Source organism: Micromonospora sp. BQ11 (assembly GCF_052068135.1).
In the GTDB taxonomy this organism is placed as follows: Bacteria; Actinomycetota; Actinomycetes; order Mycobacteriales; family Micromonosporaceae; genus Micromonospora.
In genome coordinates, this window is sequence record NZ_JBQHDB010000019.1 from 56,566 (window position 1) to 112,955 (window position 56,390).

The 56,390-nt window shown below is 68.8% G+C and carries 54 protein-coding genes, 2 tRNA genes and 3 pseudogenes (2 of these 59 only partly in view); 29 read left to right on the forward strand and 30 right to left on the reverse strand.

Annotated features, from left to right (window positions below):
• Positions 1-395, forward strand: the 3' end of a protein-coding gene (locus tag ACTMSW_RS29170) for an AAA family ATPase (protein WP_441183949.1). It extends 2,308 nt beyond the left edge of the window; 395 of the gene's 2,703 nt are visible here — the last part of the coding sequence; its start codon lies off the left edge, out of view; it ends in the stop codon at positions 393-395.
• Here the strand turns inward: ACTMSW_RS29170 and ACTMSW_RS29175 are convergent.
• The 4 genes from ACTMSW_RS29175 to ACTMSW_RS29190 all read right to left on the reverse strand — a co-directional run bounded on the left by ACTMSW_RS29175 (position 358) and on the right by ACTMSW_RS29190 (position 13,179).
• Positions 358-4,215, reverse strand: a complete 3,858-nt coding sequence (locus tag ACTMSW_RS29175; RefSeq protein ID WP_441183950.1) for a hypothetical protein — start codon at positions 4,213-4,215, stop codon at positions 358-360. The genes ACTMSW_RS29170 and ACTMSW_RS29175 overlap by 38 nt on opposite strands.
• 5 nt (positions 4,216-4,220) lie before the next feature.
• Positions 4,221-8,078, reverse strand: coding sequence for a hypothetical protein (locus tag ACTMSW_RS29180; RefSeq protein WP_441183951.1), 3,858 nt, complete (start codon positions 8,076-8,078; stop codon positions 4,221-4,223).
• A gap of 3 nt (positions 8,079-8,081) precedes the next feature.
• On the reverse strand, positions 8,082-11,270 hold the full coding sequence (locus ACTMSW_RS29185) for a hypothetical protein (RefSeq protein WP_441183952.1): 3,189 nt from the start codon (positions 11,268-11,270) through the stop codon (positions 8,082-8,084).
• 631 nt (positions 11,271-11,901) lie between these two features.
• Positions 11,902-13,179 carry a serine hydrolase domain-containing protein gene (locus tag ACTMSW_RS29190; RefSeq protein WP_441183954.1) on the reverse strand — a complete coding sequence of 426 codons (1,278 nt, stop codon included), beginning with the start codon at positions 13,177-13,179 and terminating at the stop codon, positions 11,902-11,904.
• 229 nt (positions 13,180-13,408) lie between these two features.
• Here ACTMSW_RS29190 and ACTMSW_RS29195 point away from each other — a divergent pair.
• From ACTMSW_RS29195 to ACTMSW_RS29210, 4 genes and pseudogenes are all read left to right on the forward strand, one after another.
• A pseudogene (locus tag ACTMSW_RS29195) lies at positions 13,409-13,594 on the forward strand (transposase); the annotation flags it as partial.
• Between the two features lie 173 nt (positions 13,595-13,767).
• A complete protein-coding gene (locus tag ACTMSW_RS29200) occupies positions 13,768-14,022 on the forward strand; it encodes a class I SAM-dependent methyltransferase (RefSeq protein ID WP_441183955.1) in 255 nt (84 codons plus the stop codon).
• On the forward strand, positions 13,988-15,244 hold the full coding sequence (locus tag ACTMSW_RS29205) for a YbfB/YjiJ family MFS transporter (RefSeq protein WP_441183956.1): 1,257 nt from the start codon (positions 13,988-13,990) through the stop codon (positions 15,242-15,244). The genes ACTMSW_RS29200 and ACTMSW_RS29205 overlap by 35 nt, the downstream gene beginning before the upstream one ends.
• A 162-nt stretch (positions 15,245-15,406) precedes the next feature.
• A complete protein-coding gene (locus tag ACTMSW_RS29210; protein ID WP_441183958.1) occupies positions 15,407-15,562 on the forward strand; it encodes a hypothetical protein in 156 nt (51 codons plus the stop codon).
• A 64-nt stretch (positions 15,563-15,626) separates the two neighbouring features.
• Here the strand turns inward: ACTMSW_RS29210 and ACTMSW_RS29215 are convergent, their stop codons facing one another.
• Positions 15,627-17,051, reverse strand: coding sequence for an aminotransferase class I/II-fold pyridoxal phosphate-dependent enzyme (locus tag ACTMSW_RS29215; protein WP_441183959.1), 1,425 nt, complete (start codon positions 17,049-17,051; stop codon positions 15,627-15,629).
• A 483-nt stretch (positions 17,052-17,534) separates the two neighbouring features.
• Between ACTMSW_RS29215 and ACTMSW_RS29220 the strand changes: the two genes are divergently transcribed.
• Entirely contained in the window at positions 17,535-17,795 is a 261-nt protein-coding gene (locus tag ACTMSW_RS29220) for a hypothetical protein (RefSeq protein ID WP_441183961.1), read from the forward strand.
• Positions 17,796-17,982: 187 nt separating this feature from the next.
• On the opposite strand, the gene ACTMSW_RS29225 is transcribed toward ACTMSW_RS29220, so the two are convergent.
• Positions 17,983-19,647, reverse strand: a complete 1,665-nt coding sequence (locus tag ACTMSW_RS29225; RefSeq protein WP_441183962.1) for a hypothetical protein — start codon at positions 19,645-19,647, stop codon at positions 17,983-17,985.
• Between the two features lie 98 nt (positions 19,648-19,745).
• Positions 19,746-20,408, reverse strand: a complete 663-nt coding sequence (locus ACTMSW_RS29230) for a hypothetical protein (RefSeq protein ID WP_441183963.1) — start codon at positions 20,406-20,408, stop codon at positions 19,746-19,748.
• Between the two features lie 610 nt (positions 20,409-21,018).
• Between ACTMSW_RS29230 and ACTMSW_RS29235 the strand changes: the two genes are divergently transcribed.
• Positions 21,019-22,233 carry a hypothetical protein gene (locus ACTMSW_RS29235; protein WP_441183964.1) on the forward strand — a complete coding sequence of 405 codons (1,215 nt, stop codon included), beginning with the start codon at positions 21,019-21,021 and terminating at the stop codon, positions 22,231-22,233.
• Entirely contained in the window at positions 22,226-22,807 is a 582-nt protein-coding gene (locus tag ACTMSW_RS29240; RefSeq protein ID WP_441183965.1) for a hemerythrin domain-containing protein, read from the forward strand. Before ACTMSW_RS29235 ends, ACTMSW_RS29240 begins: the two co-directional genes overlap by 8 nt.
• 824 nt (positions 22,808-23,631) lie before the next feature.
• Here the strand turns inward: ACTMSW_RS29240 and ACTMSW_RS29245 are convergent.
• Positions 23,632-24,441: pseudogene (locus tag ACTMSW_RS29245) on the reverse strand (SigB/SigF/SigG family RNA polymerase sigma factor).
• Between the two features lie 159 nt (positions 24,442-24,600).
• Between ACTMSW_RS29245 and ACTMSW_RS29250 the strand changes: the two are divergent.
• The 8 genes from ACTMSW_RS29250 (at position 24,601) to ACTMSW_RS29285 (ending at position 31,965) form a co-directional block, all read left to right on the forward strand.
• Positions 24,601-24,738, forward strand: a complete 138-nt coding sequence (locus tag ACTMSW_RS29250; protein ID WP_441183966.1) for a hypothetical protein — start codon at positions 24,601-24,603, stop codon at positions 24,736-24,738.
• 34 nt (positions 24,739-24,772) lie between these two features.
• Positions 24,773-25,084 carry a hypothetical protein gene (locus ACTMSW_RS29255; RefSeq protein ID WP_441183967.1) on the forward strand — a complete coding sequence of 104 codons (312 nt, stop codon included), beginning with the start codon at positions 24,773-24,775 and terminating at the stop codon, positions 25,082-25,084.
• Positions 25,085-25,546: 462 nt separating this feature from the next.
• Positions 25,547-26,446 carry an SDR family oxidoreductase gene (locus ACTMSW_RS29260; protein ID WP_441183968.1) on the forward strand — a complete coding sequence of 300 codons (900 nt, stop codon included), beginning with the start codon at positions 25,547-25,549 and terminating at the stop codon, positions 26,444-26,446.
• Between the two features lie 495 nt (positions 26,447-26,941).
• A complete protein-coding gene (locus tag ACTMSW_RS29265) occupies positions 26,942-27,550 on the forward strand; it encodes a hypothetical protein (protein ID WP_441183970.1) in 609 nt (202 codons plus the stop codon).
• Positions 27,551-27,747: 197 nt separating this feature from the next.
• Positions 27,748-28,398 (forward strand): lanthionine synthetase LanC family protein, encoded by a 651-nt coding sequence (locus tag ACTMSW_RS29270; protein ID WP_441183971.1) that lies wholly within the window; start codon positions 27,748-27,750, stop codon positions 28,396-28,398.
• A 7-nt stretch (positions 28,399-28,405) separates the two neighbouring features.
• Complete coding sequence (locus tag ACTMSW_RS29275; RefSeq protein ID WP_441183972.1) at positions 28,406-29,155, forward strand: thiopeptide-type bacteriocin biosynthesis protein; 750 nt, start codon at positions 28,406-28,408, stop codon at positions 29,153-29,155.
• Positions 29,053-29,664, forward strand: a complete 612-nt coding sequence (locus ACTMSW_RS29280) for a methyltransferase domain-containing protein (RefSeq protein WP_441183973.1) — start codon at positions 29,053-29,055, stop codon at positions 29,662-29,664. Before ACTMSW_RS29275 ends, ACTMSW_RS29280 begins: the two co-directional genes overlap by 103 nt.
• A 21-nt stretch (positions 29,665-29,685) precedes the next feature.
• Entirely contained in the window at positions 29,686-31,965 is a 2,280-nt protein-coding gene (locus ACTMSW_RS29285; protein ID WP_441183974.1) for a glycoside hydrolase family 30 protein, read from the forward strand.
• Between the two features lie 99 nt (positions 31,966-32,064).
• Here the strand turns inward: ACTMSW_RS29285 and ACTMSW_RS29290 are convergent, their stop codons facing one another.
• Complete coding sequence (locus ACTMSW_RS29290; protein ID WP_441183975.1) at positions 32,065-32,187, reverse strand: hypothetical protein; 123 nt, start codon at positions 32,185-32,187, stop codon at positions 32,065-32,067.
• 952 nt (positions 32,188-33,139) lie between these two features.
• Between ACTMSW_RS29290 and ACTMSW_RS29295 the strand changes: the two genes are divergently transcribed.
• The 3 genes from ACTMSW_RS29295 to ACTMSW_RS29305 all read left to right on the forward strand — a co-directional run bounded on the left by ACTMSW_RS29295 (position 33,140) and on the right by ACTMSW_RS29305 (position 36,181).
• Complete coding sequence (locus tag ACTMSW_RS29295; RefSeq protein ID WP_441183977.1) at positions 33,140-34,654, forward strand: endonuclease/exonuclease/phosphatase family protein; 1,515 nt, start codon at positions 33,140-33,142, stop codon at positions 34,652-34,654.
• 309 nt (positions 34,655-34,963) lie between these two features.
• Positions 34,964-35,191 (forward strand): RidA family protein, encoded by a 228-nt coding sequence (locus ACTMSW_RS29300; protein WP_441183979.1) that lies wholly within the window; start codon positions 34,964-34,966, stop codon positions 35,189-35,191.
• Between the two features lie 99 nt (positions 35,192-35,290).
• Positions 35,291-36,181, forward strand: coding sequence for an NmrA/HSCARG family protein (locus tag ACTMSW_RS29305; RefSeq protein WP_441183980.1), 891 nt, complete (start codon positions 35,291-35,293; stop codon positions 36,179-36,181).
• A gap of 31 nt (positions 36,182-36,212) precedes the next feature.
• Here the strand turns inward: ACTMSW_RS29305 and ACTMSW_RS29310 are convergent.
• Positions 36,213-36,274, reverse strand: a tRNA-OTHER gene (locus tag ACTMSW_RS29310).
• Positions 36,275-36,331: 57 nt separating this feature from the next.
• Here ACTMSW_RS29310 and ACTMSW_RS29315 point away from each other — a divergent pair.
• Positions 36,332-37,042 (forward strand): hypothetical protein, encoded by a 711-nt coding sequence (locus ACTMSW_RS29315; RefSeq protein ID WP_441183982.1) that lies wholly within the window; start codon positions 36,332-36,334, stop codon positions 37,040-37,042.
• A 176-nt stretch (positions 37,043-37,218) separates the two neighbouring features.
• Here ACTMSW_RS29315 and ACTMSW_RS29320 read toward each other — a convergent pair whose 3' ends face one another.
• Entirely contained in the window at positions 37,219-38,166 is a 948-nt protein-coding gene (locus tag ACTMSW_RS29320) for an NmrA/HSCARG family protein (protein WP_441183983.1), read from the reverse strand.
• Positions 38,167-38,609: 443 nt separating this feature from the next.
• Between ACTMSW_RS29320 and ACTMSW_RS29325 the strand changes: the two genes are divergently transcribed.
• Complete coding sequence (locus tag ACTMSW_RS29325) at positions 38,610-38,876, forward strand: hypothetical protein (RefSeq protein ID WP_441184033.1); 267 nt, start codon at positions 38,610-38,612, stop codon at positions 38,874-38,876.
• A gap of 47 nt (positions 38,877-38,923) precedes the next feature.
• Here the strand turns inward: ACTMSW_RS29325 and ACTMSW_RS29330 are convergent, their stop codons facing one another.
• From ACTMSW_RS29330 to ACTMSW_RS29345, 4 genes are all read right to left on the reverse strand, one after another.
• Positions 38,924-39,295, reverse strand: coding sequence for an ArsR/SmtB family transcription factor (locus ACTMSW_RS29330; protein ID WP_441184034.1), 372 nt, complete (start codon positions 39,293-39,295; stop codon positions 38,924-38,926).
• A 363-nt stretch (positions 39,296-39,658) separates the two neighbouring features.
• Positions 39,659-40,051 (reverse strand): ATP-binding protein, encoded by a 393-nt coding sequence (locus tag ACTMSW_RS29335; protein WP_441183985.1) that lies wholly within the window; start codon positions 40,049-40,051, stop codon positions 39,659-39,661.
• A gap of 73 nt (positions 40,052-40,124) precedes the next feature.
• Positions 40,125-40,556 carry an STAS domain-containing protein gene (locus ACTMSW_RS29340; protein WP_441183986.1) on the reverse strand — a complete coding sequence of 144 codons (432 nt, stop codon included), beginning with the start codon at positions 40,554-40,556 and terminating at the stop codon, positions 40,125-40,127.
• A complete protein-coding gene (locus tag ACTMSW_RS29345) occupies positions 40,553-40,831 on the reverse strand; it encodes a hypothetical protein (RefSeq protein ID WP_441183987.1) in 279 nt (92 codons plus the stop codon). The genes ACTMSW_RS29340 and ACTMSW_RS29345 overlap by 4 nt, the downstream gene beginning before the upstream one ends.
• Positions 40,832-41,054: 223 nt before the next feature.
• Between ACTMSW_RS29345 and ACTMSW_RS29350 the strand changes: the two genes are divergently transcribed.
• Positions 41,055-41,306, forward strand: a complete 252-nt coding sequence (locus tag ACTMSW_RS29350) for a hypothetical protein (RefSeq protein ID WP_441183988.1) — start codon at positions 41,055-41,057, stop codon at positions 41,304-41,306.
• A gap of 312 nt (positions 41,307-41,618) precedes the next feature.
• Here the strand turns inward: ACTMSW_RS29350 and ACTMSW_RS29355 are convergent, their stop codons facing one another.
• The 5 genes from ACTMSW_RS29355 to ACTMSW_RS29375 form a co-directional block, all read right to left on the reverse strand.
• Complete coding sequence (locus ACTMSW_RS29355; protein WP_441183989.1) at positions 41,619-41,888, reverse strand: STAS domain-containing protein; 270 nt, start codon at positions 41,886-41,888, stop codon at positions 41,619-41,621.
• A 67-nt stretch (positions 41,889-41,955) separates the two neighbouring features.
• The gene (locus ACTMSW_RS29360) at positions 41,956-42,612 is read right to left on the reverse strand and encodes a hypothetical protein (protein ID WP_441183990.1); all 657 of its coding nucleotides are present in this window, start codon (positions 42,610-42,612) and stop codon (positions 41,956-41,958) included.
• A gap of 288 nt (positions 42,613-42,900) precedes the next feature.
• A complete protein-coding gene (locus ACTMSW_RS29365; protein ID WP_441183991.1) occupies positions 42,901-43,092 on the reverse strand; it encodes a hypothetical protein in 192 nt (63 codons plus the stop codon).
• Between the two features lie 301 nt (positions 43,093-43,393).
• The gene (locus tag ACTMSW_RS29370) at positions 43,394-43,789 is read right to left on the reverse strand and encodes a RidA family protein (protein ID WP_441183993.1); all 396 of its coding nucleotides are present in this window, start codon (positions 43,787-43,789) and stop codon (positions 43,394-43,396) included.
• Between the two features lie 130 nt (positions 43,790-43,919).
• The gene (locus ACTMSW_RS29375; RefSeq protein WP_441183994.1) at positions 43,920-44,696 is read right to left on the reverse strand and encodes an NAD(P)H-dependent oxidoreductase; all 777 of its coding nucleotides are present in this window, start codon (positions 44,694-44,696) and stop codon (positions 43,920-43,922) included.
• A 134-nt stretch (positions 44,697-44,830) separates the two neighbouring features.
• Between ACTMSW_RS29375 and ACTMSW_RS29380 the strand changes: the two genes are divergently transcribed.
• Complete coding sequence (locus ACTMSW_RS29380; RefSeq protein ID WP_441183995.1) at positions 44,831-45,742, forward strand: LysR family transcriptional regulator; 912 nt, start codon at positions 44,831-44,833, stop codon at positions 45,740-45,742.
• Positions 45,743-45,842: 100 nt separating this feature from the next.
• On the opposite strand, the gene ACTMSW_RS29385 is transcribed toward ACTMSW_RS29380, so the two are convergent.
• Positions 45,843-46,571, reverse strand: coding sequence for an SDR family oxidoreductase (locus tag ACTMSW_RS29385; RefSeq protein WP_441183996.1), 729 nt, complete (start codon positions 46,569-46,571; stop codon positions 45,843-45,845).
• Positions 46,572-46,693: 122 nt separating this feature from the next.
• Complete coding sequence (locus ACTMSW_RS29390; RefSeq protein WP_441184039.1) at positions 46,694-46,849, reverse strand: hypothetical protein; 156 nt, start codon at positions 46,847-46,849, stop codon at positions 46,694-46,696.
• Here ACTMSW_RS29390 and ACTMSW_RS29395 point away from each other — a divergent pair.
• Together ACTMSW_RS29395 and wrbA are read left to right on the forward strand one after the other, a co-directional pair.
• Positions 46,790-46,930: pseudogene (locus ACTMSW_RS29395) on the forward strand (IS110 family transposase); the annotation flags it as partial. The gene ACTMSW_RS29390 and the pseudogene ACTMSW_RS29395 overlap by 60 nt on opposite strands.
• Positions 46,931-47,079: 149 nt before the next feature.
• A complete protein-coding gene (gene wrbA, locus ACTMSW_RS29400) occupies positions 47,080-47,679 on the forward strand; it encodes an NAD(P)H:quinone oxidoreductase (RefSeq protein ID WP_441183997.1) in 600 nt (199 codons plus the stop codon).
• A gap of 227 nt (positions 47,680-47,906) precedes the next feature.
• On the opposite strand, the gene ACTMSW_RS29405 is transcribed toward wrbA, so the two are convergent.
• The 3 genes from ACTMSW_RS29405 to ACTMSW_RS29415 all read right to left on the reverse strand — a co-directional run bounded on the left by ACTMSW_RS29405 (position 47,907) and on the right by ACTMSW_RS29415 (position 51,287).
• Positions 47,907-49,130: an MFS transporter gene (locus ACTMSW_RS29405; protein WP_441183999.1), complete on the reverse strand. Its 1,224-nt coding sequence runs from the start codon at positions 49,128-49,130 to the stop codon at positions 47,907-47,909.
• A 460-nt stretch (positions 49,131-49,590) separates the two neighbouring features.
• The gene (locus ACTMSW_RS29410; RefSeq protein ID WP_441184000.1) at positions 49,591-50,205 is read right to left on the reverse strand and encodes a nitroreductase family protein; all 615 of its coding nucleotides are present in this window, start codon (positions 50,203-50,205) and stop codon (positions 49,591-49,593) included.
• Positions 50,206-50,357: 152 nt separating this feature from the next.
• Positions 50,358-51,287 carry an NAD-dependent epimerase/dehydratase family protein gene (locus ACTMSW_RS29415; RefSeq protein WP_441184001.1) on the reverse strand — a complete coding sequence of 310 codons (930 nt, stop codon included), beginning with the start codon at positions 51,285-51,287 and terminating at the stop codon, positions 50,358-50,360.
• 130 nt (positions 51,288-51,417) lie between these two features.
• Here ACTMSW_RS29415 and ACTMSW_RS29420 point away from each other — a divergent pair, with 130 nt between their 5' ends.
• Together ACTMSW_RS29420 and ACTMSW_RS29425 are read left to right on the forward strand one after the other, a co-directional pair.
• Positions 51,418-51,591, forward strand: a complete 174-nt coding sequence (locus ACTMSW_RS29420) for a helix-turn-helix domain-containing protein (protein WP_441184002.1) — start codon at positions 51,418-51,420, stop codon at positions 51,589-51,591.
• Between the two features lie 136 nt (positions 51,592-51,727).
• Positions 51,728-52,315, forward strand: a complete 588-nt coding sequence (locus tag ACTMSW_RS29425) for a LysR substrate-binding domain-containing protein (protein ID WP_441184004.1) — start codon at positions 51,728-51,730, stop codon at positions 52,313-52,315.
• Here the strand turns inward: ACTMSW_RS29425 and ACTMSW_RS29430 are convergent.
• Positions 52,289-52,354 (reverse strand) — tRNA-Ser (locus ACTMSW_RS29430). The genes ACTMSW_RS29425 and ACTMSW_RS29430 overlap by 27 nt on opposite strands.
• Positions 52,355-52,716: 362 nt before the next feature.
• Positions 52,717-52,926, reverse strand: a complete 210-nt coding sequence (locus ACTMSW_RS29435) for a hypothetical protein (RefSeq protein ID WP_441184005.1) — start codon at positions 52,924-52,926, stop codon at positions 52,717-52,719.
• 440 nt (positions 52,927-53,366) lie between these two features.
• Here ACTMSW_RS29435 and ACTMSW_RS29440 point away from each other — a divergent pair, with 440 nt between their 5' ends.
• Positions 53,367-53,558, forward strand: a complete 192-nt coding sequence (locus ACTMSW_RS29440) for an endonuclease (RefSeq protein WP_441184007.1) — start codon at positions 53,367-53,369, stop codon at positions 53,556-53,558.
• Between the two features lie 48 nt (positions 53,559-53,606).
• Here the strand turns inward: ACTMSW_RS29440 and ACTMSW_RS29445 are convergent, their stop codons facing one another.
• Positions 53,607-54,071, reverse strand: a complete 465-nt coding sequence (locus ACTMSW_RS29445) for a hypothetical protein (protein WP_441184008.1) — start codon at positions 54,069-54,071, stop codon at positions 53,607-53,609.
• A gap of 171 nt (positions 54,072-54,242) precedes the next feature.
• Between ACTMSW_RS29445 and ACTMSW_RS29450 the strand changes: the two genes are divergently transcribed.
• Entirely contained in the window at positions 54,243-54,500 is a 258-nt protein-coding gene (locus tag ACTMSW_RS29450; protein WP_441184009.1) for a hypothetical protein, read from the forward strand.
• A gap of 561 nt (positions 54,501-55,061) precedes the next feature.
• On the opposite strand, the gene ACTMSW_RS29455 is transcribed toward ACTMSW_RS29450, so the two are convergent.
• Together ACTMSW_RS29455 and ACTMSW_RS29460 are read right to left on the reverse strand one after the other, a co-directional pair.
• Positions 55,062-55,241 (reverse strand): STAS domain-containing protein, encoded by a 180-nt coding sequence (locus tag ACTMSW_RS29455; protein ID WP_441184010.1) that lies wholly within the window; start codon positions 55,239-55,241, stop codon positions 55,062-55,064.
• Positions 55,242-55,486: 245 nt separating this feature from the next.
• On the reverse strand, positions 55,487-56,390 hold the 3' portion of the coding sequence (locus ACTMSW_RS29460) for a LysR family transcriptional regulator (protein ID WP_441184011.1). Its footprint extends 311 nt past the window's final position; only the last 904 of its 1,215 coding nucleotides appear in the window; its start codon lies beyond the right edge, outside the window; it ends in the stop codon at positions 55,487-55,489.

Sequence of the window (56,390 nt, forward strand, 5' to 3'; positions counted from 1 at the left end):
CTCTGGAGCTGGCCGAATCCCCGGACGCCGACACGGTGGCCGGGGGTCTGCAGATGCTCGACGGGCTCGGCGCGGTGGCAGCGGCCGACCTGGTCCGGGGCCGGCTACGCGATCGGGGTGCCCGGGTGCCGCGTGGCGCGCGCCGCGGCACCCGGGCCAACCCGGCCCACCTCACCGAGCGGCAACTGCTGGTGCTCAGCCAGCTCAGCGCCGGCCGGACCAACGCCGAGATCGCTGCCGACCTGGTGCTGTCGGTGCGCACCGTGGACCACCACGTCGCAGCGATCTTCGACAAGCTGGGGGTGCGCACCCGGCAGGAGGCCGCGGCGGCCGCCCGCGCTCGGGGCATCGGCCCGGCTAGCGCCATGCCCGGGGCGCCACATCGGCCGGCGTGAGCACCCGGCTCAGGGTGCCGGCGACAGCGTCACCGACGTAGGCCACGCCGGTGACCGGGTCGACCGCCACCGAGCACGGCGCGGTGCCCAGCTTGACCGCCACCCGCAGGGCCCGGGAGCGGCCGTCCACCATCAGCAGACCGGCTGAGGTCGCGACGTAGCCGATGCCGGTCCCCGGTCGGGTGGCCACCGCCCGCCCACCGCCGGGCACCGGCAGCACCGCGCCGGCCGGCACCGGCCGGGTGCCGCCGTCGGTGGGGAAGTCGCCCTGGTCGAGCACCACGACCGAGGGGTGGGTGGTGTTGCCGCCGAGACAGGACACGAAGATCAACCCGGCCGGTACGTCGACCGCCACGTCGACCGGCTGCAGCAGCACATCCTGTAGGTCGATCGTGCCGGTGATCGCGTGCCGTCCGTCCGCGCGCCGGGTGATCACCGAGATGGCTGCCGTCTGCGGTACGCCGGAGCGGTAGGTCCGGGCGACGTAGACGCGGGCCGCGGTGCTGTCCACCGCGGCGGCGATGATCCCGGCGAAGCCGTCCTCGTCACCCACCACGTCAAGTTCGCTGAGGTCGGTCGGGGCGAGCACCCGCACGTGCATGTCGACTCCCACCGGCGGGGCACCGCCCTGGTGCACCACGTAGAGCCGCTGGGCGGCCGCGTCGAGCGCCACGTCGACCACGCCCAGCCCGATCGGCCTGCTGATCCCCGGTTGTGGCATGCCTGCGGTCACCTCGAAGCGCTGCACGGCGAAGTCGTGGTGGCCACCGTTGACCACGAATCCGTGGTTGCCCTGCGGCTGCACGGTGAGCGCGCGCGGCCCGTGACCCACGACGGCCGTCCGCGCCTGGGTCAGTGCCAGGTCCCAGCTGCTCAGGGTGCCGTGCTCGTCGGGCCGGTCGTGAGGTGCATGGGTGGCGAAGACCCGCCCGCCGGCGCCGTCGCGGGACACCGCCACCGCCGCGACGGAGCCCGGACCACCGAGGGGCACCGTCGTCACCAGCGGCGCTGCCGGCGCCGGTGGCGGTACGTGCACGATCGCCTCACGCCGGACGCCGGCCATGCTGGCCGAGATGTCGATCGGCTGCGGACCGGTGGGCGCCAGCACGTCGATCGCGAAGTCAGCCGTGGAAGCTCCCGCGACGACGTCGACTCCGCTGGGGACCTTGACCAGATCGGGCCGGCTGCTGTGCAGGGTGACCCGCTTGCCGCCGGCCGGTGCCGGGCCGGTGAGCAGCACCCGGCCGGTGGCCCGGGCCCCGACGATGAGCCCGGTGCGGGCGTGCTCCACCCGCTTGAGCGACACCGAGTCGAGGGACTCCATCGCCTCGTACTGGATGTTGACGTCGACCTGCTGCAGGCCGGTGAACGGGACAGTCACCGAGTCGTAGGCCAGCGTCCAGCCGCCGGTCAGGCCACGCCCGTACAGGCTGAACAGGTGCTCCTGACCGGCGACGGCGGCCGTGTCGCCGGTCCACACCTGGGTGGCCGGTTCGAAGCGCAGCACCAGTTCCTGGGTGGCCGGTGGACCGGTCAGGTCGTGCACGCCGAGATCAAGGTCGCGCTGTTGGGAGAAGCCGGCATGCGTGATCGTCATCGGCAGGCTGTTGTCGTTGCCGGCCATCCCCCGCAGGTTGACCGTGACCCCGACCACCTTCAACTCGGCCAGCCCGGGCGGCAGCTTGGCCAGCGGCAGGTCGAACCAGAGCGACTTGGCGTTGACGAACCGGTTGATCGCCGCGGTGTGCGCGCCGACGGAGAACGCGTTGTGGATCACCTGGGTGCCGTCCTGGACCACCAGTGACCGCCCCTTGGCCCGGTGCCGGTCGCGCTCGGCCACCGGGTCCCGGGTGAAGATGGCGTTCATCATCAGGTCGTAGGCGCCCACCGGGAAGTCGGGCGTGCGCTTCTCGTCCAGGTCCAGATCCAGGTCCGGGTAGGCCAGCGCCGCGGTCTGTCCCGAGATGCCGCCGGGGTTGCCGCGGTCCAGGATGTAGAGCTTCAACGCCCGCTGGGCCCGCTGGCTCCAGTGGTCCAGTGCGTCGAAGAGGCAGACCAGGCCGCGCAGCAGTCGGGACACCGGCGACTTGGCCGGCCGGTCGTCGGTGTCCACCGAGTCCAGGTCCTTGATCGCCTCCCGGGCGCGCCGCTTGAGGTCGGCGACGGCCGCCGTCGTACCGGCGATCTGCCGCAGCCGCAGCGTCGCCAACCGCCAGCTGTGGCAGGCCTCGGTCATCTCGATCAGCAGGTCCCGCAGGGGCCCGTCACCCTGGGCGGCGCGCAGGTCGGCGGCGACCCGGCGCAGGTGCACGACCCGCCCGGAGCCGGGGGTGCCGATCTGGGCCCATTGACCGTGCGCGTCCAGGCCCACACCGGCCGCGGCCAGCTGGGTGGTGGTGGGCCGCCCGGCGAGGTAGGGGCCGCCGGCCGCGGTGCCGGCGTCGACCAGCAGGTTGGTGTCCGCCGGCAACAGCACCCCCGCGGCGTCCTGTGGCTGGGTGGGGTCGGGTGCGCCGAGCACCTGGGCGATCGTCGTGACCAGGTCAGACCCGGAGACAGCGCCGGAGCCGTACGAGATCAGCGCCTCGGCGACGGTCAGGTCGCCGAGCCGTTCCTGGATGCGCAGCACACTCTGGCCGATCAGCTGCCCGGAGGCCCGCTGGGCCTGCTCGGCGGCTGCCCGTCGGCGCCGCGCGCTCTCCCCGATGGTCTCCTCCAGCGGCCCCTGGTCGCTCAGCAGCGCGGTCAACTGGGTGCGGACCGCCTCCCGGGCCCGCAGCAGCCGTTGGTGGTCGCCGGCGAGCAGCAGCGGGCCGTCGTCGGGCGCGAACAGCGCAGCCCGGAGGGTGTCCGCCGCTGCGCGCCACTGCCCGGCGTAGAAGTCGACCGCCGGCACCAGGTCCAGCTCCAGGTCGCGCTCCACGCCGATCTCGGTGCGGTGATCGGCCATGAGCGCGCGCAACTGTGGTGCCATGGTGCCCGGGCGAAGCCACTCGACGGCGGCGTACTCCCGTTCGGCCTCGGTCAGATTCCCGGAGCGGAACTCGTACCACGCCTGCCGGCCGCGCTGTTCGGCCCACCGGTTGCCACCGCGGCCGGAGAGCAGCGGGCGTAGCCTCTCGTCGTACTGCTCGGGGGTGCGGGCCAGCACCTCGGCGGCGCGGGCGGCGCCGTCGACACCCGGCTCCCCCGGCGGCCCCTGTGGCCCCTGGTAATCCGGGTCGTTCGGAATACCCGGCCCACCTGGTCCACCGTCACCGCCCGCGCCACCCGGGCCGCCAACTCCGGAGAAGGTGTTGGTGCCGGAGGCCTCGACGAAGAAGACGTGCACCGAACCTCCGGCCCCTCCGGGGCCGCCCGGGTGACCTCGCAGACCGGGATTCCCGCCGGTCGGCAGCGGGGGCGGTGGAGGTAGCGGCGGCAGCGCGGTGGTCCGCGAGACGCTCGGGTCGTTGACCGGTGGGCCGGGGTCGCCGGTCGCACCCTTGCCGCCCCGCTGCCCGGTGCTGGTGGCGGAGACGTCCGTCAGCCTGCGGGCGTGGATCACCAGCTCGCGGCCGTAGAGACCCTCCTCGCCCTGCGCGGCTTTGCCGGGCACCTGCATCGCCAGCGAGGGCGTACCGGCCGGGCCGCCGCCGACCACCTCGTCACCGGCGATGAAGACGTCGCGGAAGCCACGGATCACCGCGCCGAGCAGCACCACCCGGCGGCCGATGAAGACCAGTGCGCGATCACCGTCGAAGGTCGAGGGCGGCAGGGCGTCGACGAACGCCTGATCGATGCGGATCTCGTCACGGATGTGCAGTCCGAAGACGTCCATTGTGCTCAGCTCTCCTCGGTCGCAACGGTGGTGGCCGGCGGGTTGGGGTCGATCACCGCGCGGTCGAAGACCTCGGTGTAGACCGTCCGCAGGGCTTCGCCCGGACCGGTCACCGCCCACCCGCGCTGGCGCTCCTGCACCACGACCCGGCCGGCGCGCAGCTCGCGCATGAGCTGATCCGGTGGCGCCCCGGCGGCCACCCACTCCAGGCGCATCGCGGCGATGCCACCGGCCGGGGCGGGCAGGGCGGTGACCCGCCAGCCGTCACCGGGCGTGCCGGTGGTGCCCTCCTGCGCCCGGACGCCGATGTCGGAGCCGATGTCCGAGCTGGCCAGGAAGGGGTCGGGCATCCGGCGCTCGTGACGCATCGTGAACTCGCTGGCGGCGGCGGGCTTGCCGAAGACGTTGACCCGCACCCCGGTGGACCCGAACTTCTTCACCTTGATCTGCCGGTGCGGGGGCAGCTGGACCAGGTCGGTGGTGACCACCCGGGAAACCGCGCAGCCGGGCAGTGAGTGCGGCTGGAAGCGCACCAGTCCCAGCCGCAGGAACGGCCACACCGCGAGATCGACGTCCACGTCGATGTCGGCGAACCACAGGTCACGCTCGGCGTCGAAGTGCACCGGGTGCCCGATCACGGTGACCTGCCGGCCGCCCGCGGCCGGGTCCAGCAGCGTGACGGTGGTCGTGACCTGACCCGGTGTGTCGAAGTCGCCGGCGACGAAGTGCTGCTGGTCGCCGAGGCCGATCTCCTCGATCGGGTCGCTGCCCCAGCGCGTGACCAGGCCGGACAGCGCCCGGCCCTCCTCGACGTCACCGTCGGCCGGGCTGGCGAAGAGCACCACGCCGAGCAGCTCGCCCTCACCGGTGCGGTTCCAGCGGCGGTTGAGCCACACCCGCACACCCATCGTCTCCCGGGTGCTGGTCCACTCGCCGAACTCCATGCCCCTGGTGAAGCGGAACGACGGCACCACCGAGTGCACGTCCGGTGGTGGCGGCACGGCCCGGTTGGGCACGTGCACCAGCGTCGGGGTGCCCTCGCGCAGTTGACTCTGATCACCGTCCGGCACGGGAGGGAAGTACTCCCGGAACCGGGTGGACCCGACCGGTCGGTAGGCGACCGCCCGGTGCCGGGTGTCACCGAAGAACTGCGACGCGGTCAGCACCGCCGGTCCACCGGTGCGCTCCAGGTCGGTAGGGGCGAGCGTGGCGGTGCGCGGCTGCGGCTCGACGCTGCCGGTGCCGGCGTCCACCGCTTCGAGCCAGGACGCCGCCAGGTGCACCCGGCCGGTGGTCGGCCGGTGCGCCTGCACCTGCGCGGTGACGGTGACCTGCCCGGTCAGGCCGGTCGCGGTGACCGTGGGCGACCCGATCAGGGCCGGCGCCACCAGCGGCTTCTGCACCGCGTGCACCACGGTGACCGGTTGCCGGGAGGACAGGCCCAGAACCTGACCGTCCAGGACGTCCTGAGGGTCGGCGGCGCCGACGGCGAGGTGGTCCAGACGGTCGGGGTGCAGCGTGCTGGACAGCTCGAAGGTCTGCTCCACGCCGGGAGGAACCTCGACGGTCATCACCGATCGGCCACCGGACTTCTGCACCGAGACCTGCACCGCGCTGGAGCCGGCCGCCACCGGGCTGACCACCAGCTTCGCCGGCGGCAGATCCGGCCAGCTGCCCCCGTACCCCATGCTCACCACGGGCGACGCACCCGGCACACCGCCGATGGCCACGCCCGCGACGGCCGGGTCCGGCAGGTAGGGCAGCAGGGCGGCCGGCGCGTCGATCACCACGTAGGCGCCGTTGGGCAGTGCCCGCCCGCGCGGCACCGGCAGAGTGCCCTTGACCGGCCTGGTCGGGTCGCTGGTGACCACCTGCAGGCCCGGTTGGGGCACCATCGCACCGCTCGGGCCGGGCACCATCGGGTCGAGGAACGAGCCCTCCTCCCGACGGGCGACGGCGAAGGTTCGCTCGCGGGCCGCCGGGGTGGCCTGCGGCCCGAAGGCCGCGTCGAACATGCCGTGCCGCTCGGCCAGCATCTGCGGGCTGTCCGGTGCGGCGACGTGCCGCTCGCAGGTGCCCAGCAGGGTGCCCTGGCCGTCGCTGCGCACCACCAGCCGTAGCAGCGACTCGCCCTCGGTGAAGCGCCTGGTCGGCACCAGGGTGGGCGAGCCGGCCGCCTCGTGGCGAAGGTAGCGCACCGCGGGCAGCACCTGGGTGGGATCGCAGACGTCCGGGTCGATCGCGGTGCCGGCGATGTCCACCGCCCGGGCCCGGAGCTGATAACTGCGTCCGTAGCGCAGCCGCGGCAGCGTGCCCGGCGCGGCGGTGATCTCCGCGCGCAGCGGATAGCCGGGCGCGAGGACGCTGTCGATCTCCTCCACCTCCGGGCTGTTGCGGCCGTCGCCGCCCACCTTCGGCCCCGGCTTGCCGACCGACAGGCCCCAGCCGTCCCACCCGGCGATCTCCTCGCCGACGATGAGCCGGGCGACGCCGAACTCGTCGTCCTGCTGTGCGGCCACCACCGCTTCGGTGCGGCCCTCGTCGTCGGCGTCGATGGTCGACGCCCCCACGGTGTAGCGCACCCGGCGGCGCATGAGCGACCGGAACGGCCCGCCGTCGGTGGCCACGTCCACCCGGTAGCCGGTGGTCACGTCGTCGGCGAACAGCACCGCCGGGGCCTGCACGCCAGCCGAGGCGATCGCGTCGGTGCGGCTGGTGACGTGGCTGACCACCGCCTCGGCGCGGGCCTGCTGGCCGAGGGTCAGACCGACGTCGCGGCGTACCGGCAGCCGGGCCGGCAGCGGCTCGCCGGAGCGCGCCGACGCGGTCGACGCCGCCGCGAGCTGACCGCTCAGGCTGGCCACATCCACACTGGTCAGCACGTAGGTGGTGGCCGGGTTACGCAGGTTGAGCACCCCGCCGACGATTTCGGCGCGGGCGTCCGGCTCGGTGGCCATGGTGAACCGGCGCGCGGGCAGGTCGCTGACCACCGCGCTGAACGGCTGGGAGCGGGGCACCGGGCCGTTCAGCGGCTGACCGGCCGCGTCCACCACCCGGACGGTGCGCGCGCCGTCGAACGCCGCCATCTCGACATCGACGCGTAGACCCAGCGGTACGGAGAGTGCGGGGTGCGCCATCAGCAGGGTGCAGACCTGGTGGAAGTCGGCCTGGGTGACCGAGTTGACCCCGGTCAGCGGCCCACCGGCGGCCCGCCCGTCCGGGCCGGGTGCCCTGCGGGGGCCGCCTGCACGGCGTAGCCACCGGGCGTAGGCGGCGATCGGCAGCGCCATCGCGAGATCCTCGTGGCCCTCCTGGCGCAGCCGCTGCACCGCGGTGGCCAGCGTCGCGTTCGACGTTGCCGCCGGGGCGAGCAGGGCGGCGCCGGCCGGGAGGCCCATCGCCCGAGCCACCCGGGGGTCACTGTCCACGGTGGCAACTGCGGCGATCGCCCGTCGCACGACATGGTCGGCGCCCAGCGAGCCGGTGGGGTTGGTGCCGTTGACGCTGTTGTACATCTGCTCCAGAGCCGTCGCGGTGGCGGCGAAGGTCGGCCCCGGTCGGGCGGCTCCCAACGCACGGCGCCCGCCAGCCTGGGTGCGCACCCTGGTGGCCGGGCCGAAGAGCGCCGTCCACAAAGGCGACGACGCCGGGCCGCTGCGCCGGGTCAGCGGCTGCGGATCACCGCCACCGGCGTCGGCCAGGAAGAGTGGCCCGAGGGCGTTGACCACCGCCGGCCAGTTCGCCAGCGGCGTACCGCCGATCGTGGTGATGCCCTGGCCGCGCGGGGCGGCGACCAGGCTGAGCTGCGCCTTGCCGTCGGCGAAGCCGGCCGGCAGAACGGTCCAGAGCACGCTGTACGTCATCGTCTACTCCTGTGCGAACGCGGCGCAGTAGGTGTCCCACGGGCGCGGGCCGGGCCGCCCGGTCGGCGCCATCAGCTGGGCGAAGGTCGGATCGGCGCTGGGGCCGGCGAAGCGGCGCTCCATGGCCACCACCACCGACTCGCTGAAGAACAGCACCTTGATCTCCACGGCGATCTCGGCGTAGCCGAACAGCTCATTGGAGTTGAGGTCGTAGTCGAGGGTGAGCGTCAAGGTGATCGAGACGCTGATGATGCTCAGGACCTCGACCTCTCCGCGGATGCGGAAGTAGCCGCCGATACGGGCGATGTCCTTGCTGGCGTCGATGTCGAAGAGCACACCGCCCATCGCCTCCACCGACCCGCGCGCCACGAACAGGTTGACCGAGAGTGAGGCGCCGAACTCCAGGGCACCGACCAGCTTGATCAGGCCGGTGGTGGCCAGGCCGATGGCGAGGTGCCCACCCCCGCCGAGCGCGGCGATGGTCAGCCGGAACGGGTTGTCCGGGGTGGAAAAGCCAAGATCGAAGGAGAGCGGGTACGGCTCGCCGGTGAAGTTCAGTTCGGCGCCGGCGGAGATGGCGATGTTCTCCAGCGCGAAAACGCCGATCGCCAGCGACGGCACCGGGAAGCTGAAGCCGGACCGCACCCCGGTCGGGGTCACGGTCAGCGCCGGCGGGTCGGAGAAACCCTCCTGGTCGATCAACTCGGCCAGGGTGGCGATGAAGGCGAGCACCTGGCCGTAGCGCAGCGCGCCCAGCTTGATGTCGACGTCGGGCTTGCCGGCGTCCCTGCTGGTGAACCGGATGCTCCTGATCGGCACGCTGAGCAGCGGCACGGTGTCGAAGGCCGGCGTGGTGGTGGAGTGGATCTGCAACTCCACCTGCTCGACCAGGCACTCGCTGGTGGACCGGGTCTCGAGCCGGGCGGTGTCCACCTCGGTGGTCTGGGTGATCCTCAGGGTGGCCTTGTTGGCGTCACCGGGGTTTTCCCGCAGCGGCCGCAACACCACGAAGCCCTGGTGGAAGCGGGCCTGCGGCTTGTCGCCGAAGAGCTTGGTGTCCCAGGTCAACACCTGCGAGGCGACGCCGTCGACCAGGTCGCTGACCATCTTGTAGGCCTTGCCCAGCTCCCGGACGATGCCTTCGTCGGTGGGCAGCAGATCCTTGATCCTGGCCAGACCCAGCAGCTTGTCGGCGTCCTTGAGGAACGACAGGTCCACCGCCCCGGCTGCCAGGGTGGGCAGGTCCGCACCCGCCAGCGCCCCGAACCGCCGGGAGATCGCCGAGGTGCTCAGGGTGAGGGCGGCCAGCCCACCGGTGGCCTCCTGCGCCAGGCCGACCGCCGGCGATTCGCCGATCAGCTTCAGGAAGACCTGTCCCTGGGCGTTCGCCCCGTCGAAGAGCGCCTGGGTGTACGGCGCGGCGTACTGCAGCACCGCCTCTTTCGCCCCCGGCGCGTAGCGGTCCAGCGCGGCGACGCGCCCGACGATCTGTTGGGCGACCGGCAGCCCGGTGGCGGCATCCAGCGCCAGGTCGACCTTGCGGGTGAGCACCGTCGTGGCCTGCTCCGGGGTGGGCACCTCCAGGCCGGCCGCTGACCGGGTCGCTGCTGATGTGGGCTCCGGCATCGGGGCTACCGCCATCGGCTGCCCACCGGCCTGGATGGTCCGGAAGACGTTCCCGGGCACCTGTGCTCCGCCGCCGAGGGTGTCCCACAACGCCCGGGCCTGTGCATCGGAGGCGGTGTTGGGCACGAAGAGCAGCGGAAGCGCGAACGGCACCGGGCTGCCCTCATGGTCGTAGCCGATCAGCTGATAGGCGAATGGTGTGGCGGCGTCCAGCCGCAGCACCCGTGAGCCGGTCATCCCACCGGCCGGCTGGACAGCCTCCAGCGGCGGCGTCACCGTGGTGACGACATCGACGTGGGTGAACGGCCAGCGCCGATGAGCATCGCCGCCCACGTCGGCCACCGACTTGACGGGCGACACGAACGGCATGTGCGGATCGGTGACCAGGATGGTCGCCGCGGTGCGCAGCGCGGCAACCCGGGTGCTGCCGCTCTCGAAGCGCCGAACCGTCTCCTCGGTGAAGATCGCCCGGTGGCCGAACGGGTAGAGCCGGCCCACCACGACGATCCGTTGAGCTTGGTCGCGGCCCATCGACGTGTCGTGGCGCCACTGCGCGACAGTGGCGGCGATCTGCTCGGGCGTGGAGCCCGGCGGCGGGTCGGGCCAGTCACCACGCACGCTGAGCCAGCCGCCGAGGCTGCTCAGTGCGAGCCGCTGCACGGTGGCCGGCGCGATGGTGCGCGACTGCTCGGAGATCTCGACGCACAGGTCGGCCCTGAGGGTGTTCTTGAGCCGCGCGTCGTTGACGTCGTCGGCCCACCCCGGCTGCGGTGCACTGCTCTGCGGGGTGTGGGTGAAGCGCGCCGCCAGTGGCACTTCGGCGCTGGTCGAGAGGTCCACCGAGGTGACCTCCAGCCGGGTGCTCCACAGGGCGGTGCGGCCGGCGTTCACCCGGGCCGCGGAGGCGTGCCGCAGCCGGACGTGGCCGCCGGGGGACTGAAGGTTGAGCAGGTAGGGCAGGCGGAACTGCGACGCCTGCGGAAAGCCCGGCGGCGGGGCGGCCACCAGCGCGGCGTCGGCGGCGCGGGCGCTGGACGTACCGCTGGATCGTGGTGGGCTGACGGCGGCCCGGCGGGCCGCGCGGTCCTGGCGCCGGTCCTCTGCCGCGGCCGGGTCCCCGGGCCGGCCGACGTGCCCGGCCATCGCGGCCGCGACCAGGTGGTACGCCGAGGTGGCCGGCCGGGGTGGCCGGGCGTCAAGCGGGGCGACCGCGCCGCCCTGTTCACCGGGGACGATCTCCAGCCGGGAGATCGCGGCCAGGATACCGGCGACGGACAGGTCGATCGGGCCGTCCGACGGACGCACCACGAGCACCACGTCGCTGGGTGGCGTGAAGACCGGCTTGGTCTGCACCAGTCGCAGGCTGGCGCCCCGGGCGGCGTTCTCCAGGAGTTGTTGCGGGGGGAACCGCACCCACAGGTGCCCCTGTGCGGCGCCGGTAACCAGCTTCAGGTCGTAGCCGGTCGGTGGGCCGGGGCGCAGCTGCGACTGCAGGTTGCTGACCGACACCTGCAACACGAGTTGGTCCTCGGCCCGGGTGAGGGCGAACGACGGCGAAAAGGCCATACGCCCACCCTGGCCTCGGCCGCCCGCGGGGACATCGGTAGCCGCTGCCCATACTTCGCCGGCCCGCTACCTACGTTGCGAGTGCCGCCGCCACCGCGTCGACGACCGGGACCGATCACCCTTGTCACTGATTGACATCCGCAGACGGGGTTGTCGGGGGTGAACGGGGGCGAGCCGACAGGACGTCGTCAGTACCGACCGCACCCACCGCCCCACCATCGGGACGACCCGCAAATGCGCTCATACCCGGTGACGTGGTACCGGATCGGACCGTGTCCGCCATCAGCGCAGACGGCGAGCGGCCGGTCGAACCGCATCGGCATCCAGGCGGGTGGACACCCACCTCCCGCACTGGTTCGGCACCGCCGACGAACGCCCCGTCGAGTTCCTCAGCATTCTCGGCCCACAGGGCGAACGCGTCCACATCAAGGCCCGCTACCGCCCCGACGATACCCCAGCCCATCTGAGCAGCCAGCCCAGACGGCCCGCGCTACGCCCTGAGGCAGACAGACGCCCTCAACCGCACTCCCGGGTGGCCGGCGCGAGCCCTCGGCCGTGACCGCACTGGTCCCATCACGGCGCCTTCTCGCGGTGACCGCGAGAAGGTGCCGTGGCTGTGCCGGACTATTCGTTATTCGGCAGCGGCGGGAGTGATGCCCCGCAAGTTCTCCAGCACCTCGGACGGGACGGGCTTGTCGAGCATCTGGTAGATGTTCACGGTGTCGGCACCGAAGACGGTGGCCTGGTAGTACCGCTTCGCACCGGGATTCTCAGTCAGGTGGTTGGGCTCGCCGGTGGAGTTGGTGACCGCGGTACGCCGGCCGTCCTCGGTCGCCACGGCGGTGCTGTGGTGGCCATTGGTGTCACCGCCGTGCCCCCAGACCGTCCCGCCCGGCGTGTCGGTGCGGAACAGGCCGAGGCCGTAGCCGCCCTTGATGTGGGAGCCTTCCGGCAGTGGAACGGTGGTCTTCATCTCCTTGAGCTGCGCCTGGGAGAACAGCTTGCCCTGGAGGACCGCGGAGAAGAAGCGGGACAGATCGGTCGTGGTGGAGATCATGGCCCCCGCGGCCCCGGCCCAGCTGAGCGGCCAGTCGGAGACGTCGGTGTACTGCGGGGTGCCGCTGGCGTAATTGATCGCGTAGCCGTGGGCGTATCCCGGGCCGGTGCCGGTCGCCTTGGGCTCGGCGAAGTAGGTGTGCCTGAGGCCGAGCGGGCGAGTGATGCGCTCCTCCACCAGAGTGGCCATGCTCTTCCCGGTCTGCTTCTGCAGGATCATCCCGAGCAGGGTGTAGTTGGTGTTCGAGTACTGCCAGCCCTTGCCCGGCGCGAAGTACGGCTCGTGCTTGAACGCGACGGCGAGCAGCTCCGCGTCGGTGTGGACGTGCTGCGGGTCCTTCTCCATGTTGATGAAGAAGTCCGGGTCGCTGGTGTAGCTGAACAGGCCGCTGGAATGGTTGAGCAGCATCCGGACGGTGATGTTCTCGCCGTTCGGCACGACGCCCGGCAGGTACTTCTCAACCGGCGCGTCCAGCTTGAGCTTGCCGCGGTCGACCTGCTGCAGCGCGAGTACGGCCGTGAAGGTCTTCGTGTTGCTGCCGGCCTCGAACTGGTCGTGCACGGTGATCGGACGGCCGGTGGTCTTGTCCGCTACTCCCTGAGCCAGGGTGTAAATCTGCTTTCCGTTGTCGATTCGGGCGATGTAACCGGGTGGGCCGGCCTCCATGACATGCTTGGCAACCTCCCGCTGCAGGGCGTCATTCACGATAGGCGTAGCGGACTTGTCCGGCTTCGGCCGCTCGTCACTGGCGACGGCAACCCCGGAACCGGTCAGCGCAACAGCCGTCGTCAAGACAAGTGCTGCTTTCAAGAAGATGTGGCGAGACTTGGTGACATCGTTCGAATCCGTCATGCTTCAATCATGTCGGGACATGTCAGCTGAATCATTGCAGACGGCTACCCAGGTAAGCGTCCAGCCAGTGTCACTGATCAGGTAGTGCCTGCACTACCTGCTGAGTCGTTCCTCAGCCTGCCGTGGCCGCCGAGGCCAGGGAGATGGCGGAGGGTGGGGAATGCTCGGCGCCCCCGTATCGGCGGGCGCTGGGGTGGCGTGAGGGCCTGCAGGATCGCAACTTGAGCCGTTGCTGTCCGCGCCGGGTCGGCGTTCGGGCCGGTGGCGGACTCACCGGCACTGATCAACGGGATTTGTGGAAGCTGCTGACCGGGGCGCCGTGACGGGACCTGCCCGACCGCTATGGGCCGTGGAAAAGCTGCCATGAACGGTTGCGGCGGTGGACGGGACGTGGGATCGGACCCTGGCCCACGCGCATGAGCTGGGTGCTTGCTTGTCGCACCCACGCGACTTTGGCAGGAATGCATCCTTGCCCTTTATGCGAAAGGGGTAACGGTGACAACAAGTGACTGACTACGACAGGTTTGCGAACGCCTATTCGGCGGAGAACGAGTCCAACCTGTCAAGGCGTACTACGAGCGACCTGAGATGCTCCGTCTCGCCGCCGACGTACGAGGTCGCCGGATCCTCGAGGCGGAGTGCGGGTCCGGCCCGTTGTCAGCTGCGCTGCGTGCCAACGAAGCCGTGGTCACCGGCTTCGACGTGAGTGCGGCCATGGTCGAACTGGCCCGCCAGAGGCTGGGTGAAGACGCCGACCCGCACGTGGCGGACCTGAACGCGCCACTGCCGTTCGCAGACGCCGAGTTCGATGACGTCGTCGCGTCTCTGGTCCTACCTACCTAAACGACTGGTCCGGCCCCCTCGCCGAGCTGCGTCGCGTGCTGAAGCCAGCCGGTCGCCTATCCTCTCGGTCATCCACCCCGCCGTCTATGCGATCGCGTATCCCAAGGCCGACTACGACGAGGCGCGGCTGGTCTTCGAGAAGATGCTCACCTACAGCACTCACCTGGGCCTGTACTCGGCGAGCGGGGGCGCCACCCTCGCGCCCGGGAACTACGTCGGTTACCTCGTCGGCGCCCTGCTCGGCATCCTGGCACCCCGCCTGGCTGGCTCCGCGACGACGATGCGCGTGGCTCTTGTCGTCACGGTTCTCGCCCTGGCCGCAAGGCCGTTGACCACGTCCCTGCCGGTCTGGATGATCGCCCGCGGCGTCTCCGGAGTCGCAAGCTCGCTGGTGTTCGTGGTCGCCACCAGCGCCATGCTTTCCCGGCTGCGCGGCAGCGCCCCGCAGCTGGCCGGATGGGGCTTCGGCGGGATCGGGGCGGGACTCGCACTGTCCGGGCTGCTGATCCTCGCCATTCACTCGACTCTCGACTGGCGCGCGGCGTGGATGCTCTCCGCGGCCATGGCCACGGTTTTCGCCGTCCTCGCCTGGAGCCTGTCGGCCGCCGAGGGACCGGCTGCCGACGCGCCGGTACGAACCGTGCGGCACCGTACCCATCGCTGGTTCTGGTGGGCCTTCGCCAGTTATTCCGTGGAAGGTGTCGGCTACATCATCGCCGGGACGTTCCTGGTCGCCGCGATCAAGCAAGCGGGCCAGGATCGGGTCGGCTACGGCGCCTGGGTGATCGTCGGGATCGCGGCGTTGCCGGGCGCGGCGCTGTGGGCCGCCCTCGCACGACGGTGGAGCCGGCCGACACTGATGGTCGCCGCGCTGATCCTGCAGGCGATCGGGCTGGCCCTGCCGGCGCTACTACCGGGCGCCGTCGCCGCCGTCGTCGCCGCCCTGTTCGGAGGCACCTTCGTGGGGATCAGCAACCTGGCCCTGGCCATCGGCACCCACCTGCGGCTCCCCCGCGCCGTCGCGCTGCTGACCAGCGGGTACGCCGTAGGTCAGATCACCGGCCCGCTCATCGTCGAACCCCTGCTGGGCAACGGCTACCAGACACCGCTGCTGATCGGCGCAGGCATCGTGGCCCTCGCCGCCCTCGCCGCCGCAGCGCTGCGACTCGGCTTCCCTCACCGGGTCGGCGACATGATCGAGCCGTCCCGCGCGTCCCTGTGATCGATCCTGGTGATGTCCACCGATACCACGAGGCGGAGGAATCGAAGGCTTCCCAGCTGCGGCCGGACAGCGGCCAGCCATGCATCAGCACGACCGAGTCCCCGCCGCCGAAGTCCCCGCAGTACAGCTCGCCGCCGCCGCTGACGGTGAGGGCACTACTGCTTGGGCGCGGCGCTCGCCCGGCTCGAGGGCGAGATCGGCCTGCGGGCGCTGTTCGACCGGTACCCCGACCTGACGCCGGCTGGCAAGCCGCACCGCCGTCCGACCCGGGTGCTGCGTGGCTACGACCGCGTGCCGGTACGGCTGCCGCCCGCTTGAGCTTGTGCGCCGCCCTCGGCTCCGCTGCCAGAACCGAGGGCGGTGGTCGCGTCAAGGAGCGAACTCAGCCTTGGTAGGAGATGCCGGCCTCCGCGAGGCGTTCCAACCCGGACATGAGTCGGTCAGCGTCAGGCCCCAGGAACATCCGCATCCAGGGCAGCGGCCGAGCGTCTCCGCTGTACGGCCACGGCCACGCGGGAGCGAACAGCACACCCGTGCGATCGAAGCAGTCCTGCCGGAACCGCTCGGTCGGGGCCTTCCCGCCGTCAGTGGAATGGGCCTCGACATGGCACGCCGGCACGGCGAACAACATGTAGGAGGTGCATTCGCCCAGGTGTACCTTGTCGGCCGGATAGCCGAGTCGCTGCCGAAGGAACTCCCCAATCAGGTGGCGCTTCTTGGTGTATTTGCGCTGCTGCTCGGCCAGGAACGCATCGCTCGCCGGATCCTCGAGCCAGCGCGCCATGGCCTGTTGCTGGATACCTCCGTACATCAGACTGTGGTGCAACCGGTATCGATTGACCAGAGTCTCCAGGGTCGACGGGTCACCGACAACCGTGCCGAGCCCCCAACCGTTGCAGTGGAACTGCTTCCCCAACGAACGCACGGCCAGCCAGTGATGGCGTCCGGCCGGCCGGTTCGCCAACTCGCCGAGCACTATCTTCAAGGCGGAGGTCGGGGTGACTCCGAGGTTGTGCACGGCGAAGTACGCGTCGTCGACGAGGACCGCGGCATCCCGGTCGAACGCCGTACGGACAGCTTGCGTCACGAACGACGCTGGCCAGTTCACCGCCGTTGGATTGTGTTGTGTGTTGACCACGACCAGCGCCAGCCGCTCCTTGGGATTCCCAGCGATGTCGTCGACGAGGGCCGCGAACGCCTGCGGATCGGGGCGAAAGCCGTCGGTCGGCGACAGCTCCAGGTACCGAACGCGGTATCCGAGGGGTGTCAGTACACCGCTGTAGTCCCAACTCGGGCCAGCGACCACAGCCACAGGAATGCGGTCGGTGGTGTCCTCGGCACGAAGGAACCGGCCGTAGTCGTACATCGCGCTGCGGGTGCCGGTCCACGTCACCGCGAGGTCGAGCCGGCCCTCCCAGGTCGCCGGGTCGTCGAGCCCGTGTTCCGCGAGCAGCCGGGGGATCAGCGCGCGACGCAGAGCCGGAAGGCCGTACATCGACAGCTGATACCCGTGGCCGGAGCGCTCCGTGGAGTCGACGCACGCCGCGAGGCCCGTAGCGACTTCGGACCAGGTCTCCCCGAAGCTCAGACACAGCGGGTCGCCCTGCGGCGATCCCTTCCGCAGGTAGTCCCGCAGGAGTTGGGCATCCGGCATCACGGGTGGGGAATCGTCGGCCAGGAGCGTGGTCAGCGCGTGTTGCATGCACAGCCTTTCATCGTGACAACACGGAGTTGTCTGCCGTTTGACAGCCAATCGGTCTACAGCGGTGAAACCACCAATGGATGCGCGGACCAGGCGCTGGCTCACTGATCCGCGCGTAGTGTTCGACGGTTCCGGGGCCGAGGTTCGAGCCGGCCAAAGCATTCCAGATTATCGATAGACGACATCAGCCTCGACGTAAGGCGGGCCGGTGTCACCTGGCAATATTCCGAAAGAAGAACTCCGCCTTTCGTGCCTTCACACAGCGATGCCACCGACTCCGGCGGCGGTCCCGGGCGCGTCTGCTGCGGGCGCAGCCCGGGAACCGGCGACCCGCCGAGATTGCGCAGGGGCCACCGCCCGACCGCAGGCAATGCCGCCACAGTCACCGCCTCAGGCCGGATTCAGGTGGCCGGCTGCGGTCACCAACGAGCGGCTGATGGCCAGTCCACCCGATCGGGAAATCATCCACTATTCCGATATGCATTGCTGGACTTGGCGGGCTGAATCTCCGCAGGAGACGCCCGAGAAGAGCACCTGACCCGCGTTTCCGCGGGTCCACAGCCCGCCTCCGACTTCACCCGGGAGCGCTTGGAGCAGGGCCTGACGGATGAAGACTGGCTGCCGGCGATAGGCGAGAAGGGCTGGGTCGTGTTCGGCCGCGACCAGAACATCCTCAAACGGCACCTGGAGCTACAAGCCTTCCTCAAGGCCAAAGTGCACATGTTCCTGGCCCTCGGCGACGCGGCCCGTGACCACATCATCGAACTGGTACGCCTGAACCTTGCACAGATCTGCGCCCGGACCTCAACACCCCACCCGAACGTCTACTGGCTCAGGCGAACAGCGTGATCAGCTACGAAGAGCGCCTGACTGAGATTGACCGCCGCCGCCGATGAAGGCCCAGGGTCCGAAGGCAGTGCGAGGAATGCACCAAGCCCTGCAAGCGCGGTCGCGCCGCTTGGTAACTGCGCGATCGAAGCTGCAGCGATGCTGGTGTCCTGTAACCGCTCTCCGGGCGCCGGCTCACCAACCCTGCTCAGGTTCTATCCGAGTTCCACCACGCCTGCTGACAGTTACTGTCAGAATCGTGAACGATCTCATCCAATCGCAACGCTGCGTACAGTTGGCGCACACTCGCGCCAGGATCAATTTCGTTGAGGCCAACTTGCTGATCAAGGAGCCGGTTCAACTCTGCTCGGTCGGGAAGATGGCCAGATGGGCGCCCCAGCAGACACCAGGCTTCGGCCGCGTACCAGATTTCAACGATGTCGCCACTACGGGTGGACCCAACAAGGAAGGCATCCAAAGCCCCGCGCAACTCGTCCATTAGGTGCTTCTGCTCGGAGTACGCACATCCCTGGGTGGCCGACAGCAGTAACGCTGCATGGAAGATGCGATCAACGGGCCACTCACCGATGCTTGTGTCGTGTGCCAGCGCCTTCCTCGTTTCATCCATCGATTGCAGGCACAAACGGGGGTAGGCACTGGCCAAGTAACTCAGCGTCACCGGAGAAGCGGGGTGGGTCCCGAGGGAATCGGCGGCCTCCCGTTCGGTAGGCATCGAATCGCCGCGGCCCGTCGCTAGGCCGAGCGCCAATCGATCGACCAACTTCATCGGTCGGTCCCGGGTCACAACGATAGGCGTAGGCGTGTCCAGGTGGGTTAGCAAGTGAACTGCGGCGGCGGTGTCCAGCACGTCGGCGTGGCCAACTTTGTCGGGCAAGCGTCCTTGCGAGCGCACGATCCGTAGCAGGGTCTCTGTTTGCACGTGTGGCAGGGCCACCTCCATCGCTGTCGCGTGAGCGGCTTCGACCACTGGCAATATCGCACCTTGACCCAGTTCGCCGCCGCGCGCGTACTCGGGACGCCCCAGTGTCTCCAGTGTCCACCTCATTCGGTCGGCGAAGGCGCGCGGATCCACCGCCTGCACGGCTACCAGCGGCCACAAGTCGGCAATTACGGCGATGTGCACGGCGGCCGGTGCGTCCGGGCCGGTATGCGTCAGTCGTGCCGCGGCAAGGGCGCGCACTTCAGTAGAGATATCGCAACGCTGGCGAGCGACGACGGCAAGGATCGCCGCCACCGCGGCGTCGGCTACCGAATCGACCCCGGCGCAAGGCATCTCGGTGCCGGCTCGACGCAGGAGGGTTGACCAGTCGGCACCACCGGCAAAGCCGTTGACGTGGTTCAGTTGGTTGACCAGACGAGCCGCTACGGCGGTTCGACGTGGTGAGTTCGCGGGGTCGGGCGCGGCAAGAACGACCGCGGCCCACTGAAGGGTCGCGGTGCGGTCATCGTCGCTGAGTCGACCGATTGCGTTCAGAGCCATTAGCGCGCGAACCACGGAAAGCCGCAGGAAACCGTCGGGGTCGCCCTCGCCTTCCTGCTCCCGAGGGAGCCAGCGCACCAGCAGCGTGGTGGCCTGTTCACGCTGCGCAGGTGACAGTTGCCCGGCCTCGGCCAGAGCCCACACCGCGTCGGCGTACAACACCGGATCGGGGTCCAACGGCGTTGCCGTTGCCGGATAGACGGGCCCTGGATAGATCAGGTCCTTGGTGTGCGCTCCGGCTCGCTCCAGCCAAGCCTGTGACAGCCGCACCCCAGGTCGCTCCGCGCCGGCAACCGTCGAGCAGGCTGTGAGGACCGTCAAGGCGGCTGCCAGCGCGACCCGGACGGTCAGGTTCCGCACTACGGTGAACACCGCTGTCACCCTCCTCGCGATCAATCTGCCGGTTCTGGATCGATTGTGTCGTCGGCCGCTGCGGGTACGGTCGCAGCGGCCGACGCGGGCTTGCCCGATCAGTAGTCGGTGATGCGTCCGGCGCTGGCTAGCCGGTAGGTGCGGTTGGTCGTGGGGTACTCGATAGTGCTGTTGGTGACCATCTCGACACTGTGCGCGCTGTACCCGCGCGGGAAGCTCAAGTCAACGTTCCGGGACATGTGCTGGATGTCCTGCCGGGTCATGTCCAGCCTGACCTCGCGGGCACTCACCGTTGCGCCTTCTTCGCCGACCTCGACACCACCCCAGGCGACCGAAACCGTGCCACCGCCGATGCCCAACGCCTTGTATGTCTGCGTCATACGCATCCGGTCCACGTCCGCGCCCGTGCGGTCATACACAGCCGCGTAACCCTTGACATAAACACGCTGGTGCGCGGAGTTCGGGAAGTAGTACATGTTCATGTTGTGATGGGCACCGCGAGTGCCCAGGGACTGCGGATCCCTGGCGTTGGTAATCCACTCGGACATGTAGGTGCGGCAGGAATAAACGCCGTTGCTGTTGACCTCACATTCCGGCCCGATCTTGTCGGAGCCACGAACATCGGCGAGGGCTGGAGTGGCGTTCGCAAGAGGAAGTGCCAAGGCTGCGGTCAGTAGTAGTCCCAGCCCTGCCGCTCGGCGGCCGCGCCCCGCAGGGTCGACCCGAGCCTTGGCGGCGGTAGTAACATCTCCGCGGATCATGATCTCCTCGTTTCCTCGTCAATTCTGATCGAGCGCGTTTCAGGTCAGTTGGTCCGGGAAGTGGCGACGACCGCCCCACTACATCAACGGCGCGCGCGGGGGGCAAGCGAACAAACGCCCAACTCGCTGCGCATGCCAGTTGTGCAAATGCACAGACCGGCCTTTGCCAAAGCAGGCCGCTGTCAACGTACGGACTCACGTGCCCAGGAAGTACGGGATGAAGGGTCTGACGCTGATCCCGTGAAAGGGCGCTTCGGAGGATCAGCGAAGCCGGACCCGCGACGCGTACCGCCATCGCCGACAGGATCAGGACTCCGAGGCCGAGGACCGCGCCGACGCACAGGGGCCGCGCCCCACGCGGCGCCGATACCCCCGCTTATCGCACGTCCTCCCCACCAGCGCATCCGTCATCGGAGCGCATCACCTGGTCCACCGCCTGGCCCGCATGATCAGCTCGCGCCGCGCTGCGCCCTCGGCGTCGGTTGCCCTGGTCGTTCGTCGGATCACGGAAGCCCTGGGTGCTTCTTCCCAAGAGGGTCGGGTTTGGGCGGTTCGCCGCCCGCGATCCGGGTAGGAACCACACGGGTACCCCGACGCGAATGGAGAGACGATGTTCAATCCACTGGACCACAAGGGGATTCCCCTGGAGAGCCAGCTCCGCAACTGGCGTGAGCTGAACGTCGAGCCGATCGATCCGGAGGCGGTCGACCCGTACACGCGCTGCCGGATCATCACGATGAACGGCATCGAGGTCGAGGCGATCAATTTCCAGCACCAGTTCGCCCGCAACTGCCCGGACCAGGAGGTCCGCCGCCAGTTGGCGTACGTCCGGTACGTGGAGAGCCAGCAGCAGCGGGTGGTGAACTGGTTGCTTCCCGGCGTGGCGAGCGTGCTGGAGACGACGCTCGGCTACGAGCAGGTGGCGGTCGACCTCACGGCCTGGGTGGCCCGCCACGAGCCCGACCCCTACTTGAAGCAGGCGTACGAGTTCGGCGTGCTGGAGGACTTCGACCACCTCTACCGCTACGCCAACCTGTACGAGATGGTCGAGCGCCGCAAGGCCGAAAAGATCGTCAACGGCCTGACCGAGGTGATGCCCGGCCGGCCGACCGCGCAGGAGCACCGGCACCCGTTCGACGAGGTCCGCACCCCGTACGACCGCAACTCGGTGGACCCGCGCTCCAAGCTGCACGCGCTGACGATCCTCTCGGCCGAGCAGCAGGTGATGTTCTACTACATGAACGTCGGCCCGCAGTACATGGAGCCGATCGCGCGCCAGCTCTACCAGGAGATCAGCCTGATCGAGCAGGAGCACGTCACCCACTACGAGTCACTGCTGGACCCAGGCGAGAACTGGTGGGAGCGGCTGCTCACCCACGAGTACAACGAGTGCTGGCTGTACTACTCCTTCCTGCAGCAGGAGAGCGACCCCCGGATCAAGGCGGTCTGGGAGCTGCACCTGCAGATGGAGTTGGCCCACCTGCAGCAGGCGGCCGATCTGCTGCGTCGGCACGACGGCCGGGAGCCGGAGGAGATCGTCGGCAGCGCCGGCCTGCCCGAGCCGTTGACCTTCGAACCCAACAAGGAGTACCTGCGCCACCTGCTGGCCACGACGGTCGACGTGACGAAGCTCGGCGAGGGCTACGTCACCGAGGCGCACGAGCGCTTCGAGTGGATGCAGCAGCAACTGCACGATGGCCAGCAGCCGCCGAGCGAGCAGGTCATCGAGATGCACCGGGAGCGTTTCGGCGACGAGTACCGCATCGAGACCGAGGGGCCGCACCCGGTGCAGCGCCTGCGCGCCGAGGGAGGCAGCCATGCCTGACACCGGCGCACCGGCCACGCCCGGCCCCGAGGAGGACGTGGTCGACCTGCTGCTCGCGCAGCACGCGCAGGTCGAGCAGCTCTTCCTGCTGGTCATCGGCAGCACCGGCGACACCCGCCGCGGCGCCTTCGACGACCTGGTGAAGCTTCTCGCCGCACACGAGACCGCTGAGGAGGAGGTCCTGCACCCGCTTGCCCGGACTCTGCCTGGAGGCGGTGGCGATGCGATGGTCGACGACAGGCTCGACGAGGAGCGGCAGGCCAAGGAGACGCTGAAGACACTGATCGCGGGCGGCGTGGACGCCGACGGCTTCGACACCGGCATCATCCTGCTGCGCGAGGCCGTGCTCACCCATGCCCGCTACGAAGAGCGCTACGAGTTTCCCCTGCTGCGTCAGCACGTGCCGGCCGGACGGCTGCGCAGCCTCGCCACCGCCGTACGCGCTGCGGAGGCCACCGCACCGACCCGACCGCACCCCAGCACACAATCCGCCAAGGGCAACCTCGCTGCGGGTCCGGCCCTGGCGGTCCTCGACCGGTTCCGCGACGCGATCCGGAAGCCGTCGCAGAGCTGACCGGAATGACCCGTGCGCCGGGAAGGACAGGATGTTCAGCCCGGAGTACGGGTTAGACGACGTCACAAGGTGGTCGGCGGCTGTTCCGTACGCCGCCGACCACAGCGAGCGGGGGAAGACAGGGGCACGGCGAACGCGCCGGTTGATCTCGCGGCCGGCGCGGGCTTGACGAGGCCGTGACCGCGGATGTGCGGCGACATCACCGGATCCCGCTTACCGACACTGGCATGCCAACAGCTCAGGCGACACGCGCGAAAGCGCAGGCGACACGAGCGCGGGCGGCGGGCGCCTTGCACGGGGCTCGGGTCACCACGGGCGCACATGTCGGCGGCGAGAGCCGTTCCGTGCGGCAACACGGAAAGGCGCTCGGCTCGGGGATGACGCGGAGGGCATCTGCCGTCGTCGGCACGATCTCCGGCAACGCACGGCATCAGGCAGGGGCGACAGCTGGTCGAACCGGCCGGCGTGCCCCGACCGCACTGCGCTCAGCCCTTCGCCGACGATCTGCCATCCTCGTCGCCGGGGCGGCCGCCGCCACGGTGGCCGCTGGTGCGATCGCGCGACGCCGCTTCAGGCTTGGCCCCGGGTTCACCATCCGGCGCAGGTGCTGACGCGGTGGCGACCCCGGCCGAAGGCGACGAACGGCCGGCGTACGCGCATGTCGTCCGTTGCGCCTCCCCGCGCCCTCTAGCGGCGGCGCTGCCCCCATGATCGCGTCCGCGGCAGTTGGCGCAGGGCCACCTGGAGGGGGTGTCCGGGATCGACCCTCCCGGTCGGAGGCGACCGATGGCGCTCCACGCGGCCAGCAGTGGGCGCGCTGTCGATCAGTAGGCGTCGGCGAGCTGCCGGCGGAGTTTGGCCAGGGCGCGGGTCAGCAGCCGGGACACGTGCATCTGGGACACGCCGATCTGCTCGGCGATCTCGCTCTGCGTCTGGTTGCCGTAGAAACGCAGCGTTAGGATCCTCTGTTCGCGCTCGTCGAGGGTGGCCAGGGCCGGGCCGAGGGCGACGCGCAGCTCGGTGAGGGCGAACTCGCCGTCCTCGCCGACGAGCATCTCGCCCACCTCGGTGGCGCTCTCACCGTCGCCGATCGGGGTGGACAGCGACACCGCGTTGTACGCGCGGGCGCCCTCCAGGCTCCAGCACCTCGTCCTCGGTGAGCTTGAGGTGCGCGGCGATGTCAGCCACCGTCGGTGAGCGACCGAGGGTGTGCGACAGGGTGCTGTTGGCATCCGAGATGGCCAGCCGCAGCTCCTGCAACCGGCGGGGCACCCGGATGTCCCAGGTGCGGTTACGGAAGTGCCGCTTCAGCTCGCCCACGATGGTCGGGATCGCGTAACCGGCGAAGTCGACACCACGGCTCGGATCGACCTTGTCGATCGCCTTGATCAGACCCACCGCCGCGGTCTGGATGAGTCGCCGGCCGGCTCACCCCGGCCGCTGTAACGCCGCGCCAAATGGTTGGCCAGTGGCAGCCAGGCCTCGATCGCTCGGTCCCGCGCCGCGTGGCGCGACGGATGACCGGCCGGCAGTGCCGCCATCGCGATCAGCAGCCGGGTCGCCGGAGCGTCCGGGGCCGCGTCGTGCCCGGCGCATACGTCAGTCGCAACGGGCCGTTCGGTGGTGGTGGTCATCATGTTCGCCTTCTCCGCATCGCACCGGCCGCGCCTTATGAATTCACCAGTGCCACCAGCCAGATCCCTCCGTTATCGCGGGCGGACCACCACCCACGGTCACCGCCAACGGCACCGGCCGGTCGCATGGCGGCAATCTCACCTTTACGGTGGACTCCGGTGCGCCATCTCACCGGCGTCGCACCCAGCGCCACAACGGCGCGCAACCGCTCGCTGATAATCAATGAAAGCCCTGAGGTTTTCCTGGAAGTTGGTCGGGTATCGATGACGGTTGACAGCGGAAAACAGCCGCAATGAGCCGCATCCTCCATACCGCACATCAGGAGCTGATATGACTACGCCCGCTCAGACCCGCGGCACCGACCACGACGGACGGGATGTTCGCCGCGTGCACCGGCACGGCGACGAGACCAAGCCGTCCTGGAAGACCACCGAGCTGGCGGTCTATCTGCTCGCCGTCATCGGGGTCCTGATCGCCTCCAACGCTGTCGGCGACGGCGCCGCCGACAACGGCAGCGACTACTTCGCCGCCGACAAGGCCTGGTGGTACATCACCCTCCTGACCATCGGCTACCTGATCAGCCGCGGCCTGGCCAAGTCCGGCAGCCGCACCCCGGACCACGACCCGCGCAGCGGCCACTGACCAACCTCCGGAAGCCCCGCGTCACCCGTTCTCCGACGGGAAGCGCGGGGCTTCCTCGTGTCTGCGGGTAATCGGGGATGATCCGTCGGCGCGGGCACCCCGTATAAAGCGGACTCGTCGTCATCGACGGCGGCAGCCCTCTCCGTCCGCGAAGGTGTAGGCAGGACGGCCGAGGGTAGCGCTCCTATTGGGTCAAGACACGCGCCCGAATGCCGCGCCCGACCGCACCGCAGCGACGGACGTCGCCGAACACCGAGCCGTACACCGATCGGTCGGAACCGCCGCGAACCCCCATCGCCGCTCACCGAGCAGCACCGCCAGGACACGGATGTGCCATCGCGCTGGTCGCGGGAGTCGTCCTCTCCGCCGTGGTGGGGGGCTGAGCGACGCCAAGGTGCGCGGCCCGGACGAGGCGGCACGTCGATGACCTGACCGCAACCCCCAGGCACGAGAGGAAGAGCCGTGAGCCAGAACCAGCACCAGCAGCAGGACCCGCAGCAGCAGCACCGCTCCCCCGAGGAGCAGACCGGTGGGCAGCAGTCGGCCCCCGGCACGACGAAGGAGATGCCCGACCAGCCGGATCACGGCGAGGAGAGCTACCAGGGCACCGGCCGTCTCGACGGCAAGCGGGCAGTGATCACCGGCGGTGACTCCGGCATCGGCCGGGCGGTCGCCATCGCCTTCGCCCGCGAGGGCGCCGACGTGCTCATCTCCTACCTGCCCGAGGAGGAGGACGACGCTCGGGAGACCGTGCAGTTGGTGGAGAAGGCCGGCCGTAAGGCGGTCACCATCCCGGGTGACATCCGCGACGAGGCGCACTGCCAGGAGATCATCTCCCAGGCGGTCAGCGGGCTGGGCGGTCTGGACATCCTGGTCAACAACGCGGCCTACCAGATGTCGCAGCCCGGCGGCATCACCGACATCACCACCGAGCAGTTCGACCAGGTGCTCAAGACGAACCTGTACGCAATGTTCTGGCTCTCCAAAGCGGCCGTGCCGCACATGCAGCCCGGCTCCACGATCATCAACACCGCGTCCATCCAGGCGTACCAGCCCTCCCCTGACCTGCTGGACTACGCCACCACCAAGGCCGGCATCATCGCCTTCACCAAGGGCCTGGCCCAGGGGCTGGCGGAGCAGGGGATCCGGGTCAACGCCGTGGCACCCGGACCCATCTGGACCCCACTGATTCCCGCCACGATGCCCGAGGAGAAGGTCGAGTCGTTCGGCGAGGACGTTCCCCTCGGCCGGGCCGGGCAGCCGGCCGAACTGGCTCCCGCCTACGTCTTCTTCGCCTCGCAGGAATCCAGCTACGTCACGGGGGAGGTGCTCGGCGTCACCGGCGGCAAGCCACTGGCCTGACCAACTTGTCACCCGGGCCGCCGACACCCTGGTGTCGGCGGCCCGGGCGCCTTTCGTGACCGGGATAACAGGGTTTTTCGTTACGTTTCGCACGCTGTTGTCCGGGTACCAGAAGCAACCCCGGTGGAGTCAAGAAGCGGCCGAACCGATCCCCTCGTGACAGGCGCGCTTCCCGGCCGTGGCCGCAACCACGGCGTTCCCGGGACGGCGCGGCCCTGCACAGTTGGAAGGCCGCGCCGTGACACCACCCCGCACTCCCACCCATCCTGACCTGCCCGTTGACCGGTACGTCCGGCCGCTGACCGGGCAGACCGCGCCGCTGTTCACCGACCGACTAGACGTTCCGGCCTACGATCGCTCGGCGCTGGTTGCCGCCGTGGTGCACATCGGCGTCGGAGGTTTCCACCGCGCCCACCAGGCGGCCTACCTCGATTCCCTGGCTCGCCTCGGCGAGACCGGGTGGGGCGAGGTCGGAGTCAGCCTGCACTCCCCAAAATGCGCGACGCTCTGGCACCGCAGGATTTCCTCTACACGCTGGTCGAGCGGGACCGCACCGGCGACACCCTGCGAATGGTCGGCGCGATGGTCGACTACCACTACGCCCCGGACGACCCGGACGCGGTGCTCGACCGGCTCGCCGACGAGCGGACCCGGCTGGTCACCCTGACCGTCACCGGGGCCGGCTACCCGGTCGACGAGCACGGCCGGTTCCGGTCCGACGATCCGGTCGTACGGGCCGACCTCACCCACCCCGCCGCGCCGACCGGCACCTTCGGCTACCTGGTGGAGGCGCTGGACCGGCGCCGCCGGGCGGGCCTGCCCGCCTTCACCGTGCTGTCCTGCGACAACCTGCCGGACAACGGCGCCTCCACCCGGGCGTCGGTGCTCGGGTACGCCCGCCTGCGCGATCCGGCCCTCGCGGACTGGATCGAAACGCATGCGAGCTTCCCGTCGAGCATGGTGGACCGGATCACCCCGGAGACCGACGACGAGCTGCGCGAGCTGCTGGTCGACCGGTACGGGCTGCGCGACAACTGGCCGGTGATCACCGAGCTGACTCTGGCGATGCTCGTTTCGGTGGCTCCAGCGGTGAATGACGAGTAGCACACCGTCTACAGCTAGCGCCGTCGAGCTTTTGGGTGCCGAGTAAATCAGCGCTCGCTCCCCCGCCGTCGTCGCGCTCCGCACTGGCACTCTGTCGGCCCCGACAGTCATCGTGGGCCGCTGAGCGGCAGCCCGTCCATCATGGGTCGTAGAGCTGAGCACGGATGCCAATCGGCCAACGAGTTACGAGACCTGCCTTGGAGCGGTCGAAACTGCGGTCGCTGGCGCTTCTGTCGCTCGCCGCCCTGCGAGGCGTCCGCGTCGAGGGTCGACTCACGGCCATCGCGACGGTCTGCTCGTGGCTCGACCGGTGGCGCAGCGACAGCGACGCCGGCCCGATCTGGCCGTACTGGATCACCAGGCCGCAGCTGCGCGCGGGCCGCGCCTCGACGTCGGACACCCAGCGGCCGTCGTGGTGCTACGGCACCGCGGGCCTGGCGTACGCGCAGCAGCTCGCCGCTCTCGCGACCGGCGACCCGGGCCGTCGCGTGACTGCCGGACACGCGCTCGCCCGCGCTCTGATCGACCCGCGTCAGCTCGCCGCAACCGCGAATTCCTCGCTGTGCCACGGGTACGCCGGCCTCGCGCACATCGCCCACCGCGTTGCCGTCGACGCGCCCCCGGGAATCGCGGCCCGCCTCGACGCTCGAATTCCCCACCTGCTCGGCCTGATCGATTCCGCAGGTGCCGGCCCTCGGCGTACGGCTGCTGCCCTGATCGACGCCGGCCCGGGGCTGCTCGAAGGTGCCGCCGGAGTGACCCTGGCCGCCCTGAGCTGCAGCACCGCGTCGCCGCCGGGCAGTTCCTGGGACTCCTGCCTGTTCACCACCCGCCCTGTCCAATCCTGACGTGAGGATGTCCGATCCGATACCGATACCTGACTGGCGGCAGTACACCGTCGTGTTCTCCAGCCCAGCCTCAGCCGAGCACATCGCTACGACCGTGCTGGCCCCAAGGCCGGCCGCTGCGCAGGACGACGGCGTCCTGCACGGCTGGTGGTACGTCCGCAAGTACCCCTCGTGGCAGTGGCGGTACGTCGCCGACGACCCCACCTCTCACCTCGTCGAGGACTTGCTGGAGACGCTCGCCGTCAAGGACCGGATCGTCAACTGGACCCGAGGCATCTACGAGCCGGAGACCCTCGCCTTCGGCGACTCGGCCGGAATGCAGGTCGCCCACGACCTCTTTCACCAGGACAGCCGCCAACTGCTCCTGGGACCAGGCCTCACCGGGTCGGCCGCTCTCGGTAGAAGCGAACTGGCCGTCCTGTTGTCCAGCGTGCTGATGCGGAGCGCCGGGCTGGACTGGTACGAGCAGGGCGACGTGTGGGCCAAGGTCGCCGAGCTGCGCCCGACCCCGGCCCTGCCCGCAAACGAGGAGGGCACGGCCGCCCTGGGCCGGGCGATGAACCGACTCATGATCGTCGACATCCGCAGCCTGTGCCACCCCACCGGCAACGGCCCGCTGGCGGGCCACGGCCCATGGGTCGACGCGTTCGAGGCGTGCCGCTGGAGCAGGCGTACGCCGACAGCCCCGTCTACACCAAGACCGACGGCCGTGGCGCCTCGATCAGCGCCGCCTCGCAGCCCCGGATCGTGGCCATGATGCTCGAACAACTCGACGCCCGACCGGGCCACCGGGTCATGGAGGCCGGCGCCGGCACCGGCTACAACGCCGCTCTCCTGGCCGCCATCGTCGGCGACACCGGACGCGTCGTCACCATCGACGTCGACGACGATCTCGTCGAGGGCGCTCGGAAACACCTTGCCGCCGCAGGCGTCGCCAAGTCGACGTCGTGCACGGTGACGGCGCCCGCGAACCTCAGTTTACCTGCCGGAAACCTTGACATGTTCACGTTAACATCCCACGATAGCCCAAGAGATTACTGCCCATTCCATCGCTCCGACCAGCGGTTCTCCGCGCTACGCACGGCCGAACAATCCAGGTTCGGGTGCCACCCCATCCGGTTCCGCCACCCCGCCCCGGCGTTCCGAGCCGCACCGTGCCCAACGCCGGACCGCACCGTGCCCAGCGCCGGACCGCACCCGTCCGTATCACCGGGCGCGCGCACCACCGAGGAACCGCAACCAGCGTCATCGGGCCCCCCACCGTAGGACGACACGGAGGAGACAAACATGCACCAGAACGCACGCCATCCGTCACGGGGCCGCCCCCGCCCACTACGCCGTCTGGCAACCCGTGTCGCCGCACTGCTCACCCTCGTCGGAGCTTTCCTCGTCCCCGGGCAGGCCGCCTCGGCGGCCACCGTGGCCTCCGTCGATCCCACAGACGTGTACCAGGCGCACTGGCAGGGATGGGGTACGTCGCTGGCGTGGTGGGCCGACGTCATCGGGGGCTGGTCGGCGACCAATCGCAACGCGGTCGCTGACGAGGTCTTCGGCTCGTCCGGCCTGGCGATGAACATCGCGCGCTACAACATCGGCGGCAGCTCCCCGACCAGCACCGGGATGCGGGCCGGTGCCGCCGTACGCAGCTACGTCAACGCGGACGGCACGTACGACTGGTCCCGGGACGCCAACCAGCGCACGATCCTGCAGGCGGCCAAGGACCGCGGCGCCGACGTGTTCGAGGGGTTCTCCAACTCGCCGCCGTGGTGGATGACCAACAGCGGCCAGACTTCGGGCGCCTCCGACTGCGGCAACAACCTCAAGGCCGACCAGTACGACGCGTTCGCCGCGTACCTGGCCGAGGTCACGAAGCACTTCCGCGACTCCTGGGGCACCACGTTCTCCACCGTCTCGCCGGTCAACGAACCGGACGGCACCTGGTGGTGCGCGGGCGGCGGCCAGGAGGGCAGCGCCTGGTCGGAGTCGCAGCAGGCGTCCATCGTCACCAAGCTCGGCCAGCAGCTCGACGCGCGAGGGCTGACCCTGACCGGGGTCAGCGCCCCGGACAGCAACGGTGTCACCGCCGCGAAGAACGCCGTCACGTCCTTCGACGCCACGGCCCGGGGTCACCTCGAACAGGTCAACACGCATACCTACAACAACTCCGGGTTGGCGTCGTTGCGCGACACCACAGCGGGGCTCGGCAAGAATCTGTGGGTGTCGGAATACGGCTGCTGCGGCGGAGCCCACGACCACGACTCCATCGGCACGGGCCTCTCGCTCGCCGACCGCATCACCGGCGACCTCAACGAGCTGCGACCCAGCGCCTGGGTCTACTGGCAGGCCGTCGAGGACGAGGGCGCTGCGGCTCGGGACCCGCACAACTGGGGTCTGATCCACGCGCCGTTCACCGGCAGCACCGAGACCTACACCCGCACCAAGCAGTTCTACGCCATGGCCAACTACAGCCGGTACATCCGTGCGGGCTACCAGATCATCTCCTCCGGCGACCAGGACACCGTCGCCGCGTTCAACCCGGCCACGAACACCCTCGTCCTGGTCACCCACAACGACACCGGCAGCGACCGGGCCGTCGACTACGACCTGACCAGATTCTCCGGCGTGTCGGGCAGTGCCCGACCATATCGCACGTCGGCGTCGCAGAACCTGGCCCAGCTCGGCGACATCGGCGTGACCAACAAGCGGTTCTCCGCCACGGTCCCGGCCAATTCGATCACCACGTACGTCGTCGGGGGCGTGTCGTACGGCGGCGCCACCACACCGATCAACGACAGCACCACCGGCACCGGTACGAGCCAGTTCAACTACGGGACCGGCTGGAGCTACGCCGGCCAGAGCGGTGCCCACCAGAACGACAACCACTACACGACCACGGCAGGCGCCACCGTCACCATCCCGTTCACCGGCACCCAGATCGAGCTCTACGGCGCTCGGGCAGCCAACCACGGCATCGCCGCCGTGTCGATTGACAACGGCACCGAGATGGGCGTCGACTACTACGCCCCCACCCGCGTCGACAACGTGCGGCTGTGGACCAGCCCCAAGCTGACCCCCGGGGCGCACACTCTGAAGATCCGCGTCACCGGCACGAGAAACCCCGCCGCCACCAACACCTACGTGACGGTCGACCGCGTTGACGTCGTACGGACGACCACCAACGTCAACGACAACACCACGGGCACCGGGACAAACCAGGTCAACTACCAGGGCACGTGGGGCTACTACGCCGGCCAGTCTGGCGCGTATCAGAACGACAACCACTATTCGACCAGCGCCGGCGCCACGGCGACGGTCGCGTTCAACGGCAGCCAGATCCGGCTCTACGGCGCCCGCGACCCCGGGCACGGCATCGGCGCCGTGTCGATCGACGACGGCCCCGAAACCACCGTGGACTACTACGCCGCATCCCGGAGCGACAACGTCCTGCTGTGGACCAGTCCCCTTTTGTCCAATCAGCCGCACACGCTCAAGCTGCGGGTCACCGGCACGAAGAACTCCAGCGCGACGAGCTTCTACGTCACGCTGGACCGGGTCGACATCGGCTAGTAGCGCAACTGGTTCATCCCGAGATCCAGGAACGGGGACGGTGGTGTACAGGTCCGCACCACCGTCGCCGTACTCCGCCGTTCCACACGCCGCTACCGGTCACAGCGGCGAGCAGGTCACGGCGTCCCACAGCCTGCCGAGGATGAGCCGGCCGAAGCGGGACAGCGCCCCGGTGCGCTGCTCCAGCGTGCCGCCTCTCCCCCGGAAGGTCGTGAGCTGCATCAGGAAGTCGACCGAGGCACATACTAGTAGATCAAGAACATATCGAACGCCTTCTCAAAGCGCCGTCGCTGGCGAACCTGCTGTGACTGGGTCCGGGCCGCACCCACACCGCACCCACGTGACACCCACCGTCCAGACCAGCCGGGCAGCAGAAAGGGCCCGAACCGCGTTTACGCAGCTCGGACCCATCATGATCTTGTGCGCCCGAAGGGACTCGAACCCCTAACCTTCTGTTACCATCCGCAACCAAACCGAACTTGTCATTGATTGTCAGAAATAGGCGTTGAGCTGCACAGACACGACCAAACACTGATCGCTTATTGTCACCGATTGCCAACGGCAGGCGGGGGTTTTCGGGGGGTAAACGGGGGCAGGCCGACAGGATGGCGCGGGGTCCCACCGCGCCCCACTCCCCCGCCATCGGGGACGTCCCGTCACCAGGCACGGCGCGCCGCCTGGTCGGTGCGGCCATCAGCGGCCTGGTTTGCCCTTGGGGTGACACCACCTTGTGGCCCGCGGACGGCCTGTGCTACTCGCTGTCGAACATGACTATATGATCCACTTCGACGTCCCACTTGCCGTCTGCACTCTTCTCGGCGAAGACTTGCGCAATCGCATGCACGCCATAGAGCGAAGACCATTCGTGCACGCACAGCCGTCTCGGTAACCTCAGCCCCGACACCTACGAGAAGATCCACCACGAGTCCCTGATAAACATCGAGGTGTCCGGCCGATAGGGGTCACTTCACTCATGCTCGCACCGCAGCGCAGCCGCTCCCGCGCGGCGACCGCAATTCACCGGCAGTTTACCGAGCCGGCGCACAAACAGCGACAGGGTCTACGGAGTTGTTCAGCTGCGCGTAGCCCCGGCGTGAGCAAGCAGCCATATCACCGGCATGCCCGACGCCGAGGATCACCGGGGATCGCCCATCCCTCGATTCTCGGAGTCCCCATGCGCAAAGTCCTGGCCCTGGTGATGGCCGTCCTCACTATCACCGTGGTCGCCGTATCGCCGGCCCAGCCGGCCGTGGCCGCCGCCGACGGAACACTGACGGTGTCGTCGGTGTCCGTTACGGTCGGCACCGATGTGAGGTTCACCTACTCCACGCCGCGGCCCACCGCGAAGAATTGGGTGGGCCTCTACACGGATCCGGGCAACGGGCCGGTCAACGAGAAGTACGTCGGGCCGTCGACCAAGTGGGTCTACACGCCGTCCGCCAACGGGTCCGGCACCCTGCCCACCGCGGGACTCGCGGCGGGCACCTACGTCCTGTACTTCCTGTACAACGACGGGTACACCTGGCTGGCGCAGCCCGTCTCGGTCCGACTCACCGCCGGCGGCACGCCGCGCTTCCCCACCTCGGCGTTCACGCTGCGCAACGCCAAGGTCGGCGCCGCCTACTCGGCCACGGTCGGCGGCCTCGTCCAGGGCGACACCACCGGGCTTACCTTCACCAAGACCTCCGGCCCGGCCTGGGCGACGGTGTCGGCCACCGGCATGGTCACCGGCACGCCCGCCACGGCCGGCACCACCACGCTCGACATCCGCGCCACCACCGCCTCCGGCAGCACCACCGCCACAGCCACGATCCGCGTCCAGTCCGGCGCGCTCGTCCCGCAGCTGCGGGCCCTGAGCTGGAACCTCTGGCACGGCGGCACGGTGGTCACCAGCGGCCGGGAGAAGCAGCTCAAGTTCTTGCTCGAACGCGACATCGACGTGATCGGTATCCAGGAGAACAAGGGCAGCGCCGCACAGGCACTCGCGGCCGCTCTCGGCTGGTCGTACTTCCAGGACTCGGACATCGCGGTGCTGAGCCGCTATCCGATCACCGGGACCACGCCCACCGTCGCCGGCTCGGCCATCGCCGCGACGATCAACCTGGGCGCCCGGTCGCTGCGGCTGTGGAGCGCGCACCTCGGCTACACCCCGTACGGCCCCTACGACGCCTGCTTCGGCCGGATGACCGTCTCGCAGTTGCAGAGCCGGGAGTCGTCCTCGGGCCGCACCGGCGAGATCAACAGCATCGTCACCGCGATGAAGAACGACCTCGCCGCCGCCTCGACCACGCCGGTCCTGCTGACCGGTGACTTCAACGCTCCGTCCCACCTGGACTGGACGGCCACGAACTCGCGCTGCGGGTACGGCCCCGTCGCCTGGCCCACCTCCACGGTTCCGGCCAACGCCGGCCTGATCGACTCCTACCGCCAGGCCCACCCCGACCCGGCCAAGGATCCGGGCAACACCTGGTCCCCTGTCTACAAGACCTTCACCGGCGGCTACGGCTACGACTCCCACACCGGTGAGCCCGAACCGCAGGACCGCATCGACTTCGTTCACTACCGCGGCCCGTTGAACGTGCTGTCCTCCGACGCCCTCTGGGAAGGCACGCCCGAGCAGTCGAACCCGTCCGCCAACGCCTGGCCCTCCGACCACGCCGCCGTACTCACCGTCTTCCAGGTCAACTGAACACTGCTCATCCGGCGATGGCGTGGCACATTCACGCCGTCGCCGCCTGGCAATGACCGCCTGGCCGTACACCGTTCCGCACTGTTCAGGCCCGCGAGTACATGGCACGGCCCCGACGACGACGCCGACCAGCAGGCGATCAAGGCAGCAAGGGAAACACTGGACAGCTGCGCCACCCGGCTGGACCGCTACCGCGCCGCTCTCGACAGCGGCGCCGAACCCACGGTCGTCAGCCGGTGGATCGCCGACGTTCAAGCCGAAGAGGTCACCGCCGAAGCCACCCTGCGCCGCCTCATCGGACGTCGGACCGTGAGCCCGGACGAGATACGCCGCATCGGTGCGACCCGCCGTCAGGTCATCGAGACCAGGGTGATCATGACCGACTTCCGGGAGAACTTCGGCCCGGTCGGCGCCGCGCACAGTGCGTACTTCGGCGACCACCGGCCGACCAGCACGACCTTCGGTGTCACGGAGCTGGCACTCCCGGGTCAGCTCGTTGAGATCGGCGCGATCGTGCTGCTCGATCTACCGCGATAGCCTCGATCGCGACGGGTTCGACCGATCTGCACGACGGGGACCTTCTGCCTTCTGCCCAAGGGTCCGTCGTCGTGCCGAGTCACCACGAGAGAGGCAGACATGACCGATCCGATCCTGGTGCTGGGAGCGACCGGGGGTCAGGGCGGCGCCGTCGTCCAGGCCCTGCGCGGACGCGGGGTCACGATCCGCGCCCTGGTGCGGCGCCCGGCCGCGCCGCGCGCGCAGGCACTCGCTGAGAACGGGGTGCAGCTCGTCGCGGGCGACCTGTCCGACCGACCCGCGGTGCGCGCGGCAATGGACGGCGTGACCGCCGCCTTCGCCGTCACCACCCCGTTCGAGGCGGGCACGAACGCGGAGGTTGCCCAGGGCCGGGCGATCATCGGCGCCGCCGTCGACGCCCGGCTCCCGCACATGGTGTTCAGCTCGGTCGCCGGAGCCGACGCGGGCACCGGCGTCCCGCACTTCGAGAGCAAAAGCGTGATCGAGACCGAGCTGCGCGCGTCCGGCCTGCAGCACACCGTCCTGGCCCCGACCTACTTCTTCGACAACGCCCTCGGCAGCCGCGACGAGCTGTACTCCGGGGTGTTGCGGCTGCCGATTGCCTCCGAACACCCGCTCCAGCAGCTCGACCGCGCTGACCTCGCCGCCCTCGCCGTGATCGGGCTGACCGAACCCGGGCGCCTGGCCGGACGGCGGATCGAGGTCGCAAGCGACGCGCCGACGCCCACGGAGATGGCCGAGGCCTTCACTCGGGTCCTCGAGCAAGAGGTCCGCCACGTCCGGCACGACCTGGCCACGATCGGTGACCCCGACATGCACGCGATGTGGACGTTCCTCGCGGGGGACGGCTACCAGGCCGACCCGGACGCCTTGCGGGCCGAGTTTCCCGAGATCGGCTGGACACGGTTCGCCGACTGGGCCAGGAAGGCTTTCGGGGACCGGACCGTGAATCGAGACCAACTACCTGGCCCGGAAAGGATCCAGCCCTGACCGTTCGAGCTGGTCAGGGCTAGTGTGTCGCTGGTGCGCCCGAAGGGATTCGAACCCCTAACCTTCTGATCCGTAGTCCGAATCTCCGGGCGCAAACTTCTACAATTAGCACTCTACATCGACTGGATTGCTGGGCAGACATTCCCCCAGTTGGCCGACACCCACCTGGCTGCCGCACCGGAACCTGCGTGGCGGGTTGAGCAGATGGTCGGCGCGGTCACCGAACAGTTCGAGCCTTACCTGTCCTGGACCGTCGGCGCTGTGGTCGAGCTGGTCAACAACGGTCTGCTGGACGCGGAAACTGATGAGCGGCTCTGCCCAGAGCTGCCTGGATACATCCGCTACGGGGTCAACTCCCCCCACGGCCTACGGTTGATGATCGCAGGTATTCGGTCCCGCAGGCTGGCCCACGCGGTCGTCGCCGATCTACCGATCGGCGTGGAAGCGACGCACGAGGATCTCCGATCCTGGCTCGCAGGTATGGGCATCGCGGAGTGGCGTGACCGCTACGACGCTTCCGCGTCGGAGGTTCTCGACCTTCTGGACTTCACCAGGCTGCGCAGCCGGAGCTTGCTCAAGACGCTCCTGGAGACCGGCGCCGTCAGCGTTGATGTGCGCGACGCGGCGTGGGTGTCCCTTGATGGTCGCCGGTTGTCGCTTGAGCCCGTTCGGGGAGAACCGGCACCGGCACCGATCGCGATCTACGCCGGTGACGACATCCTGGCGGTTATCGCTTCGCAGGATGACGCGGACATCCAGGCGATCCTCGACACTGGCCTCGACATCACCCTTGAGTTGAACGACGAGGTCTTCCCATCGTCCCTGCGCATCAGCCTGCCGCTCGGCAAGACGGGCTCCTGATCAGTGCCTTGCTGAGCAGCCACTCTCGCTTCGAAGGCACGCTGCTCGCGCCCTCAGCGAGGAACCCGACGGTACGCAGGTCTTCGGCCGCTTCGGTCAGTGATCGGGCCCCGACATGCCGACGGCCGCTATCCCCCCGAGCCGGGGAGCGGCGGCCGTCGGTGTGGCGCGACGGGTCAGTCGCGTGGGATGGTGTGCCCGTTGGCGGCGAGCCACTGGTCGAAGGTCTGCAGGTCCGGGTTGAGCCGGCGGACCTCGTCGAGGTCGCGGACGCCGGTGAAGTACTTGTCGTGCTCGGTGTAGTACTGGAGCATGTTGCCGGCCTCGTCCGCCCCGGGGAAGCCGAGGGCGCGGTAGGCGTCGTGGGACAGCGGCCGGTAGACGACGGGCTCGCCGACAGCCCGGGACAGGCCTTCGGCGATCTGTTCGCCGGTGAGGTGCTCGCCCGCGATGTGGACGGTGCGGCCGACGTACTCGGTGCCGGCCTTCAGGATGCCGTACGCGGTTCGGCCGATGTCCTCCACCGCGATGCCGGCGAGGCGACTGTCGCCCATCGGCAGCGACAGCGTCAACACGCCGTCGACGCCGCGGGTGGCGCCCCAACCGCTGGCCAGGTTCTCCCAGTAGAAGGTCGTCCGCAGGAACGTGGTCGGCACCCTGGCGTTGGTGAAGAACGCGTCCGCCTCGGCCTTCGCGTCGAAGTGCGGCACGGTGTATCGGCCCTGAAGGGTGGGCAACCGGGGGTCGTCGACCGGAATGTGGTCCCGGGTGTCCTCAAGGGTCGACCAGATGACGTGCCGCAGACCGGCCCGCTTGGCGGCCTCGGCAAGGTTCGCGGCCTCCTGCGACTCCTTCTCGGCGGACATGTGCGCCCAGAAGTTGGTAACGAGGAACGCGCCGTACGCGCCGGTGAACGCCTTCACCAGGCTCTCTGTGTCGTAGTTGTCGGCTTGGACCACCTCGGCACCGAGTTTGACCAACTCCTGCGCCTTTTCCGATGTGGCATCCCGGGTTACCGCGCGGACGGTGAATTCGCTGTCCCGGTCGGCGAGGATTGCCCGCGCCAGACCGCCACCCTGGGCCCCGGTCGCGCCGACGATTGCGATGATTTTCTTCTCGCTCATGTCCCACTCCTTGGCGCTTGGCCGGTAGTTCCGGCCTCCTGCGACCGACTCAACCGGGGCCGCACATCGATCATTCCCGGTCTATTGCCCATCCCATGTGGCGCGCGGCACGCCGGGCTCGGAAGAGCCGAGCGGGCGCTGGGGCGACTCTGGGCGCGTTGACGCCCGGGTCGCGCCGGGCTCAGCCGACGACCGGCGGCGTTGGAGTCGGGCCCGGATACAACACCGGTATCCAGGCCCGACTCCGCCTGGCCGGATCGCCGCCTAGACCTCGCCGCGACACCGCCACGTTCCTGGAAACCGCACTAGCCGTACGTCGGCGTCGATGACGGCCACCGGCTTGGCGTGCACCCGAGGTCCGGGGGCGTCGGGTCGCGAGCCTGGTCACGCCACTCACACGGTTACTGTTGAACCCACCGCACGCGTACGTGTTCGCCATCGCGGTGCGCCAGGCGCACCGCCGACGGGGAGTAGGTCAGCTTCTCCTTCGCCAGGTCGCGGTCCAGGCGCAGCCCTCCGCCGGTCCATCCTTGTCCTCGCACCGGCGGAGGCTGACTCGGTGGACACAGGCCGGGTCATTTCTTGCGGAGTTGCGGTCTGTCACGGTTGGACTCCGGCTACCGCGACCTACGCCCCTACGGCGCACCGCCGTCGGAGATCCTTCGCCGAATTCCGGCTCCTGCCTAACACCGCGCCGACCGCCGCCCTGATCGAACCCAGGGCCGCCACGGGCAAACGCCAGCTTCGACGGTGTCGTTCAGCGGGTCTTCCTCGTCGCCCGCTTGCGCGGTGGCGTCAACAGGTCGGCGACCGCGGTGATCGCGGACGGCACCAGGCGGTAGTACGCCCAGACGCCGCGCTTCTCGCGTTCAAGCAGCCCGGCTTCGGTGAGGATCCGAAGGTGATGACTCACGGTCGGCTGGGAAAGACCGAGCGGCGCGGTGAGGTCACTCACGGACGCCTCGCCCTCCGGAGACGACTGGATGAGACTGAGCAGTCGCAGCCTAGCCGGGTCGGCGAAAGCCTTCAGCACTCCCGCGAGCCGCTCAGCATCGGCGCGCTTAATCGGCTCGCCAGCAAGGGGCGAGATAGCAAGCGTTGCAGTTTCCACAGTTCCCACGCCCTGCATCGTTGCAGCAACACCACCGGCAGGCCGGCGGAACGAGGGGCGGATCACGCTGAATTCTGGGCGCAGCGGCATCGGCCGCGCCGCGGACTGCCCGGCTGCTAACTCACTCGAGGTTCAACCACGTTCGCATCGATTTGAATGGCGAGGATGGCGAGGTCGTCTCGCAGCGGTTGGGTGCCGTAGTTCAGGAGGCCGTCCTGCAGGTGTTCGACCTCGTCCCCAAGCATGCTCACCTGGGTCGGATCGGGTTCCTTCGCAGTTGTGACAAGCGCGGTGTGAGAATCTTCTGCTCGCGCTCGTCGAGGGTGGCCAGTGCTGCCCGCTCCCAACGCCGCCACATCTGCGCGCTGCCCGCCGGCACTCTCACTCGCCGGCCGGTCGGCGTCTGATCGATACGCTGACCGCGGCGTCCATCCCGTCGGGGCCGCAGTCGAGCACCAGCCCGTCAGTGAGCGCGTCCGCGAGCCACAGCCCCCGCCGACCAACCGCGCTCGGCTCGGGCCGCTCTGGGACAGCGCCAGTCACACCAGGCCCGCGGTCGCTGACACAGCAGGTCAACGTCACATGGTCATGAGTGAGCCGTAGTTCGCCCCCGCCACCGCCATGGCGCACCCCGTTGGTCATCAGCTCATGCACCGCCACCACGAAGTCATCCCGGTCATCGCCAGGCAGGCCCACCTCGGCTGCCGCGGCGGCGACAGCGCGACGAAGCCGGGGAATATCGTCGACGGTGAACGACTCCGTCAATAGCGTCACTGGCGGCATCTCGGCCCACGTGCCCCGCGCAGCTCTGCCGGCCATACCAGGGCGATACCCACCCAGGGCCACGCTATCCCGACGCTACGTCCTCTAGACCGTCACGCATCCGCGCCCGCCGGCCACCGGCCTCCTCTGACAAACGGCCGGCAGCGGTCTCGGCGCGGTCCCCAACGCCGGGCTGCGAAGTCGCGAGCAGGTCGAGCACGCCAGTGATCTGCAAGACTCGGCGGACCTGACCGCCCGGGTTCGTGACGGTCAGGGTATGCCCGCCCGCAACGGCGCCGTGATAGGCGCCGATCAGGGCACTGATACCGGAGGAATCCATGAACCTCACGCCCGCGAGGTCGACCTCCACGGTGACGCCATAGCTGTTCGCCTGCCCCAGCACCCGCCGCAGGTCGGCCAACCCCGACAGGTCGACCTCCCCGGCGAGGGCAACCACGACACGTTCGGCGTACGGGCGGATGTCAGCCGTCCAGATCTCTCTTGGCTCGTCGCTCATGGCCGCCCGTTCGTCGCCTCGTCGGTTCTGCGCAGGACCGCGCTCACGCACACGGTGGTACCGAGTGCGCTGGTGTCGATAACCAGTGTCCCTCTTCGTTGCTGGGCCAGCCACAGCCCACGGTGGCCCTCTTCACAGGGCCAGGGTCTCCTCAACGGTCGACCGTCGATCATGCGAACAGTCGTCGCACCCTCACAGAACGGTGCGCAGCCACTCGCCGGCCAGGTCTTCACCGCGCCGTCGCTGTTGTAGTCGACCTCGGCCTTCGCGGCCATGACGTCGACGGTGGAGGTGCGGTCACCAGCGCCGTTGTGATGAACGTCGAGTTACCGCACGGAGGCGAAGGTTTTCCCCCATAAGCACACGGGTATCGATCCGGCGCGGCGGTAGCGGACGACAAGCCGCAACGAGCTCGATCCTTCACATCGCACTTCGGGAGCTGACACCACGCCCGCCCAGAGCCGCGGCACCGACCACGCCGGACACGACGTTCGTCGCGTGCACCGGCACGGCGACGAGACCAAGCCGTCCTGGAAGACCACCGAGTTGGCGGTCTACCTGCTGGCGGTCATCGGGGTTCTGATCGCCTCGAACGCCGTCGGTGACGGCGCCGCCGACAACGGCGGCGACTACTTCGCCGCCGACAAGGCCTGGTACATCACCCTGCTCACCATCGGCTACCTGGTCAGCCGCGGCCTGGCCAAGTCCGGCAGCCGCAGCGCCGACCACGACCCGCGCAGCGACGACTGACGAACCTCCGGAAGCCCGGCGTCCCGTTCTCCGACGGGAACCGCGGGGCTTCCGCACGTCACCGGAAAGTCGAGGTCATCCTCCACCGTCAACAGCCGCGCACAAGGACCTCGAAGGGGCAGCCCCAGACTCGCCATGCCGACGATTGAGGCACGGTGAACGAACTCCAACCGCTGTCCCCTCCGACGGCCCGTCGGGAAACTACCGCCGCCTTCGTCGCTGTGTGACCAGAGCTGGACGGGTGCGGCGCGCTGCGCTGGGTCAAGTCCCAGCCTGCTCACCGGCCGTTGTCAGGGCCTCGGTGCGGACGACTTAGCCGGGCTCATCCCCGAGGACGCTCATAACGCCGGTCATGTCGAGGACCCGACGGACATGGCCACTCGCGTGCGTCACGATCAGGCGATGCCCGGCCTCGACGGCGTTCTGATGGGCAAGCAGGAGAGCGCTGAGGATGGTGGAGTCGATGAACCGCACCTGATCGAGGTTCACCTCCACCAACCGCGCCCCGTGGACCGCGTCCCGTAGAACCTCCGCGAGCTGGTCACGACCAGCGAGATCGAGCTCCCCGGACAGCAGCACCACACTCCGGTCGGCGCGAAGGGCAAGTAGATCCGCGAGCCTCGGTACATGCCGACAGTCCCGGGCCGTACTACGGGGGCCCGGGGGCGGTCGCAGGACCTGTCCCTGTAGGGCGGGGCGCGAAGCGTCCTCGCGCGTACGCGGCGATCATGGCGAGCATCACCAGGCCGGCGATCACGGCAGCCGCGTCTGCTGCGGGCGGGCCCACCAGTGAGCCCACAACCAGCCCGGCCAGCCCGATGCCGGCCACAGCCCCGCCAAGGAAGAGAAACATCCGCTCCCGGAACGCCCACGCGAACGGCACGAAGTGCAGCCCGACCACGGCTGCGATCAGGGCTGGTCGCAGCGTGGACTGGTCGGCCGCGACGAGGGCTCGTGAGCCGACGGAGATCAGGCCGATTTCACCCACCACAGCGACGACGTACACCGTGAGGGCAAGAGGGCGGGGTCGCACGAGAGGCCCGAGAGGTACCGGTCGCACGTAGTGCGCGTACAGGGCGACGAGCAGCAACGTGACCCCGATGGCCCACGCGACCGCCGAGACCCACCTTCCCGGCGCAGCCGAATAGCTCGCGATGAAGACCATGCCCCCAGCCAGGCCGATCAGGCTGCCCCAGCGTCGCGGGTCGACCAGGAGCGGTGGTTCGCCGACGGCAGGGCCGTAGCGCTTCTTGGCGGTAGCGGTCGCGTCTTCAGCACCCGTCGTCGTTCGCGTCGGGCTCGTCATGCGGGCATCTCCAGCTGCGTGTGCCTCGCCTGGCTCTTTCGTCGCCCGCAGGTGATGGGTGCGCACTCGGACGCCTGTAGGTGACGGCCGGGTGTCGCTGCCGTGAGCGCGGTCTCTTCGGGACGGTCGTGCGACATCGGAAGGTTCTCCTCGCGACATGGTCGGTCAGACGGTTCGCGCCGGGGTGGAATCAGGTGGATCTACCGGGTCAACCGTAGTGGCGCAGCGAGAGCTGGGTCAGCTCCAGAACTTCCTCGATGCGGCAGCCGGTCAGCCGCAAGGTCTCGATCAGCGCCCCCAGAAGCAGTCGGCCCCGGTGGCGCCGACGTCGAAGCGGGTGCCGTTTGGGCGCAGCAGCCAGGTGCAGCATCGCGCCAGCCGCACGGCCCTGGCCGGCGGGTCGAACCGCCGGTAGGTCACGCCGTCGAGGTTGAAACTCTCGTCATGGTCGGCGGCTTCGGCCGCAGCCAGCAGCCGCACCGACCAGTCTCGGCGGGCCGTGGTAGCGGCCAACAACTTCGGCAACAACGGGGCGCACGCGCGTACGTTGCTGAGTTCGGGCCTTCTGATGCCGCTTGGCCTTCCTGAGCGCGCGGGCGTCGGCGTCGCGCACCGGCGAAGGCACCGCCCGGATACCCCATCGGGCGGGCTCGTCGAGCGCCCACTGCTGCAGGTCGCGGCCACGAACTCCGGCTGAAAACGTCTATCCTTTCATTTCAGAGGACGCTTTCTATCTCCCGGGCCCCACCAACCGCGCCTTCATCGGTGGATCGATCGAGGCTCAGATGGCGGCGACGATGTCTACTTCGACGAGGAACTCGGGCGCATAGAGAGCGGCGACGCCAACGATAGTTTGCGCCGGTGGTGGCGTCGTGCTCCCCTGCCGGAGGGCGGCGATGATCGGCGCCACAACTTCCTGTCGATAGTTGGCGATATAAATGGTTTCCTTCACCACGCGCGAACGGTTGGTGCCCGCAGCGGCAAGCGCTGTGTCGATGTTTTTGACAATCTGCTCGGCCTGCTGTCCGTAATCGCCCGCACCGACCAGATCTCCAGAGCTGGTCATGGCAACCTGCCCGGACAGGTACACCAGACCGACCTCCGGGAGAACGACGGCGTGGCTGAGAAGGCCCGGGAGGGGATGAAGACCCTCAGGATCGAGATGACGCAATGACATGAAAGATTACCTCCGCTATCGGTAGTGAACGGCCGGGACCGAATTTACGGGCGCACGACAATAACCCGGCTGGTCACATGATTCGGCTATGCCAAATTGTGGAAATTGCCATAACGTTACGAGACGCCCCTTAGCGCACGTGCAGCCCGAAACCTGTGCGGCCCTCGGGCTCCAGTCCCTTCTTCAGGGTCAGCGACGGCATCTCGTAGTCACCGAGGTTCTGCGGGCGGAATGCGATCGGCTCAGTCGACTCCAGGGTCAGCAGCCGCTGCTCCCAAGCCTTGGCGATCACCGAGTAGTCCTCGTCGGTAATCCGACCCGCGCCGTGCACCACAAACGGCGGCAGGACCTCCATGCCCGGGAAGTACAGGATGCCGTGGTTGATCGGGAACAGCACGTCGTCGATCGGGCCGTTGATCCCGCGCTCGGCGTAGTGCGACTCCGGGCCGCCAACGGTCACCGACAGCAGCGCCCGCCTGCCCGCGAGGGTTCCCTCGCCGAAGCGATCACCGTATTTGACGTCGCTGAACTCACCGATGCCGTGTGCGAAGTGAGCCGTGAAGACCCGGTCGACCCAGCCCTTGAGGATCGCCGGCATCGTGTACCACCACAACGGGAATTGGAAGATGACCACATCCGCCCAGAGAAGCTTCTCCTGCTCGGCCACGATGTCCGGAGTGAGGGTCCCGGTGTCGAAGGCCCGCCCCGAGTCCGCGCCGACGTTCAGCGGGCTCGAAGCAGACGGGCCGAAGTCCGCGGCGTCCGCAACCGCCTTCCAGTTCATCGCGTACAGGTCACTGACCCGCACCTGGTGCCCCGCCTTCTCCAGCGTGGCCACCGCCAGGTCCTTCAGCGAGCCGTTGAGCGATCTCGGCTCCGGGTGGGCGTAGACGATCAGCGTCTTCATGCCAACTCCTTCGAATCGGGTACCTCCCCGGCCAGCAGGTCCGACCGGGACTCTCGATAAGGCAAGCAACCAGGGACTACGGATCCTTCCCTCCAAGGCATGCATGCTTTGAAGGTTTGCTATAACCTGTTTTTATGGCTTCGTTGCGGGCGCTGGAGTGTCTGGTGGCAGTCGCCGACACTGGTTCGATCACGCGAGCTGCGCAGGTACTGCATTCGTCGCAGCCCGCGGTGTCACATCAACTGGCCGTGCTGGAACGCGAGACCCGGACGACTCTGCTGCGCCGGGAGCCTCGCGGGGTCAGGCTGACGGCTGCGGGCCGCGCCGCTGTCGCTCATGCTCGCCGGGCCATCGAGGCCGCGGCCTCGGCCGTGGGATCGGCGCGAGCCGTCGGTGAAGCGGCGGGTGGTGTGCTGCGGTTGGCTTGTGCCCAGAGTCTGACCGTGCCGCTGCTCGCCCCGGTCATCCGGGACTGGCACCGCCGTCATCCGCAGGTGACTATCAGTCTGCGGGAATCGGCAATCGCTGATGAGCTCTTCGGGCTGATCGATGCGGACGAGGTCGACGTCCTGCTGATGCCGGGCCCGGTGGACGAGCGCTTCAGCTCCGTCCTCGTCGCCGAGGAGGAGATCGTGCTGAGCGCTCCGAGCGATCATCGGCTGGCCGGGCAACCTTCGGTGAAACTGCCGGACCTCGATGGGGAGAGGCTGGTTCATTTCGGGCCGGACAACAGCTTGAGCAACTGGCTCGACTGGGCACTCAGCAAGGCCGGAGTCCGCGCGGAGGCGGTGATGAGGACTTCAGTCACCACCGCCGCGCCCCAGCTCGCAGCTGCCGGGCTGGGTGTCGCCGTGACTCCGGTCAGTGCGGTCAACGCCGGGTTCCCCGGGGCTGTTCGATCATTCTCGCCGCGATGGATCCGCTCTCTGGTCGCGATAACGCCGAGCGATCCGGACCCGCTCGCCAGCCGCTTCATCACCAACCTGCGTGCGCGTGGGTTGCGGGTGCCCCGTGACGTGCAGAACCAGCTCACTGATGACTCCTGAGCGCGAGACACCGCCCGCCACCCAAAATTTCGCCACATGAGCTGGTCCTGTATTCAGTTCTCCCCGTGCCGCTCTGCCCGACGTAACCGGCGGTCGACTATCAAGCCCAGCGTCCGCCGCCGTCCACATGGAGGGTCTCGCCCGTGATGAACGGATTGGTCAGCAAGGCACGAGCGGCCGCCGAGATGTCCGACGGCGCCCCAACGCGGCGGGCGGGGTTGGTGGCGGCAACCTTGTCGAAAAACGCCTGCTTCCCGGGTCCGACTGCGTCCCAGGCGCTGGTAGCGATGACGCCGGGTGAGATGGCGTTCACCCGGATGGGGGCCAGCTCGACCGCGAGGGCGGACACCATCGTGGTGACGCCACCATTGGTGGCCGCCATGGCCACGCCGCCGGGTGACGGTCGCCACGCGGCCAAGCCCGAGAAGAAGAGCAGCGAACCACCCACGGCGATCAGCGGCGTGAAATGCTTTGCCAACAGGAGGGGGCCGACGACCTTGGCATCGAAGGCCGCGAGCACGGCTCGTCGTTCGAGCGTGGCAACCGGCCCGTTGGCCCGTTGAGCCGCGACGCTGATCAGATGGTTGAGCTCGCCACCGGCGGCGACTGTTGCCGCCGCCGCCCGCAGCGACTCCTCATCGGCGAGATCTACAGCGAGCGTCTCGATGGTGTCCCCGGTGACCTGAGCCGCCGCGGCAACCTTCGTGGCATCCCGGCCGGCCAACATGACGTGAGCGCCTTCGTGCAGCAGATCGCTGGCCAAAGCCGTGGCAATGTCAGAGCCGCCGCCGACGATCATGACACGCTTACCTTGCAGTGAGTATGTCAAGGTTCCTCCTCGGTTCATTCGAATTCGGGCGCTCACAGCTGGTCGCATGGGGCCAGCAACGCTTGGTGGTCGGTTAGCGTCCAAGGCGCTCCGCCTCGACCTCGGCGGCGTGTGCGAGCCGCTCAACCCATTCCCGGTGATAGCGGTAGAGCACCCAGGTTCTTGCGGCCGAGTTCCTCCAGAAAGAAGTCGCCCTGTTGCGTCTCCTCAGTGAGGACTACAACCGGAAACGAGCCGAAGGCAAACTCCACGACGCCGCCCTCATCTGCCTCGCCCACCGCCGATGCGACCTCCTGTTCGCCATGCTCCCCGACAAGATCCCCTACCAACCTCGCCCCACCAGCCCCGTCCCCGCTTGACGAAACCCATAGGGACACCCCACCGCCGGCCCGGTCCCGGCCGATGCGACGAACCGGTGCTAATCACGTGAAACACGCATAAGCTGGGGTTCTCTGAGGAGCGAACCAGTTGCCCCGCTGGGCAACCACACCAGGCGGGAGAAGCTGCCATGACCAGCGTCAAGCTGTCCGTCATCTACTACTCGGCCACCGGTACCGTCCACGCGATGGCCGAGCGTCTGGCCGAAGCCGGGCAGAGGGCCGGAGCTGAGGTCCGTCTTCGGCAGTGCCCCGAGCTCGCCCCCGCCGAGGCCATCGCCTCCAACGCGGCATGGAGCCAACACTTCGACCGGACCAAGGACGAGCCGAAGGCCACCGCGGATGACATCGTCTGGGCTGACGCCGTGCTATTCGGCACCCCGGTCCGCTACGGCAACGTCTCCAGCCAGCTCAAACAGTTCCTGGACACGCTTGGTCCGCAGTGGGCGCAGGGGCTGCTGGCCGACAAGGTGTACGCCGGCTTCACCGCCGCGCAGACGAACCACGGCGGCCAGGAGGCGACGTTGCTGGCCCTCTACAACACCATCTACCACTTCGGCGGCATCATCGTGCCGCCCGGTTACACCGACCCGTTGAAGTTCGCCGACGGAAACCCCTATGGGGTCTCCCACGGCACGGGCGGCAACAACACCGACCCGCTGACCGAGGTGCAGTTCGCCGCCCTGAATCATATGGCGCAGCGGGTGGTCCGCTATGCCGGCAGACGCTGACGTCTGACGATCGCAACGACCTGGGAGGCGGCGAGGTGGGCGCTCGATCGACACGTACGTAGCGGGTCGGACACTGCGCCGGTGACCGTTCCCGCCCTGCCTCAACCGCTTCGACACCGTGCCCTGAGGAGATCTCGTCGTCATCGCATCGCTGTCCGGGCCGCTCCATGCCGCCTATGAGCCAGACCTCGAGCAGGCGTGGTCGTGCTCGAGCGGATGGGTCGGTGTCAGGCTGCCGCGTCGGCCAACTGCGGCGCGGCGGCCCGGTCCCCCCGCTCGCGCCGGGCCAGTCGGCCGGCGCCGAGCAGCACGACGAGCCCGGCCAGGGTGAGGGCCGCGCCCGCCCAGATCGGCGCGGTGTAGCCCAGTCCGGCGCTGATGGTCACCCCGCCGATCCACGCTCCCAGGGCGTTGCCCAGGTTGAACGCGGCGATGTTGGCGCCGGAGGCGAGGGTCGGCGCCCGGTTAGCGTATTTCATGATCCGCATCTGCAGCGGTGGCACGGTGGCGAAGCCGAAGGCGCCCATCAGCAGCAGCGACAGCACGGTGAGCACCGGGCTGGCCGCGGTCAGCGCGAAGCCGACCAGCACCAGGGTGAGCACCGCCAGCACGGCGACCAGGGTGCGGTGCAGGTCGCGGTCCGCGGCGCGCCCGCCGAGCAGGTTACCGGCGAACAGACCGACGCCGAAGAGCACCAGCAGCCACGGGACGGTGCCGGTGGCGAAGCCGCTGACCTCGGTGAGGAGGTACGCGATGTAGGTGAACGCGCCGAACATGCCGCCGAAGCCGAGGACGGTGACCAGTAGCGACAGCCACACCTGCGGGTGGGCGAACGCCCCCAGTTCGCCCCGGAGCCCACCGGCCGGCACGTCGCCGTCGGCCGCCGCGCGGGCGGGCACCAGGAGGGCCAGCGCGGCCAAGGCCAGCACGCCGATGCCGGTGATGGCCCAGAAGGTGGAGCGCCAGCCGAGGTGCTGGCCGAGGAAGGTGCCGAACGGGACGCCGAGGACGTTCGCGACGGTCAGGCCGGCGAACATCCTCGCGATCGCACCGGCCCGCCGGGCCGGCGCGACCAGCCCGGCGGCGACCACGGCGCCGATGCCGAAGAAGGCGCCGTGGCAGAGTGCGGCGAGGACCCGCCCGGCCAGCATCACGGCGTAGGTGTCCGCCAGCGCGGAGAGCAGGTTGCCGGCGATGAAGAGCACCATCAGCCCGAGCAGCACCTGCTTGCGGGGCAGCCGGGTGACCGCCGCGGTGAGGGCTACCCCGCCGACGGCGACGCTGAGCGCGTACCCGCTGATCAACCAGCCGGCCACCGACTCGGTGACCCGGAAGTCGTCGGCGACCTGGGGGAGCAGCCCCATGATCACGAATTCGGTGAGGCCGACGCCGAAGGCGCCGACCGCCAAGGCGAGCAGACCGCCGGGGAGTGCGCGGTTCCGAGGGGACATGAGGTTCCTATCTCTGTGTTAGCTGCGACGCGCCATGCGACCCCGGCACTCAATGGCTTCACAACGCCGGCGTTCGACCGCGCCAGGGCCTTCTACCTGTCGTGCGAATAGGACGAGGAGGCGCGGGTCCGGGACTACTACAAGACCGGCGATGGCAGGGTGCTGTTCCGGAAGGCGGATGCCAGGCAGCATTCGGGCGTACGGTCGCGCGTCGGCGGCCATGGCGGCGTGGCGGCCTTCGGGCTGAAAGGGAGCTGAGCGACGAGGATGGCCGCCTTGCCCTCGGGATCATCGACCACCGCCGGTCGGCACACAAATTGCACGCTCAAGGGTGAATAAGCATGATCAATCATCTCCCCGGCGATAGTCCTCGACGGCGGCGAGCCGGCGTGGTTGGGTGCACCCGTGGTCAGTCCCGGGTGCACCCAACGCCACCAGGCTCAGCGCTTGCGCCTGCGCGCTAGATCACGTCCAGGACGTGCGAGAGCTGCCGGCGGGGCTTCTGCCGCCAGTTGCCCTCGGCGGCGTAACCAATCGCGAGGAGCATCACCGGGAACTCGTCCGCGGCCAGCTCGAACTCCTCGGTGACGGCCTGTGCGTCGAAGCCGCTAATCGGCGAGGAGCCCAAGCCCATCGCATCGGCGGCGAACATCATGGTGCTGGCGACGAAGGTCCCCGACCGGACCCCCTCATCGCGCGCACGCCAAGCCTGCTCGAAGTACAGGCTCTTCGCCCCGCCCTCCCAGGCCCCGACGAGGGCCTCAGGCATGATCTCGGCCTCAACCGCCGGTCGCAACCGGTCGGCCACCGTCTCGTGGTCGGCCATCTGGCCGACCACGACGAAGGTCACCGCCGCTTCGGTGATCTTGGGCTGGTCCCAGCCGATCTTACGCAACCGCGCCTTAGCCTGAGGCGTCCGGACCGCGATGAGACGGTAGTTCTGCAGGTTGAAGGACGTCGGCGCCTTCCCCGCCAAGCGGACCAGCTCATTGATCGCTTCGTCGCTGACATCTCGAGTCGGATCGAAGAGATTGACCGTCCGGCGCTCTTCGATTGACTTGATGATCGGGTGCATTACAGTATTTCCTTTCGGATGGTGACATGCCGGCTTTCCCACCGGCGATAGTCGGCGGGCCCGGTTAGAGACTCGCTAACAGGTGCAGACCAGGCGAACCCGTCAGACGATGCTGTCGATTTCCTAATCACAATGCTTACGATCCGAATCGGTCAGCGGCGAGCGGTCAGAGAGTCTCGGACGGCGTCCAGACCAGCGGCCTGCGTGACGATCGGCTGGTAGCCGAGCTCGGCGACCGCTTTGTCGGTGCGTAGGGTGCAGTCCTGCCCCAAGAACCAGCGGCCCGGGACCGGAACGCGCGCCTCGGCGGTCGCGTAGTCCACATCGGGAATCGGGGTGTCGAGGCCATAGATCCGGAACAGTGTCTCGAGGAAATCGCGCAACGCCACCCGCTGCTGATCGGTGACGAAGTACGCCTCGCCCGTCCGGCCGTGCAACCAACCGCGGACAAGACCCTCAACCGCGTTGTCGACGTACGTGACGTCCGTAATCCACCGGCCGCCCTCGATCCAGGCGAACTCGCCCGCCTTGACCGATGCGACGAGGCTGTCGATCAGGATGCTTTCCGGGCCCCAGACGAACCGGGGCCGGATCGACACGGTGGTGAAGTCGTCGCTGCTGGCCTTCAGCATGAGAGTCTCGGCCTGCGCCTTCGTCGCGGAGTAAGCGGCCTCGGAGTCCGGGCGCAACGGCGCCGTCTCGTCCACGTCGACGAGCGGTTCGCCGGCGAGGAGGGCGGCCTCGCTGCCGCAGTGCACGAATCGGGGGACACCCGCGGCGCGGGCCGCGTCGACGACCGCGCGCGTCCCCGCCACCGTGACGAGGTCATGACGTGCGCGGTCGGCCGTGATGTCCGTCTCCGCAGCGAGATGGAACAGCACGTCACTGCCCTGTACCTCGTCGCGCCACATGCCCGGATCGGTCAGGTCGCCGGGCACCGGCTGCGCGCCGAGCGCCGACACGGCGTCGGCGGATGCCGTGCTGCGCACCAGCGCCCGCACGGTGTGCCCGTCGTCGAGCAAGCGGCGGATGAGCCGCCGGCCGATGAAGCCTGAACCACCTGTCACAAATGCCTCCGCCATCGGTCTCTCCTGTCTTCCGTGGCTCCTTCGACGGGCCCGTCTGGGGGCTCGTGGAAGTTCAGCAACCAGCGGCTTCGTATCGTTCCCTCCAAGACGCGCATGCTTTGGATAGAATGCATAACATTCTTTTATGGCTTCGTTGCGGGCACTGGAATGCCTTGTGGCAGTCGCCGGCACCGGTTCGATCACGCAGGCCGCGCAGCTGCTGCATTCCTCGCAGCCCGCCGTGTCCCATCAACTGGCCACGCTGGAACGCGAGACCGTGACGGCTCTGCTGCGCCGGGAACCGGGCGGGGTCAACTGACAGCCGCGGGCCGCGCCGCCGTCGCTGATGCACGCCGGTCCATCGAGGCGGCCGCCTCGGCGATGCAGTCGGCACGGGCCGTCGGCGAGGCCGCCGGGGGGGCACGCTGCGGCTGGCCTGCGCGCAGAGGCTTACCGTGCCGCTGCCCGCTCCGGTCGTCCGGGACTGGCACCGCCGGCATCCGCAGGTGACCATCAGCCTGCGGGAATCGGTGGTCGCGGACGAAATCTTCGGCTTGATGGAAGCGGACGAGGTGGACGTCCTGCTGCTGCCCGGCCCGGTGGTCGAGCGGCACAACGCCACCCTGATCGCGGAGGAAGAGATCGTGCCGTTCGCGCCGAGAGATCATCGGCTGGCCCGGGCGTACAGACGGAGTGGCCGGCGAAAGGGGCTGCCCTTGAACTGGCGGTGTCTGAGCCACCCAACGGCGGCAAGATCGTGCACCGGCAGCCTCTTGCAGCTGTCGCCCGGCCTCGTTAACGACACCGATCCCAGACATCGCCGCATACCAATGGGACCGGTGGTCGGAATCATCGGCGCCGCCCCGACCAAACCGAACTCGGCCGGGCCCACCCGGACGCACCTCCACACAGGGACGCTCGTCGGACGAGCAGCCCCAGAGCAGCCAAACGTCCACAAGGGCGGAAGAGCAGAAAGCCCGACCCGCGTTTCCGCAGGTCAGACTCTCTTGATCTTGTGCGCCCGAAGGGAATCGAACCCCTAATCTTCTGATCCGTAGTCAGATGTTGCCGGGTCGCACCGCTCGAAGTCGCCCCTGCCTTCGGTCCGCAGCTTGATCAGTCAGATCGGAGGCGGCCGAGGGCCCGACTCCCGCCTAGTTTCGACGCCCGATCTACCCAATGAGCGGCCGGTGCCTCATGGCACCGGCCGCTTCTTCTTGCCCGCTCAGCAACCAGTACACAGCCGATTCTCGGAGGCCAGTCGCCGACCGGGTGACGACGGATCGCGGGCGAAGCGGCCACGTCCGTAGCCCCATCGGGCACGGCCGGCACGGCCGTGGTGCGCGACAGCGGGGTCCGGAGTCGAGCGTGAAGCGCTTCACTTCGGACCCCGCTGTCGGCTGACCGGCGTTGCCCGACTGCTGGGCACCCGGGCGGGGAATGCCTACGAACTGCCGACGACGTGGCCCCGGCCGGGCGCGCTCTGGCGGTTGGTCAGCCGCCGGACGCCGTAGCCGATCAGGACGACAGCGGCCGTGATGAGCGCGGCCACCCAGGTGTCGAGGAAGATGCCGAGGACGATGAACATCAGCGCGATCCCGGCGCCGGTGAGCAGCGACATGATCAGCGCGCGCTGCTTCTGGTCCTGTGCCATGGGCGGAACCCCTTCTGGTACGAGCGTTCGGGACTGGGAGCCGGTCGACAGCGGTGTCGGAGATTCACCGGCGTTGCTTCGGCCTCATGTTTTCCGGCGTGTGAATTCGCGAAACCCCCATCGGGAGCAAGTTTCACGCGGTTCCTCGGAGCGCCACGACAGGCGGTGACGCGCGGCACGGCTGCCGCCACCGATCACGTGCCGTCCTGTGCGCGGGTAGCCACAACGCGGGCGCGCAAGACCGGGGGAAACACCCTGTGTCGCCCCCCGTACCGGCGGCTTGGGCTGTGGCCGTGACCATCTTGTGCGCATACCCAGTGACGTCCCCGACCTCCGGAGTGGCGCGATGACGCCGGCCGTTCGCAACCGGCGGATCAAGCCGTCGGTCGTCTCGATCCGCCCGCGCCCCTTCCGGTGATCCGCGCACGGATCCGAGCGAGGTGGGCCGGGCGGTCGGCATCGGCGCGGACCTGCCGGACGCCTTCGAGCAGCGCCGCGACCAGCGGATCCACGAGGCGTGGCAGGGCAACCGGAACCCGTTCGTGGACCATCCGGAGGGGACCGCGCGATCTCGGGCCGGCCTGCCCGGCGCTGCTTTCCGCCGCACCCACGGGCGCGAGGGCGCAGCGTGACGTCGACCAGGCGGGCCACGGCATGGACGAGTGCCGTTGGCACGGCGGTCAGCGTCCCGGGATGCCCCAGTCCGGCAGCCGGTCGGGGCCGACGAGCGGGTCACCGTCGACGCGTTGGCTCTCGGTGATGGCGAAGGCGTTGTCGAGCAGGAACACGCCGGCGTCGCCCAGGGTGGTGAGCCATCTGTTCGGCACGAGTTCGGCGCAGCGTCGGGCCACGGCGTCGAAGTAGGCGCCCAGGGTTGCCCAGCCGTTCGTGGGGTCGATGCCGGCGGCGGCCCGGGCGGGATCGACGGTGCGGTTGGTCTCGACCCTGGCATCGATGAGGTCGCTGAGGTACTCGCGGGTCAGGCGGGCGTCGTCGCGGTCGCCGAGACGGAAGTGCCCCGCCACGAGTGTGTCGAAGCGGTAGGCGAGGGTCATGTCCAGGGCGTGCACGAAGCCGGGCACGTCCTGGGCGATCGCCAGGTTCTTCAACGGTGCCGAGCCGGGAAACACCAGGTCGACATGCATCAGGGTGCGTTGGCGGGGCGCGCAGATGAACAGCTCGCCGGCCTGGTGGTTGTTGCCGTGGTAGTCCAGGTGCAGGGTCTGCCCACCGACCCGTACCGTGTGCCGGGCGCGGTTGCCCGAGAAGGTACGGGTCGGTAGCGGCCGGCGGGGGTCACCGGCGAGGGAGTTGCAATGGAACGTATGGCAAAGGTGCTGGCTGTGGCAGCGCTGACCGTGGTTAGCATCGCCGGTGCCACCTCCCCCGCGATGGCCAGCGGAGGCAGCCTGGTCGACATCAAGATCGGTGACGTCGTGCTGCACGACACCGTCGACGTCGGCGTCGCCGCCGCTCTCTGCGGCATCACCACCAAGGTGCTGAGCAACGACCTCAGCGACGACAATGAGGCGGCCTGCCCGCTGCTGTCGCCGGCCAAGGTCTACAAGAAGTAACACCCCCCACCCCCGGGGGCACCACGAACAACATCACGAGGATCCGGTGAGCCGGCCCTGACCAACCTGGTCAGGGCCGGCTTCAATGCGCCAGCTACTGACCGGTTCGCCACAGCAGGCACGGGTCCACCTGCGGCGGTCTTGAGCGTTGAATGGTGCTGCCTGCCGATCGCGACCCACGATCCTTCACGCCCGGCAGCTAGGAAGACCGCACGACCACCGGCCTGCCGCTCGTCGAGGGCACTCGGCTGATCATCAAGGCGACAGAGCGCCAAATTCGCGGTCGACATCTCCGCCATCGCGCGGGGGACGGACTCCGCATCGGCGACGTCGACGGTAATCACCGGTTACCGGGCAGGAGGCCACGAGGGGCTGCTCGACACGGACCGATCGGCACCGGCCGCCGTGCTATCGGCTCGGCCGGCCTACCAGCACGGCGCGCACAGGGCGGCTGCGCTGCTCAGCCGACGCTCCGCCAGGTGTCTCTCTCCTTCCCATAGACAGCCAGAAGCCCTGTGAGGTCCAGCACCCGACGCACGTGCCCGACTGGTTTGACCGCCGTCAGCCGCTTTTCGGCATCCGATGCCTCCCGATGAGCGCGCTCAGGACGATGGAGTCCAGGAACGCAAGCTGAGCCATGTCCACCCGCGCCCCTGGGGCACAGTAGGCCGCCTCCCGCAGCACGTCGGCGAAGCGGGCCACGCCGGAGAGGTCGATCTCCCCGGACAACAGCAGCGTCACCTCGTGCACGCCAGCGTCAAGACTGCACTGCCACGTACCCTCATCCCGCATTTTCGACTGCCTCACGGGTCCACTGGTTGGGGCCGCACTGTCACGCTGATCGTTGCCCTCGTGCCATCCGGACCGCTGTCGAGCATCAGCCCACCGCGGCCTGGCGGCGAAACGCCTCGGGTACTTACTCCGTCGAGCCACAGCGGATTCCTCCTCGGCAGGATGCGAGGCCAGGAGGTATCCGGTCTCAGGGATCACTTCACCCAGCGGGTCATGTTTCCAATGCCGTGCAGAACAGCCTCAACCGAGAGAAGGCTGCTCAATAGTATGAAACCGTCGATTGTCAGCTGCAGAGGACGCGTCTTGGGAGTCACCAGATAACGTCCCATTCGGCGTCCGAGGCGATGTACCGCCCGTGCTACTGTGGCTTCTGAGCACCGGAGTTGGGCTGCTGCGGCAGTGAGCGAAGAAGTCTTCCCCAACGCCAAGACAGCCTGCGCATCACTCCAAGCCTCATGGGGTACAACGACGGGCTTTGTCGCTCGAGGCGGGTCAGGCCAGAGGCCGTCCACCTCCTTGACAAATTTCTGCCAGTACGCTGGTACTTCAGAAGCCCGCCTCAGGTACCAGCCGCGGACGGCATTGGTGAGCTCCGCTGTGACTTCGATGCCCGGCAGGGCGCAAGCGATCGCCACACTGACGTTGGGCAGCCCGGAAACCTGACGTACCACAATGGCGCTGTCCGCTGTGGTTAGCGGAACGCACAAGGAGACCGCACGACCTGCTGCCACGAGGTCTTGAACGCTGCGTGAGCGATCGGTTCGATAGGGTATCCGCGGCTCAAATCCAGCGTGTATGCACGCCTCACGAAACAGCCTTCCTATTGCTGCGTCCGGGCTCACGACCCAATTCTCGTTCGCGAAGTCGGCCAGCGTGAGATTTGTTCTGTGAGCCAATGGATGGTTCACCGGCACCGCCACGCACAGCGGATCCCTGAACACATCATATCGATGTACTGCTTTCAGATGCTCATGATAGGGAGTTTGCAAACCGACGTAAACGTCGAGCGCTCCAGCGTTGAATCGTTCAGAGAGATCATCGTAGGAATCATCCACCAACTCCCACTCAACATCAGGCCACAAATCCCCGAAAAGAGCA

Bases quoted from the DNA above. Each gene is read 5' to 3' on its own strand.
- ACTMSW_RS29175 (WP_441183950.1), bottom strand. From the start codon at position 4,215: ATGGACGTCTTCGGACTGCACATCCGTGACGAGATCCGCATCGATCAG.
- ACTMSW_RS29180 (WP_441183951.1), bottom strand. From the start codon at position 8,078: ATGACGTACAGCGTGCTCTGGACCGTTCTGCCGGCCGGCTTCGCCGAC.
- ACTMSW_RS29185 (WP_441183952.1), bottom strand. From the start codon at position 11,270: ATGGCCTTTTCGCCGTCGTTCGCCCTCACCCGGGCCGAGGACCAACTC.
- ACTMSW_RS29190 (WP_441183954.1), bottom strand. From the start codon at position 13,179: ATGACGGATTCGAACGATGTCACCAAGTCTCGCCACATCTTCTTGAAA.
- ACTMSW_RS29200 (WP_441183955.1), top strand. From the start codon at position 13,768: ATGCTCCGTCTCGCCGCCGACGTACGAGGTCGCCGGATCCTCGAGGCG.
- ACTMSW_RS29205 (WP_441183956.1), top strand. From the start codon at position 13,988: ATGACGTCGTCGCGTCTCTGGTCCTACCTACCTAAACGACTGGTCCGG.
- ACTMSW_RS29230 (WP_441183963.1), bottom strand. From the start codon at position 20,408: ATGATCCGCGGAGATGTTACTACCGCCGCCAAGGCTCGGGTCGACCCT.
- ACTMSW_RS29235 (WP_441183964.1), top strand. From the start codon at position 21,019: ATGTTCAATCCACTGGACCACAAGGGGATTCCCCTGGAGAGCCAGCTC.
- ACTMSW_RS29240 (WP_441183965.1), top strand. From the start codon at position 22,226: ATGCCTGACACCGGCGCACCGGCCACGCCCGGCCCCGAGGAGGACGTG.
- ACTMSW_RS29255 (WP_441183967.1), top strand. From the start codon at position 24,773: ATGACTACGCCCGCTCAGACCCGCGGCACCGACCACGACGGACGGGAT.
- ACTMSW_RS29265 (WP_441183970.1), top strand. From the start codon at position 26,942: ATGCGCGACGCTCTGGCACCGCAGGATTTCCTCTACACGCTGGTCGAG.
- ACTMSW_RS29275 (WP_441183972.1), top strand. From the start codon at position 28,406: ATGTCCGATCCGATACCGATACCTGACTGGCGGCAGTACACCGTCGTG.
- ACTMSW_RS29285 (WP_441183974.1), top strand. From the start codon at position 29,686: ATGCACCAGAACGCACGCCATCCGTCACGGGGCCGCCCCCGCCCACTA.
- ACTMSW_RS29290 (WP_441183975.1), bottom strand. From the start codon at position 32,187: ATGCAGCTCACGACCTTCCGGGGGAGAGGCGGCACGCTGGAGCAGCGC.
- ACTMSW_RS29295 (WP_441183977.1), top strand. From the start codon at position 33,140: ATGCGCAAAGTCCTGGCCCTGGTGATGGCCGTCCTCACTATCACCGTG.
- ACTMSW_RS29305 (WP_441183980.1), top strand. From the start codon at position 35,291: ATGACCGATCCGATCCTGGTGCTGGGAGCGACCGGGGGTCAGGGCGGC.
- ACTMSW_RS29320 (WP_441183983.1), bottom strand. From the start codon at position 38,166: ATGAGCGAGAAGAAAATCATCGCAATCGTCGGCGCGACCGGGGCCCAG.
- ACTMSW_RS29330 (WP_441184034.1), bottom strand. From the start codon at position 39,295: ATGCAGGGCGTGGGAACTGTGGAAACTGCAACGCTTGCTATCTCGCCC.
- ACTMSW_RS29340 (WP_441183986.1), bottom strand. From the start codon at position 40,556: ATGAGCGACGAGCCAAGAGAGATCTGGACGGCTGACATCCGCCCGTAC.
- ACTMSW_RS29345 (WP_441183987.1), bottom strand. From the start codon at position 40,831: ATGGCCGCGAAGGCCGAGGTCGACTACAACAGCGACGGCGCGGTGAAG.
- ACTMSW_RS29360 (WP_441183990.1), bottom strand. From the start codon at position 42,612: ATGACGAGCCCGACGCGAACGACGACGGGTGCTGAAGACGCGACCGCT.
- ACTMSW_RS29370 (WP_441183993.1), bottom strand. From the start codon at position 43,789: ATGTCATTGCGTCATCTCGATCCTGAGGGTCTTCATCCCCTCCCGGGC.
- ACTMSW_RS29375 (WP_441183994.1), bottom strand. From the start codon at position 44,696: ATGAAGACGCTGATCGTCTACGCCCACCCGGAGCCGAGATCGCTCAAC.
- ACTMSW_RS29380 (WP_441183995.1), top strand. From the start codon at position 44,831: ATGGCTTCGTTGCGGGCGCTGGAGTGTCTGGTGGCAGTCGCCGACACT.
- wrbA (WP_441183997.1), top strand. From the start codon at position 47,080: ATGACCAGCGTCAAGCTGTCCGTCATCTACTACTCGGCCACCGGTACC.
- ACTMSW_RS29405 (WP_441183999.1), bottom strand. From the start codon at position 49,130: ATGTCCCCTCGGAACCGCGCACTCCCCGGCGGTCTGCTCGCCTTGGCG.
- ACTMSW_RS29410 (WP_441184000.1), bottom strand. From the start codon at position 50,205: ATGCACCCGATCATCAAGTCAATCGAAGAGCGCCGGACGGTCAATCTC.
- ACTMSW_RS29415 (WP_441184001.1), bottom strand. From the start codon at position 51,287: ATGGCGGAGGCATTTGTGACAGGTGGTTCAGGCTTCATCGGCCGGCGG.
- ACTMSW_RS29420 (WP_441184002.1), top strand. From the start codon at position 51,418: ATGGCTTCGTTGCGGGCACTGGAATGCCTTGTGGCAGTCGCCGGCACC.
- ACTMSW_RS29435 (WP_441184005.1), bottom strand. From the start codon at position 52,926: ATGGCACAGGACCAGAAGCAGCGCGCGCTGATCATGTCGCTGCTCACC.
- ACTMSW_RS29445 (WP_441184008.1), bottom strand. From the start codon at position 54,071: ATGCATGTCGACCTGGTGTTTCCCGGCTCGGCACCGTTGAAGAACCTG.
- ACTMSW_RS29450 (WP_441184009.1), top strand. From the start codon at position 54,243: ATGGAACGTATGGCAAAGGTGCTGGCTGTGGCAGCGCTGACCGTGGTT.